Genomic DNA, 56,069 nt, shown 5'->3' with positions numbered 1-56,069 from the left:
TGGCCCTGCTCAACCGCATCTCCGTGTGGTGGCTGCTCATCGGCATGGTCGTCATCGTGACGGCGCTGATGGTGGTGCCCTCCGACCACCAGCCGGCCTCGTTCGTCACGCACTTCGTGAACAACACCGGCTTCGAGAGCGCCATTTACGGCGGCATGCTGGGCCTGCTCGTCACCAGTTGGACCTTTACCGGGTTCGACGGCAGTTTCCACATGTCCGAGGAGACCGTGCAGGCCACGGTGAACGCACCGCGCGGCATCATGCGCGCCATCGGTTACTCCGCGATCACCGGCCTCATCCTGATGCTCGCGCTCGTGTACTCGATCCGCGACTACGGCGCCGAAGCCAAGGCCGACGCTCCCCCGGTGCAGATTCTCATCAACTCCCTGGGCGTCGGCACCGCCAAATTCCTGCTGCTCATCGTCATCGGCGCGATGCTCTTCTGCGGTCTCGCCAACATGACCAGCAACACCCGGCAGATCTTCGCCTTTTCGCGGGACGGCGCCATGCCCGGCTCCCGCTGGTGGCACTCGGTGTCCTCCCGCACCCGCACGCCCGTCAAGGCGGTGTGGCTGGCGGCGGCCTGCTCCCTCGTGCTCGTCATCCCGGGCTGGTGGTCCGAGACGGCGTTCACGGCGATCGTCAGCGTCAACGTCGTGGGCCTCTTCCTCGCCTACGCCGTCCCGATCTACCTCCGCCTGAAGCTCGACGACTTCGAGCCGGGCCCGTGGCACCTGGGACGCTGGGGCAAGCCCGTCGGAACGGTCGCCGTGGTGTGGATCGTGGTCAGCAACGTGCTGTTCATGCTGCCGCACGCCTCGCCGATCACGCCCACCAACTTCAACTACGCCCCGATCGCGCTGGCGGTGGTGCTCGTCATCGCCACCGTGTGGTGGTTCGCCACCGCACGCCGGCGCTTCCAGGGCCCCGTCAGCTACGGCCGCCCCGACGAGGTGGCCGCGATGGACCTGATCTGACGCACGACCGACGCACCGCCTCCGCGGCCGGCCCGCCCGGCCGCGGAGGCACCGGGAAAGGACGGACAGACGGAATGACCCCCCTCAGCGACGACGCCCCGCTCCAGCCCTCCCCCGGGGAACCGCCCGCCGCCGCGGCCGGGCTCGTCCTCGGCCGCGCCTCCTCGGAGGAGTGGCTGCAGGTGGAGGAGTGGGCTGCCGAAGAGGAGTGGAACCCGGGCTTCGGCGACACGGTCTGCTTCCACCCCACGGACCCGGCCGGGTTCTTCCTCGGCCGGCTGGAGGGCAAGCCCGCCACCGCGGTCTCCGTCGTCAACTACTCCGACGACTTCGCCTTCCTGGGCTACTACCTCGTGGATCCCGCGCACCGCGGCAAGGGCCTCGGCATGGCGACCTGGAACGAGGCCGTGCCGCACGCCGACGGGCGCACGATCGGCCTCGACGCGGTTCCCGCCCAGGAGGAGACCTACCGGCGCTCGGGTTTCGTCCCCGCCTACCGCACCGGCCGCTACTCCGGCCGGCCCACGACCTCCGGCACCCCGTCCCCGGACGTCACGGCCGTCACGGATGCCCACTTCGACGCGGTCGCGGAGTACGACCGCCGGTGCTTCCCCGCAGAACGCCGCGCCTTCCTGGAACGGTGGCTCACCGCGGAGGGGCACTCGGCCTACGTCTTCCTGCGCGCGGGCGAGGTCGCCGGGTACGGCGTCGTCCGCAAGGCGCGCTCCGGCAGCCGCATCGGGCCTCTCTTCGCCGACGACCGCCGGACGGCCGAAGCGCTCTTCGACGCACTCACCGCTCACACCGGCCAGGACGAGGAGGTCCATGTCGATGTTCCGGAGACCCACGAGGCGGCGGTCGCCCTCGCCGTCTCCCGGGGTCTGCAGCCCGGGTCCCACACCGTCCGCATGTACGCCGGACCGCCCCCGCCGGTGGACGCGGAGCGCGTGTTCGGGGTCACCAGCCTCGAGCTGGGCTGAGCGGTCCCACGCCGTGCGCCCCGCATCGCGAGCCCCGCATCGGCAGGGCGGCGAAACCCGCCGGGAACCCCGCGCGGATCTCTTCAGCTGCCGCGCGTTGCGGCAGGCTGTAGATGTGCAGACCGACCAGGTCACGTCCCGTGACACGAGCCGCCCCGCCCGCGGGCGCCGAGGGGCGCCCGCGGCAGCCGCAGGGAGAAGCGCCCGTCCCGCTGACCCGCGCTCAGCGGCGGGCGGGCCACACGGTGCCGACGGTGCGTCACGGCCGCGGTCGGCGGCCGCCGGGCTCGGTGCCGTACCCGCGATTCCAGCTCTGACCTGTAGGAGCACCGGCCAGAGAGACAGTCATTCGCTCACTCGGAGGTATCAATGAAGATGCTGATCAATGTGCCGGAGAACGTCGTCGCGGACTCGCTGCGCGGGGTCGCCGCGGCGCATCCCGAGCTCACGGTCGATGTGCAGAACCGGGTGATCGTCCGCGGCGACGCACCCGTCGCCGACAAGGTCGGCCTCGTCTCCGGCGGTGGTTCGGGGCACGAGCCCCTGCACGGCAGCTTCGTGGGCCGGGGCATGCTCGACGCCGCGTGCCCGGGCGAGGTCTTCACCTCCCCCGTGCCGGACCAGATGACGCGGGCGGCGGCCGCCGTGGACAGCGGCAAGGGCGTCCTGTTCATCGTCAAGAACTACACGGGCGACGTCCTGAACTTCGACATGGCCGCGGAGCTGGCCGAGGACGAGGGCATCCAGATCGCCAAGGTGCTCGTGCAGGACGATGTGGCGGTCACCGACAGCGAGTTCACCGCCGGCCGGCGCGGCACGGGCGCCACCCTCTACGTGGAGAAGATCGCCGGGGCTCTCGCCGAGGAGGGGGCGCCGCTGGAGCGGGTGGAGTCGATGGCGCGCCAGGTCGCGGACTCCGCGCGCAGCTTCGGCGTCGCGCTCAACCCGTGCACCACGCCCGCCAAGGGCAGCCCGACCTTCGACCTGCCGCCCGGGGAGCTGGAGCTCGGCATCGGCATCCACGGCGAGTCGGGCCGCGAGCGCCGCCCCATGATGACCTCGGGCGAGATCGCCGACTTCGCGGTCGACGCGGTGCTCACGGACCTGGAGCCCGACGGCCCCGTACTGGCCCTCGTCAACGGCATGGGCGGCACTCCCCTGCTGGAGCTGTACGGATTCTGCGCCGAGGTGCGGCGCGTCCTCGAAGAGCGCCGCGTGCCCGTCGCCCGTACCCTCGTCGGCAACTACGTCACCTCGCTGGACATGGCGGGGGCCTCAGTGACGCTCTGCCGGGCCGACGAGGAGATGCTGCGGTTGTACGACGCGCCGGTGAGCACGCCGGGTCTGCGCTGGGGTTGCTGAGCATGAGCCGTGAGCAATGGACCGGGCAGCGGCCGCCGTCGGGCGCCTCGCCCGCGAGCCCTCGTGAAAGGGAGTTGTCTTGACCGACCTGACCGATGAGCTGGACGCAGGTGCCGTCTTCCGCTGGCTCACCGCCGCAGCCGCCGCCGTCGAGCGTGAGGCCGACCTGCTCACCGAGCTGGACTCGGCGATCGGGGACGCGGACCACGGCAGCAATCTGCAGCGCGGATTCGCGGCCGTCGTCACCGCGCTCGGCAAGGAGTCGCCCAGCGCGCCCGGCGCCGTACTGATCCTGGCCGGCCGCCAGTTGGTCTCCAGCGTCGGCGGTGCCTCGGGGCCGCTGTACGGAACACTGCTGCGCCGTACGGGCAAGGCACTCGGCGACGACGAGCAGGTGACCGGCCGTCAGCTGGCGGACGCCCTGCGCGTGGGAGTCGACGCCGTGGCCCAGCTCGGCGGCGCGGCCCCGGGAGACAAGACGATGCTGGACGCGCTCTACCCCGGCGTCGAGGCGCTGTCCGCCGGAGGGCCCGATCCGTACGGCGCGGCACGCACCGCGGCCGACGAGGGCGCCCAGGCCACCGTTCCGCTGCGTGCGCGCAAGGGCCGGGCCAGCTACCTGGGCGACAGAAGCATCGGGCACAAGGACCCGGGAGCGACGTCGTCCGCGCTCCTGTTCACCGCACTGGCCGGGGCGGTCGCCGATGAGTGAGCAGCAGGACGCGCAACCCCGCCCCCAGGCGGGGAAGCCGGAACCGCGTGTGGGAATCGTGCTGGTCTCGCACAGCAAGGAGGTGGCCGACTCGGTCGCCCGCCTCGCCGTGGGGCTCGCCGCCGGACGCGACAGCGCTCCGGTGGAGGGCGCCGGCGGCGGGCCGGACGGCGGTCTGGGCACCAGTGCGGAACTCATCAGCGCCGCGGCCCACAAGGTCGACTCGGGCGCCGGGGTGGCCATCCTCGTCGACCTCGGCAGTGCCGTGCTGACGGTGAAAGTGCTGCTGGCCGAAGGGGACGAACTGCCGGAGAACTCGCAGCTCGTGGACGCGCCCCTCGTCGAGGGGGCGATCGCCGCGGTGGTCGCCTCCGCGGGAGGTGCGGACCTCGAGGAGGTCGCCGCGGCCGCGGAGGAGGCCTACCACTTCCGGAAGGTGTGAGCGGGGCGGCCACGGGCCGTCCCGGCTCCGGGCCGCCACCCCGCCGGGCGGGTCAGACGGCGGGGGTGCCGCGCAGCGAGGGGGGCCGCACCGTCACGGGCCCGCTCGTGGCGCGCCCCTCGATCCCGTCCGCCGTCTGCCGGGCCCACGACTCCACGGCGGCCACGTCGATGCCGTGCGGGGGGCCGGCCGCCCAGGGAGCGATCCCGTCGGCGCCCCGCAGCAGAAGGCGCGCGCCGCCCGTGGTGTTCCCCCGGGCGAGGTGCGTGACGCCGACCGCGATCTGCGCCAGCCCCTTCCACAGCGGCCGTTCCTGCTCCGGCGCGGACTTCCAGGCGTCCTCGAAGACCTCGTGCGCGTGGAAGGGCTTGCCCTCGTCGAGCAGCCTCTGCGCCTCGCCCAGGGTCTCGTTCGGGGTACGCACCACGCCCTCGGGCTGCCGGGCGACGCCCTCCTCCCCGTACGGGAGCGGCCGTCCGAGCCCGTCGCGCGGGCGCGCGTTGCGGGCCTTCCCCTCCGGGTCGCGGTCGCGGCGTTCCCGCCGACGGCCGCCGGACGGGGTCCCTGCCCCGGCTTCGGGCCGGTCCGCCGCCGGGTCGTGGCCGCAGTGTTCGCAGTCCGCGCGTCCGGGCTGCTCACGCACCCGGCCGCACTCCTCGCAGACCTGGTTCAGCCAGCACGCCGGCTCCCCGCCCTCGCGCTCGTCGCTGCCCTGCACGTGACTCCCACCTCCTGCGCGGCCCCGGCCGCCGGCTCCCGCGGGGCAGACTCTCCCCGTCGCCGCCGGGCCCCGGCGTTCCGCCTTCCAACGTAACCCTCTCCGCCCGCGGCCTGCGGCTGGGGCGGACGGCGCAGCGGCCCGGCGCTCAGGCCGCGTCGATCCCCTCGAACCAGGCGGGTCCGTCGCCGGCGGCCATCTTGATGCGGCTGACGGCGAACTCCTCCAGGTCGGGGAGCGCGTCCAGGGAGAACCAGCCCACCTCCAGGGACTCCTCGTCGTTGACCCTGGCCTCGCCGGAGACGGCGCGGCAGCGGAAGCAGACGTCCATGAACTGGCAGATGTCGCCGGACGGGTAGGTGACGGGCTCCGGCAACGCCTGTACGAGGACCACCCGTTCGGGCACGCAGGTCACGGCGGTCTCCTCGTGGACCTCGCGCGCCACCGCGGCGGCGGGCTGCTCCCCCGGCTCGGGGATGCCGCCGATGATCGCCCAGCGCCCGGTGTCCGTCCGCCGTCCGAGCAGCACCCGCCCCTCGTCGTCGAAGACGACGGCGCTCACGCCGGGGAGGTAGAGCAGCTGGTGACCTGCGCTCTCGCGGAGGGTGCGGATGAACTCGGGTGTCGCCATGGGCCCGACTCTACGTGTTCGGGCGTCAGCCGCGACGCCGGAGGACCGGGCGGGACGGTGCTCCGTCGAAGGGTCACTGTGGGTCTCCGCAGACAGGAGGCGCCGGGCCTGCACAGGGCCGGTGAGCAGCGGCGACGTGTGGTCCGGCCCGGGACGGGCAAGCGCTCAGCCTGGAGGTGATGGCGTATGACGGCTATGCCACCGCCCTGCCGGTGCACTTCCTGCAGTGGTACCGGGAGGGGGCAGACGGTCATGGACGGCCGGGGCAGCTACGTCGAGGCGTGCGAGTCCTGCCAGGGTTCGGGACGGGTGACGCAGGTGCTGCGCCGTCCCGGCCGGTCCGGCCGGCCCGGTCCCCCGCCCGGGGCTCCCGGCTCCGGGCAGGCGGGTGCGGAGCTCCGGGAGGAGTAGCCGTGCAGGCGCGACGAGGCCCCGCTCCGGCGAGCCGGGGGCGGGGCCTCGCGCTCCCGGCTGCGGAATGCCGTCGCGGTTCCGCGGAAGCGGCCGCCGCTACCGGCCGCGCCCCGTCGCCAGTTCGAAGACGGCAGCGGTGACCAGCCCGTACACCAGGTGCGGCACGAGGTCCGACAGCCAGTCGGACGGAGTCCAGCCGCGGGGGTCGGAGATGTCCAGGGCCGCCATCGGCACGTCCGAGCCGGCCATGGCCGCGACGCCCGTCGCCACCGCGGCCACCGGCACCGCCGGACGCCACCCGGAAGCTCTGGCCAGGCCGTAGCACGCGCCGACAGCGACTCCCGTGGCCATGCCGAGCAGCGCGCCCACGCCGGCTGCCCTGTTCGTCCGGACCTCGCCGGTGCCGGGGAGGGCGACGTCCGTGCGGTCGCTGAGCGCGTCGACGACGTCCGCCGGCGCCGAGCTCGCGGCCCTGCCCCGCAGCGCCATGTCCGCGTAGGTGACCGCGTTGAGCGCGGTCGTCCCGGCGGCTCCGGCCGCCGCACCTGTCAGTGTCCTGCGCAACATGGCTGTCGTGGTTGCCTCGCCGCCGCGCCGGAAACGCCCCCGTTCGGGGCGTCCCCGCCGATTCCGGGGCGCTCGGGTGCCGGGGCCGGACCGCCGTGCACCAGGCGCGGCCAGGTGAAGGGGCCGCACCCCTCCCGTACGCGCCTCCGCGCGGCCCGCCGGAGGCGGTCATCTTCGCACCAAGCACATCATTCGGGCGCAACCCATCCACAACTCGCCGTTCGCGCACTACGGTTGAGCCCGCGAGTCGCAATCCGTCCGCCGACGTCGCAGGCGGTACGGGTGCGCGGGTTCCGGGGGGTCGCGCGAATGACGTCACCAACGCTTGTGCCATGCCCAGTCGAGCAGCGGGAGAGCAACGCGGCCGACGTCGCCGGCGTACTCGTCCTCGGGGCCTGCGCCGCCTGGGCGCTGATCACGGCTGCCGGGCGCGACGCCCGGCCGGAGGGTCTGCTGCTCGCGGTTCTCGCCGTCGGCGCGGGCTACGCAACCGGGCGCATCGCGGGTTCCCTGCTGCCGGTGGGCGCTCCCGCAGGCGCCGCGGCACTCGGCGTCCTGCTCGCTCTCTTCGGCCCGGTGCCGACCCGGATGGTCGCGGGGAGCATCCGGTTCGCGGGCCCGGAGGGGCGTTCCGGCGTCACGGCCGCGCTGCTCACCCTCGCCGTGGGCGCGGCCTGCTGCGCCGCGTGGGCCACTCCCGTCAACGCGGTGCGGGTCGTGCTGCGCCTCGCCGCGGCGGGCACCGTGGCGCTGGCCCTGGTCCTGGGGACGCCCGTCGGGTTCGCGGCGGGGCTTGCCGTACTGCTATGGTCCCTGGCGGTGGGACGCGTACGCCGGCGGCTGCCCGCGCTCGCCGCCCTCGCCCTGGCCGCGACGGCGGTCACGGGCGTCACCCTCGCCGTGGCGGCGGACGCGCTGCCCCGGCCGGTGACCGCCGCTCTCCAGGGCCAGTTGACGGAGCACCGCACCGACCTGTGGGAGGACGCGCTCCACCTCCTGCGCGAGAAGCCGCTCACGGGGACGGGACCCGACACCTTCCGCGAGCTGAGCCCCACCACCCACCAGGCCGCGGGAGCCGACGGCAAGCCCCACTCCGCGCCGCTCCAACTCGCCGCCGAGCAGGGCCTCGTGGGGCTGCTGCTGCTCGCGGCGGCGTACGTGTGGCTGATGGCGGCGCTGCGGGCCTCTCCCCGCCCGGCGCCCGTCGTACTCACCGCCGCGGCCGCGCTCTCGGCTCTGGCCGCGCTGAGCGCGATCGGCAACGCGCTGAGCTTCACTCAGGTGACGGCGGGCGCCGCGCTGCTGGCGGGCACGGCCGCCGCGCGGCGGTCCGTCCACCTGTGAACGTCCCCTGCCGGGCGGGCTCTTACGGCGTCAGGGTGGCCGCGGTGAGGAGCCGGCCCTCGGCGTAGGTGGCCGCGGCTTCGGGGAGCCGCTCGGCGGCGCGTCCGCTGAAGAGCACCGTCAGCCCGCCGGTACCGGGGGCCGAGGGATCCGGACGGTGGCCGCCGCGCCGCAGGGCCTGCGCCGCGACCGCCTCCGCGGAGCCGAAGAGCGCGGGCAGCGGCCCGCCGGGCTGCGCGACCGCGGCACGGATGCGTTCTCCGACGAGTTCGTAGTGGGTGCAGCCCAGCACGACGGAGCGCACACCGGGCGGCGTGAGCGCGGCGGCCGCCCCGACGGCGACGTCGATGGCCTCCTCCTGGGCGCTCTCGACCGCGTCGGCCAGGCCGTGGCAGGGAACCTCGGCGATCTGTGCTCCCTGCCCGAACTCCGCGATGAGGCGGCGCTGGTAGGGGCTGCCCGTTGTGGCGGGCGTGGCCCATACGGCGACGGGGCCGCCCGCGCTCGCGGCGGGCTTGACCGCCGGCACCGTCCCGACCACGGGGATTCCGGGCTCCAGTTCGGCGCGGAGCGTCGGAAGGGCGTGCACGGAGGCGGTGTTGCAGGCGACGATCAACGCGTCCGGGCCGTGCGCGGCGGCGGCCTCGGCGCAGGCCAGAGCGTGCGCGGTGATGTCTTCGGGGGTGCGGGGGCCCCAGGGCATGCCCGCCGGGTCGCTGGAGAGTACGAGGTCGGCGTCGGGCCGCAGACGCCGTACCGCCGCTGCCGCGGCGAGGAGGCCGAGTCCCGAGTCGACGAGCGCGATCTTCACGGCAGGAACTGTAGTCGATGGGCCATCCGGGGCATGTCCCCACGTCTCCGGCACTTACCCCGGCGGCGGAGCGCCCGCCTGCGCCGCGACGCGGCCGGGCTGGGGGACACTGCGGCGATGAGCGTGCTCACCTGGACCGCCGCCGCCTCCCTCGCCGCCTGGCTGTGGCTGCTGGCGGGGCAGGGCCTCTTCTGGCGCACGGACATCCGCCTGCCGCCCGGCGGGGAGCCGGACTGGTGGCCGTCGGTGGCGGTCCTCGTCCCGGCGCGGGACGAGGCGGCCGTCCTGCCGTCGAGCCTGCCGACGCTCCTCGCCCAGGACTATCCCGGCCATGCGGAGATCATCCTCGTCGACGACGGCTCGACCGACGGCACCGGCGACCTCGCGCTGCGGCTCGCGCGGGCACAGCCGGACGGCCTCCCGCTCTCCGTGCACCGCCCCGGCGACCCGGAAGCCGGGTGGACGGGGAAGCTGTGGGCGCTGCGGCACGGCATGTCCGTCGCGAGGGAGCGCACCGACGCCGAGTTCCTGCTGCTGACCGACGCGGACATCGCGCACGACCCGGACTCGCTGCGCAGCCTCGTGCGCGCGGCCCTCGGCGCCCGCCTGGACCTCGTCTCCCAGATGGCGCGGCTCCGTGCGGACAGCGGCTGGGAACGGCTCATCGTCCCGGCGTTCGTCTACTTCTTCGCGCAGCTGTACCCGTTCGGCCGCGTGAACCGGCCGGCCTCGCGCACCGCGGCGGCCGCCGGCGGCTGCGTGCTGCTGCGCACCGAGACCGCCGTGCGCGCCCGCATCCCCGACCGCATCCGGGGCGCCGTCATCGACGACGTGACGCTGGCCCGGGCCGTCAAGCGCGAGGCCGGCGGACGCATCTGGCTCGGGCTCGCGGACAAGGTGACGAGCGTGCGCCCCTACGAACGCCTGCCGCAGCTGTGGCAGATGGTGGCGCGCAGCGCGTACGCACAGCTGGGACACAACCCGCTGGTGCTGGCCGGGACGCTCGCGGGACTCGCGCTCGTCTACCTCGCACCGCCGGTGACGGCGCTGGCCGGCTCGCCGGTGGGGGCGGCGGCGTGGGCGGTGATGGCGCTGACGTACGTGCCGATGCTGCGCTACTACGGTCAGCCGCCGTGGCGGGCTCTCGCGCTGCCCGCCACGGCCGCCCTCTACCTGCTGATGACGTTCGACTCGGCTCTGCGCCACCACCGGGGCCGCGGCGCCGCGTGGAAGGGCCGCACCTACGCCTGACGCCCCGCGCGGCGCCGGCCGACGCGCACGATCACTTGCGTCCCGGCGTCCACTGCATGCCCCAGCCGTAGGCCGCGTCCACCGTGCGCTGGGGGCTGCTGCCGCGCGGCGTGACCAGGTAGCGCGCCTCGCGGTGGACGACGAGGTCGCCGCTCTCGTTGGTGATCAGCGCGAGTGCGCAGACGTTGGAGGAGACCGTGCACTCGTCGAGGTGGAACTCGACCGGGGCGCCGTGCTGAGGCTGGAGGGTGACGGTCCCGTTGACGCTGGCGAAGCTGCGGGCCCCTTCGTAGATGGTCACGAAAATCAGGACGCGCCGCAGGTCCTTGGCGTGGTCGAGGTTGATCGTGAGGTTCTCGCCGGAGGCGTTCGCGCCCGTACGGTCGTCGCCGTCGAGGTGGATGAACGGCGGCTGGTGGAGCGACCCGTAGGCGTTGCCGAGCGCCTGGATGACGCCCTTGCGGCCGTCGGCGAGTTCGAAGAGCGCGCACAGGTCGAGGTCGAGGTCGGAGTGCATCGCCATGGCCTTGCCGAGCTTCCTGCCCCAGCCGGAGAACTGCTTCTGCACCTCCCAGTTGAGGTTGACGCGCATGGTTCCCGAGGTGCCGCCCTGCTTGGTGAGGGAGACGCTCGGCGCCTCCTTGGTCAGCGTCACCTTCGTCAGGCGTACGGGTTCGCGCGGCGGAGGCGGAGCCGCGGGCGGTGCTGCCGGAGGGGCTGCCGGGGGCGCGTGCGGGGCGGGGGCCGGTGCGGACGGGGCGGTCTGCGCCGGCGCACGCACCGGTTCGGCGGGTTCGTCGACGCTGATGCCGAAGTCCGTTGCCAGACCGGCCAGTCCACTGCCGTAGCCCTGCCCGACCGCGCGGAACTTCCAGGCGCCCTGCCTGCGGTAGAGCTCACCGAGGACGTAGGCCGTCTCCACCGTGGCGTCGGCGCTGTCGAAGCGCGCGAGTTCGGCTCCGCCCGCGGCGTCCAGCACCCGTACGCAGAGACCCGGGACCTGGCCGAAGGCGCCGCCGTCGGCGGACGCGGCGATCACGATCCGCTCGATCTCCCCCTCGACGCCGCCCAGGTCGGCGCTCAACGCGTCGGTGACGCCTGCTCCTTGAGGCTGCTTGCCTTCATGGCGCACCGCTCCGGAGGCGTGGCGCGGCTGGTTGTAGAAGACGAAGTCACCGTCAGAGCGCACCTTCCCCCCGGCGAGCAGCAGCGCGGAGGCGTCCACGTCGGGAACGCCGGGGCCCGCCTGCCAGCTCAGCTCGACACGTACGGACGCCGCGGCGACCGGGACGTTGGAGCCCTTCTGCATCGTCATGCCACTCCCCCTTCATCCGGTGGCCGTCGCGCTGTGCGGGCGGCTCGGCGGCAAACCTAATCGACGCGCCACGCAACGGCGAACGGCGCTCCTTTACAGGATCTCGACATCGCCCCGTGACCGTTTTCCACACGTTCGCTCGGTTTGGTGATACGGAGGCACTGCAAGCGCAAGAATCGGCCCCATGACCGGGCTCCCCAACGGCCACAATTTGGGCTTACCTTATGGGCATGACCTCCCCCCGCTACTCCCCTGGCGGCTACTACGCTGGCCCGTCCTACCCGGACACCCCGATCTACGACATGCTCGTCAACGAGCGTGGCACGCCGCAGATCGCGCCGATCCGGGTCCCGTCGGCGTACGAGCCCATCGGCTCCTCGCTCCCCGCCCTGCCTCCGGCGCGTCCCGCTCTTCCGTCCGGAGGCGGCCCCCAGCAGTACAACGCCCCGCCGCAGGGCTACTCCGGCGGCATGGGCCAGCAGCCTCCGCCGCCCGGAATGGCACAGCCGGCTCCGCTGCAGTCGGCTCCGCTGCAGCAGACGCCCGCTCCGTACATCCCGCAGCAGGCTCCCGCGCAGCGAGGATACCCGGACCCCCGGCAGTACCCGCAGCAACAGCAGCCTCAACAGACCCCGCCGCCGCAGCAGATGCGCCCCGTGGCCCCGCGCCCGGCGGCACCGCGGCCCGCGGCACCCCGGCCGGCAGCACCCCGCCCGGCACCGCCCCGCCAGATGCCGAACCAGTACGAGGACCCCTACGGCGGGCAGCAGTACCAGGGCCGCGGTTACTGAACACCGGCTCAACTGCCGGAACAGAGTGCCGGGTGACAGGATGGCCGCATGACCGAGCCGAGACCGTCCGCGTTGCACGTCTACCCGGTGAAGGCACTAGCGGGGACGGCTCTCGACGAGCTGGCGGTCGAACCGTGGGGCCCCGCAGGTGACCGGCGCTGGATGCTGACGGCGCCCGACGGCAACCAGCTGACGCAGCGGGAGCATCCGCGTCTCGCACTCGCACGCGCCGAACCGCTGCCCGGGATCACCTCCGCACAGGGTGCGGGGGAAGGGGGAGTCCGGGTGGCGGCTCCGGGGAGGGAGCCGCTGGAGGTCGCGGTTCCTCCGCGGGCCGGCGGGACGGTCGTGGTGCAGATCTTCGGGAGGAAGGTCGAGGCGGTGCCCGCGGCGCCCGAGGCGAGCGCGTGGTTCTCCGGCTACCTCGGGACGCCCGCGCAGCTCGTGTACATGGACGCCCCGGAGCACCGGCGGCAGATCGGGGCGTTCGCACGCCCTGGTGAGACGGTCTCCTTCGCGGACGGCTTTCCCCTGCTGCTGACGTCGCTCTCCTCGCTCGACGCCCTCAACTCGCTGATCGCACAGGGAGATCACGCCGACGAGGGACCGCTGCCGATGAGCCGCTTCCGTCCCAACATCGTCATCGAGGGCACCGCCCCGTGGGCCGAGGACGGGTGGCGCCGGGTGCGGATCGGCGAGGTCGTCTTCCGCGTCGTCAAGCCCTGCGGCCGCTGCGTGGTGACCACGACGGACCAGGAGACCGCCGAACGCGGAAAGGAACCGCTGCGCACCCTGGCCCGCCACCGTCGCTTCGGGGACCAGCTGGTGTTCGGCCAGAATCTGATCCCCGAGCGCACGGGCAGGGTGCGCAGCGGTGACTCGTTCGAGGTTCTCGACCAGTAGGTGCCGGACCACCTGGCAGCACGTCCTCTCACGAGCCGTCTCGGAGACCGGCCGGCAGGCACTTCTCCCGACCCGCCGGCCGGCCGTTCTCCGCAGGCCCCTCCGTCCGGCTCCCGTCGGATCACGGAGTGCCGGGCGGCCGGGCTCAGGGCTCCCGCTACTCCAGCAGCCTGGAGCGGATGAGGAAGCGGACACCTTCCGGCGCCTCCAGGGAGAATCCGCTGCCGCGCCCCGGCACCACGTCCACCGTGAGGTGGGTGTGGCTCCAGTAGGCGTACTGGCCGGCGGACATCCAGAACGGCACCGGTTCGGCGACGCCTTCCACGGCCAGTCCGCCGAGGAGGACGTCCGAGTCGCCCGTCCGCAGCTCCCCGCGCTCGTAGCACATGGGAGAGCTGCCGTCGCAGCAGCCGCCGGACTGATGGAACATCAGCGGCCCGTGCTGCTCCGTCAGGCGGCGGATCACGTCTGCCGCCTCGCCGGTGACGGCGACCCGTTCGGGGCCGTCCGGTGCGGGCCCCTCCCCGGTCTGCCGCGGCGCCACCTCCCGCGTCCGCTCTCCGGAGGCCATCAGAAGAACCCGAGCTTCTTCGGCGAGTAGCTCACCAGCAGGTTCTTGGTCTGCTGGTAGTGGTCGAGCATCATCCGGTGGTTCTCGCGGCCGATGCCGGACTGCTTGTAGCCGCCGAAGGCGGCGTGCGCCGGATAGGCGTGGTAGCAGTTCGTCCACACCCGCCCGGCCTGGATGGCGCGTCCCGCCCGGTAGGCGGTTCCGCCGTCGCGCGTCCACACGCCGGCGCCGAGGCCGTAGAGCGTGTCGTTGGCGGTCCGCATGGCGTCCTCGAAGTCGGAGAAACCGGTGACCGCGACGACCGGTCCGAAGATCTCCTCCTGGAAGACGCGCATCTTGTTGTCGCCCTCGAGGACGGTCGGCTGCACGTAGTAGCCGCCCTCCAGCTCCCCGCCGAGTTCGGCCCGCGCGCCGCCTGTCAGCACCCGGGCGCCCTCCTTCCTGCCGATGTCCAGGTAGGAGAGGATCTTCTCCAGCTGGTCGTTGGAGGCCTGGGCCCCGACCATCGTCCCGGTGTCCAGCGGGTGCCCCTGGACGATCTTCTCGGTGCGCGCGATCCCCGCGTCGAGGAAGTCCCTGAAGTGGCCGTGCTGGATGAGCGCACGCGACGGGCACGTGCACACCTCGCCCTGGTTGAGGGCGAACATGGTGAAGCCTTCGAGCGCCTTGTCGAGGAAGTCGTCGTCGGCGGAGGAGACGTCCTCGAAGAAGATGTTGGGGCTCTTGCCGCCGAGTTCGAGCGTGACGGGCCTGAGGTTCTCCGAGGCGTACTGCATGATCAGCCGCCCCGTGGTCGTCTCACCCGTGAAGGCGACCTTGGCCACCCGCGGGCTGGCGGCCAGCGGCTTGCCCGCCTCGACGCCGAAGCCGTTGACGATGTTGACCACGCCGGGCGGCAGCAGGTCGGCCACCAGGCTCATCCAGAAGTGGATGGACGCCGGGGTCTGCTCGGCGGGCTTCAGGACGACCGCGTTGCCCGCCGCCAGCGCGGGCGCGAGCTTCCAGGCGGCCATGAGGATGGGGAAGTTCCACGGGATGATCTGCGCGACGACGCCGAGCGGTTCGTGGAAGTGGTAAGCGACGGTGTCCTCGTCGATCTCCGACAGGGAGCCCTCCTGGGCCCGCAGCGCGCCCGCGAAGTACCGGAAGTGGTCGATCGCCAGGGGGATGTCGGCGGCGAGGGCCTCCCGCACCGGCTTGCCGTTCTCCCAGGTCTCGGCGACCGCCAGCTCTTCGAGGTGGTCCTCCATGCGCTGGGCTATCCGGTTGAGCACTGCGGCCCGGTCCGCGGCGGGGGTACGGCCCCAGGCGGGAGCCGCCGCGTGGGCGGCGTCGAGGGCGCGCTCCACGTCGTCCGCGGTGCCGCGGGCGATCTCCGTGAAGGACGCTCCGGTGACAGGTGTGGGGTTCTCGAAGTAGCCGCCCTGTGCGGGGGCGACGTAGGCGCCCCCGATCCAGTGGTCGTAGCGTGACTGATAGTCCATGACGGCCCCGTCGGACCCGGGCGCGGCGTAGCGGCTCATCTGCTTGCCTCCCCTTGTGACGCGTGCGGCCCGCCCGGCGGGGGCGGGCTCGTTCTGCGGGTGAGGCTATGGGCGGGAACGTTGCGGATACGTTGCGTGTGCTTCCCTGCCCGCTGCGTACCGGCCGGGACGGTCTCCGCCGCCTCCCGCGCTCTCCTCCAGCCCGTAGGAGAGCCGCAGTTCACGCACGCGCGAAGCCAGCGCCAGCCGCCGCGTCTCTCCGGCGCCGCGGCACGTCAGGAGCGCCTCCCACGCCTCCAGGTCGTCCTCGCCCCAGGGCGTGCGCACCCACTCCTCCAGCAGCACCGCGTCGGGCCTCCGCAGCAGCGCGCGGCGCAGCCGGTCCTCCAGCAGCCGGCGCAGGCGTACGACGCCGGGGGCTTCGGACAGCGGCAGCAGCGGCCCCCGGTATGCCGCGAGGGCGGCCCGCGGGTCCCCTGCCGACAGGGCGTCGCCGACCGCGTCGTAGTCGGTGTGGGGACGCCTCCTCAGGCGGTACGGGCGCGAGTCCAGCAGCGGCCCCAACAGGCCGCGCAGGCGGGAGAGTTCGGCCCGCAGCGTCACCGGGTTGACGTCCCGCTCGCCGTAGAGTTCGAGCGCGAGCCGCTCGCCCGTCAGCCCCTCGGGGTGCGCCGCCAGCAGCATCATGATCTCGCTGTGCCGCCGCCCCAGCCGCAGCGGAGCGCCCGTCCCGGCCGTCCCTCCCGCCCGGTCGGAGCTGCCGCTCCGCCCGGCGCCCGCGTCGAACAGCGCCTCGTCGCAGCCCAGTACGTTCAGGACGGGTCCGGCGGGAGCGGACGCGCCGGGCCCACCGCCGAGTTCGCCGAGGACGGCCTCCGCGGCCCGCGCGGTGGCCTGGACGAGGGCGAGGCTCTGCGGAGAGGCGAGATGGTCGCCGCCGGTGATGTCGACGGCGCCGACGAGGCGGTGCGTACGGGGGTCGTGGACGGGGGCGGCGGCGCACGTCCACGCCTGCACCGGCCGGCAGTAGTGCTCCGAGGCGAAGATCTGCACGGCGTGGTCGACGGCGAGCGCCGTGCCGGGGGCGTTGGTCCCGACGTACCGCTCCGACCAGCGGGCACCGGGCACGAAGTTCATCCGCTCGGCGTGCCTCCGCACTTGCGCGTGGCCCTCGACCCAGAGCATCCGGCCGTTCTCGTCGCACACGGACAGCAGGTGGGCGCCGTCGTCGGCCACCGTGCCGAGCAGTTCGCGGAAGAGCGGCATGACGCGTGCGAGGGGGTGAGCGGCGCGGTATGCCTCCAGTTCGCCGTCGGCGAGGTCGATTCCGGCGACGCTCTCCGGCTCGACGGACGCTCCGGCGCACCGCTGCCAGGACTCGGCGACCACGCCCCTTACCAGCGCCCCGATCCCGCCGCCCGTCACGAACTCCTCGTGGGCGCGCCGCACCTGGCCGGCGCGCTCGGCCGCGTCGGCACCCGCCTCGAGCGCCAGCCATGGATTCAGCACACCGTCATCGTGCCGCCCGGCGCAGCGCCAGGCAACGGCTGGACCGGGACAATCCGCCACGGTTCGGATGCTTCTCCCGGCATACGGGGCGGGTGTCAGCCGCCGTGCTCCCTGGTACCCATCCGGCATGCATACGCACTCCGCTCTCTCCGACGAGGAAGCCGCACGGCTCGACGCCCACTGGCGTGCCCTCAACTACCTCTCCGCCTGCCAGCTCTATCTGCGTGCCAACCCGCTGCTGCGGGAGCCGCTGCGCGCGGAGCACGTCAAGCCGAGGCTCCTGGGGCACTGGGGCTCCTCACCGGGCCTCGGCCTCGTCTACACGCACCTCAACAGGGTCGTCCGCGAGCACGGCACGGAGGCGCTGTGCGTGTGGGGGCCGGGCCACGGTGCTCCGGCTGTGCTCTCGGGCGTCTGGCTGGAGGGCACGTTCGGGGAGTACGACCCGGACCGGGCGCGGGATGCCGAGGGGATGCTCCGGCTCTTCCGCGACTTCTCCCAGCCGGGCGGCCTGCCCAGCCACACGGCCCCGGACGTGCCGGGCTCGATCCAGGAGGGCGGCGAGCTCGGCTACGCGCTGGCACACGCCTACGGGGCGGCGTTCGACAATCCGGACCTGCTGGTGTGCGCCGTGATCGGGGACGGCGAGGCGGAGACGGGGCCCCTCGCCGCGTCGTGGCACTCCAACAAGTTCCTGGACCCGGTGTACGACGGCGCGGTGCTGCCGGTGCTCCACCTCAACGGCTACAAGATCGCGAATCCGTCCGTGCCGGCCCGTCTCCCGGAGGACGAACTCGACTCCCTGCTGCGGGGCTACGGGTACGACCCCCTCCACGTCACCGCGGAGCCGGACACTCCCCCGGCCGAGACGCACCGCTCGCTGGCGGGCGCCTTCGACACGGCGCTGGAGCGCATCGCCCTCTACCAGCGCGAGGCCCGCGCCCGGGACGGCAGCGGCGGCGTACAGCACAGGCCCCGCTGGCCGATGCTGGTGCTCCGTACGCCGAAGGGCTGGACGGGCCCCCGGTACGTCTCCGGCAAGCCCGTGGAGGACACCTGGCGCTCGCACCAGGTGCCGCTGACCGGCGTCACCGAAGACGCCGACCGGCTGAGGCAGTTGGAGGAGTGGCTGCGCTCGTACCGCCCGGAGGAGCTCTTCGACGGGGACGGCAGGCCGTCCGCGGACGTCCTGGCGTGCGTGCCCGAAGGCGACCGGCGGCTGGGCGCGGTGGCGCACGCGAACGGCGGACGTCTGGTGCGCGAGCTGCCGCTGCCCCCGCTTGAGCGGTACGCCGTACAGCTCAAGACGCCCGGCGGCAGCTCCCACGAGCCGACGCGCGTGCTCGGCGGTCTGCTCACGGAGCTGTTCGAGGCGACCGCCGAGCGGCGCGACTTCCGCATGGTCGGACCGGACGAGACGGCCTCCAACCACCTCGACGCGGTCTTCTCCGCCACCGCACGGGGCTGGCAGGGGAGCACCCTCGGCACGGACGAGGACCTGGGCCCCCACGGCCGCGTCCTCGAAGTGCTCTCGGAGCACATGTGCCAGGGCTGGCTGGAGGGGTACGTCCTCACCGGGCGGCACGGCCTGTTCGCCTCCTACGAGGCGTTCGCGCACATCGTCGCCAGCATGGCCGGGCAGCACGTCAAGTGGCTGCAGAGCGCGCGCGACGTACCGTGGCGGCAGCCTCTCGCCTCGCTCAACTACCTGCTCACGTCGCACGCCTGGCGGCAGGACCACAACGGCTTCTCCCACCAGGACCCCGGATTCATCGACCACATCCTCAACAAGAGCCCGGAGGTCGTGCGGGTCTACCTGCCGCCGGACGCCAACACGCTGCTGTGCGTGGCCGATCACGTGCTGCGCACACGCGACACGGTGAACGTCGTGGTGGCCGGCAAGCAGCAGTGCTTCGACTGGCTGGGCCTGGAGGAGGCCCGCGGCCACTGCGCCCGCGGCCTGGGCGTCTGGGAGTGGGCGGGCACCGAAGTGGGCGGCAGGGAGCCCGACGTGGTGCTGGCCTGCGCCGGGGACGTACCCACGCAGGAGACGCTGGCGGCCGCCTCGCTGCTGCGCGAGCATCTGCCGCAGCTGGCCGTGCGCGTGGTCAACGTCGTCGACGTCGCCCGGCTGATGCCGCGCACCGAGCACCCGCACGGGCTGCCCGACGCCGAGTTCGACGCCGTCTTCACCCGTGACCGGCCCGTCGTCTTCGCCTACCACGGCTATCCATGGCTGGTGCACCGGCTCGCCTACCGCCGGGCGGTCCACGACTCGCTCCACGTGCGCGGCTACAAGGAGATGGGCGCCACGACGACGCCGTTCGACATGGTCGTGCGCAACGACATGGACCGCTACCGGCTGGTGATGGACGTCATCGACCGCACTCCGGGCCTGGGAGCGGAGGCGATCGGCCTGCGGCAGCGGATGGAGGACGTGCGGACGCGGCACCACGCGTGGGTCCGCGAGCACGGCACGGACCTGCCGGAGGTGTCGGAGTGGAGGTGGCCGGGCGCCTGACGCCTCGAGCCGCACCTCCGTGCTCGCGCGGGCGCGCGCCGGGCCGGGAGCTGCCCGTGGGACACCCTGTGGCCGCGGTTGTGTACCGAAGATGTCACCGGGTGCCCCCCGTCACGGCGGGGTGCGGCACCCCGGAGTAGAGTCGGTGCTCCACGCGGGAGGCACACGGAGACCCTGCAAGGCGCCCCGCACCGCAGGTCCGGGCGCCCGGAAAACCGATCGGAACACTGACCTCGTTCCGGTGATTTGAGTCTCTTTGCGCCTGTCCCAGGCATGTACCGCCTCACGAGAGGTACTTGCGAACGTGGAGAAGGGGGTGAGAAGTCATGCGCTCGATCGTCGGCCTGTGGCGCTGGCGCAAGAATCCGCTGTGCCGCCGCAGCGACCGCCGCGAAGCGTGGCTGGCACTGTGTGCCGTAGTTCTGATCGTCGTCATCACTCCAGTCGTCGGATGGCTGGGAACTTCCGCCGCGCACGATGCCCTGCTGCAGAACATCGACGAACAGAAGCGGAGCCGGCACCAGATCTGGGCGACCGCCGAGTCCGTCCAGACGCGTGCTCCGCTGGACACCGATCCCGAGACCGCCGTGCAGAGTCCCGAGCGGCACCGGGTCGTGGCCCACTGGGCCGGTCCGGACGGCACCAGCCACAAGGGCACTGTCACAGCGAAGGCCCAAGTGCAGCCCGGTGAACGCTTCCGGGTCTGGACGGACGCGGAGGGCCGCGTCGTCAAGAGCCCCATGAACCAGGGCACGGCTGCCTCGTACGCCGCACTGGCGGGACTCGCCGCAGCGGTCGGTGCCGCGGCCGCCGCGGAGACCGGACGCCGCCTGGTCGTCCGGCAGTTGCTGCGTCGCCGCTACGCGCGCTGGGACGCGGAGTGGGCGCGCATCGGCCCCGACTGGGGACGCACCGGCTCCAACTACTGAGCGTGCTCCGGCAACTCGCGGGACTGCCCCCGGCGCGGCTCTCCGTGCCCGTGGCGGTGCCCGGAGTGCGGACGCGTGGAGTGAGCACCTCGGCACGCACGCTACGGTGGTGCATCTCTCGTGCGCGTGTCTCCCACGCGCAGTGGACACCATCGAAGTTGGGGCACAACTGTCAATGGCACAGGGCTCGGTGCAGGTGACGCACGCCGGAACGTCGCGGTGGCGGCGCCGCACGGGAGAGTACGCCTCTCTCGCCGCCGCCCTGGAGGTCGCCTCCGACGGTGACGTGGTGACCGTGGCACCGGGAACGTACCGGGAGAACCTGGTCCTCGACCGCACCGTCACCCTGCGCGGCCCCGAGCGCGCCGCCTCCGGATCGGTGCGCATCGCCCCGGCCGAGGGGGTGGCGCTGACCGTCCGGTCCTCGGCCGTCGTGCAGGACCTGCAGATCGAGGCGCAGGACGCGGCCTCGCCCGCCCTCCTCGTGGAGGACGGCGCCGCGGAGCTCAACGGCCTCCGCGTGATGACGCGTTCGGCGGCCGGCATCGAGGTGCGGTCCGGGGCCCGGCCCACCGTGCGGCGCTGCACCGTCGACAACCCCGCGGGCATCGGGATCAGCGTGACGGGCGGCGCGGGCGGCGTCTACGAGGAGTGCGAGGTCGTCTCCGCGGGCCAGTCCGGCATATCCGTGCGCGACGGCGCGCATCCCAGGCTGGAACGGTGCCGGGTCCACCACGCGACCGGAGCCGGGCTGTCGCTGCACGGCGAGGACAGCGCGGCGGAGGCCGTCGGCTGCGAGGTCTACGAGATCAAGGGCACCGGCGTGCAGGTCGTCTCCCGCGCCACCGGCCACCTCACCGACTGCCGGGTGCACCGCACTTCGGCCGACGGCGTCACCATGGACACGGACGCCGTCCTCACTCTCGCCGACTGCGACATCCACGACATTCCCGAGAACGCCCTCGATCTGCGTTCCCGCTCCGTTCTCACCCTCACCCGCTCCACGGTGCGGCGCTTCGGCCGCAACGGCCTGTCCGTGTGGGACCCGGGCACGCGGGCGGACGCCAACAACTGCGAGATCCACGAGAGCACGGGCGACTACCCGGCCGTGTGGATCAGTGACGGCGCCACGGTCGTGCTCGACTCCTGCCGTGTGCACACCGTCCCCGACGCCCTGTTCGTCCTCGACAGGGGCTCGCGTGCCGACGTCGTCGACAGCGACCTGACCCAGGTGCGCGGCACCGCGGTGTCGGTCAGCGACGGTGCCACGGTGCAGCTGGACGACTGCCGCATCCGCGAGGCGGCCACCGGCGCCTGGTTCCGCGACCACGGCAGCGGCGGCACCCTCGCCAACTGCACGGTCGACGGGGTCGCCACGGGCTTCATCGTCACCAAGGGCGCCGACCCCAACGTCGAGCGGTGCACGGTCAGTTCACCCGAGGAGGCCGGCTTCTACGTCTCCGCGGGCGGGCGCGGCACCTTCCACGGCTGCCGGGTCACCGGCTCGAAGGGTTACGGCTTCCACGTCATCGACGGCTGCCGCACGACGCTGCGCCGCTGCCGGGCGGAGCGGTGCGCGCGGGGCGGCTACGAGTTCGCCGAGGAGGGGCACGTCGTCGAGGACTGCACGAGCGACCAGAGCGCCGCTCCTGTCAGCGCAGCCCCCACACCGCCGCCCGCCGACCCCTCCCCCGCCGGCGCCGGCCTGCTCACCGCGCCGCTGACGGCGCCGAAGAAGGCTTCCAAGCAGCAGCCCGAGACGCCCCCGGAGGGCACCACGGCCTCCGGAGTTGCGTCGGGGGGCGAGGCGGAGCCCGCACGCCCCGCACAGGAGGTCCTGGGCGAACTGGACGCCCTGGTGGGCCTGGAGAGCGTCAAACGGGAGGTGCGGGCCCTCACCGACATGATCGAGGTGGGGCGCCGCCGCCAGGAGGCGGGGCTCAAGGCCGCCTCCGTGCGCCGGCACCTGGTCTTCACCGGGTCGCCCGGTACCGGCAAGACCACCGTCGCGAGGCTGTACGGGGAGATCCTCCATTCCCTGGGTGTGCTGCAGCGCGGGCACCTGGTGGAGGTCTCCCGCGTCGACCTCGTCGGCGAGCACATCGGCTCGACCGCGATCCGCACGCAGGAGGCATTCGACCGGGCCCGCGGGGGCGTGCTCTTCATCGACGAGGCCTACGCCCTCTCCCCTGAGGACGGTGGGCGCGACTTCGGGCGCGAGGCGATAGACACCCTGGTGAAACTGATGGAGGACCACCGCGAGGAGGTCGTCGTCATCGCGGCGGGCTACACGACGGAGATGACCCGCTTCCTCGCGGTCAACCCCGGTGTCGCGTCCCGCTTCTCACGGACCATCACCTTCGGCGACTACGCCCCCGAGGAGCTGCTGAGCATCGTGGAGCAGCAGGCGCAGGAGCACGAGTACCAGCTCGCGCCCGGGGCCACCGAGGCGCTGCTGAAGTACTTCGCGGAGCTGCCGAAGGGCCCCACGTTCGGCAACGGGCGCACCGCCCGGCAGACCTTCGAGGCGATGGTCGAGCGGCATGCGGGCCGGGTCGCGCAGCTTCCCGACCCCGACACCGACGACCTGACGCTCCTCTACATGGAGGACCTGCCCGGATCGCTGTGACTCCGGTCGCCGTCGCCTCCCGCCTGGCGTGGCAGGTCCGGTGACGGCTGCGGACCGGATGCTCCGGGGCCCCCGTCCTCCCCGTCGACGTCCATTCCCCGGTTCAGCCGCATCCGGTCGGTGTTCGCCCTCTTCAGCTCGGAGACCGCCCGGATCACGGCGGCGACGCCGGTGCACAGGGCGAGAACGGCGCCCGCGGCGGAAGCCACGACCTGTGCGGCCTCCGGCACCGCCAGGTGCGTTCCCTCCAGCACCGCCGGCACGCACAGAGCCGCAACCGTGAAGGCCAGCGCCGCGTATCCCAGCAGCCACGCAGCCGACGATGTCGGCGTCTGCGTCGGCGTCGAGGGAACGGCCGGAGCCGGCGCCCAGGACGGGGCGGCCTCCTGATCGTTCCCGTCGCGCCGCGCCGGGGGAGCGTCCGACTGAACCGGGACGGTGGCAGCGCCGTCCCCCGGAGGCGCCTGAAGCGGCTCGGACCCGCCCCCGTCCCGCTGCATGTCCGGGTCCGCACCCACCCGGGCCGCCTGACCGTCCGGAGAGGCGGACGCCGCGCATGCGGGCCCGGGCTCCCGGGTGCGCAGCCGTGCCAGCAGGCGGTCCCGCTCCTCGTCGAACGCGGGATCAGCCTGGTACTCGCTGTGCCCGAGGATCGGTGAGGGAAGCGGATGCCGGAGCGTGCGCCCGTACTCCAAGGGGTCCAGCAGCGGTCCTCTGTCCACTCCGGGTACGTCGCCGCCGTCTGCGTGGTCGACCGGGCCGCCGATGGGGTCGGTCAGGCGCCACAGGTTGCGCCAGCAGTCCACCTGGTGGTGCAGGTCGTCGAGCTGCCGCGGGCCGAAGTAGGCGGGGAACCAGCGGCCGTAGAGACGCTCCAGCGGCGACCCGTAGGTGAGCAGCGCTATCTGCCCGCGCGTGCCGGGCTCCAGGTGCCACACGGCTGCCGCGGCGAGGACGCTGCCCTGCGAGTGGCCGGAGATCACCAGGCGCCCGCCGGTCTGCTGGGTCCAGGTGGCCATGCGCCACGCCAGGTCGGGCACGGCGCGCTCGGCGTAGCAGGGCGGGGCGAAGGGATGCGCTGCCCGGGGCCAGAAGGTGCCGACGTCCCACAGGATGCCGATGGTGCGGCGCGCGGAGGGGTCGCGGTAGGCGCGGCGGCCCCAGGCGACCAGCAGCACGAAGGCGAGCCCGACGAGCCAGGACCCCAGGGCCTGCGCGGTGTCGGCGAACCCGTCGACGACGCCGGGCATGCCGTCGGCGGCCCGGCCCGGCACCTGACGCGTCAGCCAGGTGCCCAGCACGCCCGCCGCGCCGAGGAGCAGCGTGAACAGGGCGACGGTGCCGACGATCCAGGGCGCCGAGTCGGTCAGCGCGGCCCGCGCGACGGTGGAGGCGATGCGGCGTGAACGGGACGGGTCGGGAAGGGCGTCGGGGTAGCCGCGCTCCACGTCGTCCGTCAGCTCGGCGCTGCGGCGGGAGAGCCGTACGAGTAAGAAGGCCAGCATCACCAGTACGGCGCCCAGCAGCACGGGGATCGCGGAGGACTGCCACGTCAGCAGGATCGGCGGCCCCTCGATGTGCCCGCCGCCCGCTCCGGGGGTGCCGGGCCCGTCCAGCCAGTCGCCGACGCGCTGCGTGACACCGCCGGACATCACCCCACCGAGGGCGCAGGCGAGCATCGCCACGGCCGGGGCGCCCAGCCCCTTCAGCACCGTGCGCGGGACGGGCTCCCGCCGGTGCAGCAGCAGCCCTATGACACCGAGGGCGGCCACCAGTACGCCCTGCCCGACGGCCAGCACGCCGAACGTCTCATCACCCGGCAGCTCGCCCCCCGAGGAGATCCACTCGGGCCGGGACCAGGCGGCGTGGACCACGGCCAGCAGCAGTACGGCGACGGTCAGACCGGGCAGAGCGCGCACGGTGACCTTGTCGAGTGCGTCGTCGGGTTCGCTCTCCTTGCGGCCGCGCCTGCACACCACGTACACGACCCACACCGCGCAGCCGACGATCAGCACCTCCAGCAGCCAGCCCACGGCGTCGAGTCCCGCGCTGCCCCCGGGTTTCCGGTCGTAGCGCGTCGACGCGGCGGCCAGCGCGGCGGCGACCGTGAGGAACCCCGCCGCGGTGTGCGCCGCCCGCAGCCGGGCCACGAGGCGCTTGCCGTACCAGAACCCGGGCAGGCACAGCGCGGGCCGCTCCCGCGCCTCCGCGTCGTACTCGGTGACCTCGGTGCGCAGCGGACGCTGTGACTCGTACGCCGCCCATGTGCGGTGCGAGAGCCACCACAGCAGCACGGTGAGGACGGCGGGCACCACCGCGGCCAGCGCCAGGCGGCGGCCGGGCTGGCTCCACCAGCCGCCCTCCCCCGAGGGGCTCTGCGCCATGAAGCCGAGCCAGGAGCGCTCGTCGACGCAGGCGTCGGAGCCGGCGCACTGCCAGGCGACGAGGTCCAGGGCCACCTCGCAGGCCGCCGCCACCAGCAGCACCGTCAGGCTGAGTCCGATGAGCCGTACCAGCACGCCGTGCAGACGGAGCGCGGTGTGCCGCCCGTGTGCGGCCGGGCGCATCCAGTGGGCGAGGTTGGCGACCATGAACGGCAGCAGGATCAGCCACAGGGCGCGCGCGCCGTTGCCGGAGGTGAGGTTGGACCACGAGTAGGCCTCCGCGACGGGCTTGTCGCGGTAGTCCTGCGGCCGGGCCTCGGCGTCGACGTCGTCGGCTCGGCGGTACACGGCGGCCGTCGCGTCACCCGTGACGCACTCGATGCGCGGGTCGCCGAGCATCTCCTCCGGGGTGGTGCCCCCGACTCCGTGCACGAGCAGTTCCAGGTTCAGGCCGGGCGGCGGCTCGACTCCCGACTCCGGCGGGGCAGTTCGCGCCACGCTCGGCAGTGCGCTGCTGTTCCCGTGCTCCGGCAATGTGCTGCTCCCCCGGGTCGTCGTGCGGCGGCGATCGCTCAGCATCCTGCCCGCCCGCGCACGGGCGCAGGCTCTCACCACAGAAGCCACGCGAAATCGTGACGTCCGCCGGGCCCTTCGCCACATGGGAGGATGGCGGCGCGGGGCGTGCGGCGGAGGAAAGGAATCAAGCGCGGTGGGCGACAACCACAACCTGCTGGCCGAGCAGCGGCGGGCGCTGATCCTCGAAGAGGTGAGGCGGCACGGCGGCGCCCGGGTCAACGAACTGACCCGGAAGCTGATGGTCTCGGACATGACGGTCCGTCGCGATCTCGACGCCCTCGCCCGCCAGGGAGCCCTGGAGAAGGTGCACGGCGGCGCGGTGCCGCTCGCGGAGGCCAGCACTCACGAACCCGGGTTCGAGGCGAAGTCGTCCCTGGAGACGTCGGCGAAGAGCGAGATCGCCCGGGCGGCCGCGGCGATGGCGCAGCCGGGCAGCGCCATCGCGCTCTCCGGCGGCACGACGACGTTCGCGCTGGCGCAGCAGCTCGTGGACGTCCCCGATCTGACGGTGGTCACCAACTCCGTACGGGTGGCGGACGTCTTCCACACCGCGCACCGCGGCCCCGCCGGTGCGCGCTCCCCCCGTCCCGGCGCGGCGACGGTGGTGCTGACGGGCGGGATGCGGACCCCCTCGGACTCCCTGGTGGGGCCGGTCGCGGACGCGGCCATCCGCTCGCTCCACTTCGACGTCCTCTTCCTCGGCGTGCACGGCATATCCGTGGAGGCCGGACTGTCGACCCCCAACCTGGCGGAGGCGGAGACGAACCGGCGTTTCGTCGGTGCCGCGCGCCGTGTCGTCGTGGTCGCGGACCACACCAAGTGGGGCACCGTGGGCCTGAGTTCGTTCGCCACGCTCCGCGAGGTCGACGCCCTGGTGACGGACGGCGGGCTGCCGGACGGGGCGCGCGCGGAGATCCAGGACCATCTGCCGGAACTCGTCGTCGCTGGCGAGGAAGAGGGCGCCCGGAGGAGCTGACAGGGCGGACCCCTCCCCGCTTCCCGGGCTCACGGCCGCCGCGGCGGCCACGCTCCCCTTGCACCGCGGGACGTAGTCCGCCCGCCGGATGCGCGCCCGCCGCCGAGCTGGAATAACAGAATCCATGAACGGCCTCCCGATCGACGATGCCCGCACCTCCGCCTATCTCGCCCGCATCGGCGCCGCGCGCCCCGCACGACCCGACTCGCACTCTCTGCGCGAGCTGCACCGGCGGCACCTGCTCACCGTGCCGTTCGAGAACCTCAGCGTGCACGCGGGCGAGGACATCGTGCTCGACGCGGACGCCCTCACGCACAAGATCGTCGAGCGCCGGCGCGGAGGCTTCTGCTACGAACTCAACGGCGCCTTCGCCGCGTTGCTCGCCGCCTTGGGCTTCCCCGTGACGCTTCTGGCCGCGCGGGTCTTCGGGGACGGCGGGCCCGGGCCGCTCTTCGACCACCTGGCGCTGCGCGTGGAGACGCCGCGGCCCTGGCTGGTGGACGTCGGCTTCGGACGGCACAGCACGTACCCGCTGCGCCTGGACTCACGGGACGAACAGGCCGACCCCGGCGGCCTGTTCCGCGTCGAGGAGACCCCGCAGGGCGACCTGGACGTCCTCCGCGACGGCGTCGCGCAGTACCGCGTCGAGCAACGTCCGCGCACCCTGGCCGACTTCGCGCTCGGCTGCTGGTGGCACCGCACCTCGCCCGAGTCCCACTTCACGCGGTCGCTGGTGTGCTCCCTGCTGACCGAGGAGGGCCGCGTCACCCTGAGCGGCCGGACCCTCACCTCCACTGGCGGCGCGGGGCGGCACGAGGAGGAACTCGCCGGCGACGACGCCGTACTGTCCGCCTACCGCGAGCACTTCGGCATCGTCCTCGACCGCGTCCCCGCTCCCGGAGCAGGTCGTGCCTAGCGTTCTCCGGGCTCCGGGCGGGCCTCGCCGGGCCAGCGGCCCGTCGACAGGAGCGTCTCGATCGTCGCGGTGTACGGGGCGATGTCGAGGCCCTGCCCGGCAAGCCACGCGTCCGAGTAGTACTTGTCGAGGTAGCGCTCCCCGGGGTCGCAGATCAGCGTGACCACGCTGCCCGTCTCGCCCCGTCCGGCCATCTCCGCGACGATCTTCAGGGCGCTCCACAGCCCCGTGCCCGTCGAGCCTCCGGCCTTGCGGCCGGTGGCACGCTCAAGCGCCCGCACGGCCGCGACGCTGGCCGCGTCCGGCACCTTCATCATCCGGTCCACCGCGCTGGTCAGGAAGCTCGGCTCCATGCGGGGGCGGCCGATCCCCTCGATGCGTGAACTGCGCTCGCTGGCGGCCTCGTCGTCCCCGCCGAGCCATCCGTCGAAGAAGCAGGAGTTCTCCGGGTCGGGGACGCACACGCGGGTGTCGTACTGCATGTAGCGCACGTAGCGGGCGACGGTCGCGGACGTGCCGCCGGTCCCCGCCGTGGCGACGATCCAGGCGGGCTCCGGATACCGTTCGAGCTTCATCTGCTCGTAGATCGACTCCGCGATGTTGTTGTTGCCCCGCCAGTCGGTCGCCCGCTCGGCGTAGGTGAACTGGTCCATGTAGTGGCCGCCGGTCTCCACCGCGAGGGCGGCGGAGACCTCGTACACCGTCCGCGCGTCCTGGACGAGATGGCACTGCCCGCCATGGAACTCGATCAGCCGTGTCTTCTCGCGGCTCGTCGTGCGCGGCATCACCGCGATGAAGGGGACACCGATCAGCTTCGCGAAGTACGCCTCGCTGACCGCGGTGGACCCAGACGACGCCTCGATGACGGGCCTGCCTGGCCGGATCCAGCCGTTGCAGAGCCCGTAGAGGAACAGGGAGCGCGCGAGCCGGTGCTTGAGGCTTCCGGTCGGATGGGTCGACTCGTCCTTGAGGTACAGGTCGACGCCCCACTGCTCGGGCAGGGGGAAGGACAGCAGATGCGTGTCAGCGCTGCGGTTGTTGTCGGCCTGGACCCTGCGGACGGCTTCTTTCAGCCAGGCGCGGTAGTCGGGGTCGCTGCGGTCGACGTCGAGGGTGGCGGCTGCCGCGTCGGCGGAGGCGCGGACGGTCCCGTCCGCGGACGACTGCCCGGCCGCGCCGGCGGGGGGCGGATCGGTGGTGCTCACGGACCGATCATAGGAGGGCCCTCTGGTGGAGCACGCAGCTTGCGTGCACACTTCACAGAGGGTATATGGCGGCCGGTCGGGGGCACCCGCGCCGCTGGGGACCGGTGGGAGGTAACGGTGGCGGAGGCGGAGTACGACGCGGGTGGGGTCCGGATACGGCGGATGCTGCGCTCACTCACCCGGGCGGGCCATGTCCAGGTACGCGACGGCCAGCTGGTGCTCATGACCAGCTACGGCAGCGAGATCGACAGCGCCCCTCTCGACAAGGTGCGCATCAGCGGCTACGGGATGCCGGACAGCGCGCTGGCGACGATGAGCGGCACGCGCTACGTGCTCCAGCTCGGCCTCGGCAGACGGGAAGGGCTGCTGAGCGCCGTGCGCACCGCGCGCGCGAAGGCCGCCGCCGAACGGGGCGTGCTCGGCACCTGAGCGGGCCGGGCAGAACCGGGTCCGAGGGCACGTCCAGGACGTGTCCGTACCTTCCGTTTCCGTACCTTCCGGCGCGTCGCGGTGCGCCGGAAGGCCTGGTGCCGTGCCCGTGCGGCCCGGACCCCGGCCGCGTTGCGGGCACTGCCTCATCGGCCCATCCTGTGGCTGTGTCCTTCCTCACATGCATCTCGCAATGCTCCGGAACGCCCCCTGTGCGGGAGCGGCCGGCATGACGGGCCGGGCTGCGGCACGGTCGCGCACGCACTGCGCGGTCGAGTTCAACGCTCTGCCCTCACGCATCGGGCAGGTGCGCCGCATCGTCACCGCGCAGCTGCACCACTGGCGTCTCGATCCGCTGATCGACGCCGCGGCGCTCGGCGTCACCGAACTGCTCACCAACGTCCACCGGCACACCGGGCCGGACAAGCACTGCACCGTCGAACTCGTCTACCTCAGGGACCGGCTGACCGTCTCCGTGCGGGACCACGACCCTCGGCTGCCGCGGCTGCGCGCCGCCCAGTCAACGGCGACCAACGGGCGCGGCCTGGCCCTCATCGCGGCCGTCAGCGACAGCTGGGGCATGCGCGCACAGCACGACGGCTCGGGAAAAGTCGTCTGGTTCACCCTCCCCGTCGTCCTCGGTACACCGCTCCAGTGCGCGGACCTGACCGGAAAGACACCCGCACTCACCGCACTCACCGCCGCGGCCCCGATGCCCCTGGCGCCGGGCGACGACGAGGGCCCGCCGGCCTGACGGTCCCCCGCCCGGCCGGGCTACGGTACGCAGCCCGGCGGCCCGCAGGCGGCCGGGAACCCGCCGGAGCCCCTCTCTCTGCGACACCGGACCCCCGCCCGAGCCTCGTCGATCACGCCGGACGCGGAACGCTGCCCGAGGAGATATACGGGCCCGCTCTCCCCGGGCCAGCGCCGTCGTGCCGATGCACCGGGTCGACATGGCGGTCGGCTCCTCGGTTGCGAAGAGCTGTCGATGCTTCGCGTCCGAGCGTCGTCCCGGCGGGCCCGCCCCGTCGTCGTACGTTCCGGCGGGACCGCGGCCGCCTCGCGGGGAGTACGCGGCGGTGCGGCCCCGGTCCTCCGGAAGGCGCGGGGAGCGTCAGGCGGCGGGCTCCCGCAGGGTCACGGCGATGCCGACGTGCGGGCGCTTCCCCAGCCTGACGAGGGCGCCGCCCGTGTCGGTGAGGCGGAACTGCCATCCGTACTTTCGGGCCATGGCCCTGCGCACCCGCTTCAGCCCGTCCGCTTCCGTCATCAGCCTCGCGCTGCCCTCGACCACGGGCGCGTCCGGGGCGGTACGGCCCCGCACGTCGCACGGCGTGACGGTGACGCGTCCGCTGTTGCGGATGCGCTTGACCTTGCCGCTGTCGTCCCTGGTCCACACCAGCAGCTCGCCCTCGTCCTCGACGGCCCACACCGGAGTGGGCACGGCGGTGCCGTCGCGCTTGAACGTGGTGAGGCTGACGTACCGGCTGCCGGCGATCTGAGGTGTCATCACGGGGCGAGGGTAGTACCGGGCAGTCCGGCGGCCCCGCACGGCCCGTCAGAGGGAGCCGACGGCGGGCACACATGCGTGAGGTCCGGGCAGCTCCCCAGCTGCCCGGACCTCAATGCCGTCCGCCGCACCCCCGTCCCCACGGGGCTGACGGCCGGGTATCCCCGACTCGGGCCGCTCTCCCGAGCCTGGGGCACCGATTCAGTACCCCAGCATTCCGGCCACGGACGACGCCTGCGTGACCACCGCCTGGACCGCCCCGAAGACGATCGCGAGGACGACGGCCAGAGGGAGGACCATGGCGGCGGCCACGAGCGGATGCCTGCGGCCGCCCGGCCGGGTGCCGAAGTCGGCGAGGGCCGACAGCCGCTCCCGCGTCCGGCTTGCCGTGCGCCCTGCTGTGTGCGCCATGGTCAGCTCCCGTCGGATTCAAGGGCGGCGGACGTTTGACCTCGGGGGACGAGTGCAGCGCCCGCCGCTTGCCACAAGACTAGGTGTGCTCGGTACCTCCGGGCGTCATGCCCGCGTATCGACTGCGGGGCCTCCCGCAGGATGACGGCGGAGGCCGCCGGGTACTCCCCAAGGTGGAGGCGCGGCGCCAGGTCCCGGGGTCTGCCCGGAAGGGTCGCCCGGGGCCCCGGCGGCTGCCGCGACGCCCGCGGCACCGACGGGTCGCTCCGCGCCGGCGCCGCTTCCCGGTCGCCGCCGCGACGCCCGCGCCCGGCACCTGGGCGTTCTTCTCCGTTCAACACCCGCGTGTGCCCCGGATGATGCGCCGGTGAGATCCCTCACCTCGGGCTCCTCTCCGTCCATCCCGCAGACGGCCCGGCCGGCCCGCGGCGCGCAGCCGCGCCGCTGCTCCACCGGACAGACCCGCACGGCCGCCGGCTGAGCCGCCGCGAGATGCCGTCCCGTCAAATCGGTTGTGTGAACGGGGTGTTGCCCACGGGCACGGGCGGCACACCCGCGACGTCCGTTCCGTCCACGGCAAGGGCCGCGATCCGGCCACCGTGCCCGGCAATCCCGGCTGCGCCGCGTGCGCGGCCTGTCGTCGCCGCGTCGCGGCAGTCCGTAAGCTGTGCTCGTCAGACGGACGTAACCGGGTTACGGATGAAGTGGCCTACCCCGTGGGCAGGGGCGGGGCCTTCCCACCGGAGGCAGGGGAACGAGATGGCGATGATGCGGCTCCGACGCGAGGACCCGCGAGTCGTCGGTACGTTCAAGCTTCACCGGCGTCTGGGGGCGGGCGGCATGGGCGTCGTCTACCTCGGTTCGGACCGCCGGGGGCAGCGCGTCGCGCTGAAGGTCATCCGCCCCGACCTGGCGGAGGACCAGGAGTTCCGGTCGCGGTTCGCGCGGGAGGTGTCGGCCGCGCGGCGCATCCGCGGCGGATGCACCGCACGCCTCGTCGCGGCGGATCTGGACGCCGACCGCCCGTGGTTCGCCACCCAGTACGTTCCCGGCCCCTCGCTGCACGACAAGGTCAACGAGCACGGGCCGCTGCCCCCCAGCCAAGTCGCCTCCGTCGGCGCCTCGTTGGCGGAGGGCCTGGTGGCCGTGCACGAGGCGGGGGTCGTGCACCGCGATCTGAAGCCGTCCAACATCCTGCTCTCTCCGAAGGGCCCGCGCATCATCGACTTCGGCATCGCCTGGGCGACGGGCGCGAGCACGCTCACGCACGTGGGCACCGCCGTCGGCTCTCCCGGTTTCCTCGCCCCGGAACAGGTGCGGGGCGCGCTGGTCACCCCCGCCACTGACGTGTTCGCGCTCGGGGCGACGCTCGCGTACGCCGCTACGGCCGACTCGCCCTTCGGGCAGGGCAGTTCGGAGGTGATGCTCTATCGGGTGGTCCACGAGGAGCCCCAGCTGGAACACGTGCACGCCGCGCTCGCGCCGCTGATCCAAGCGTGCCTGGTCAAAGCCCCGGAGGAGCGCCCGAGCCCGCTCCAGCTCTCGCTGCGCCTCAAGGAGATCGCCGCGCGGGAGGCACGAGGCTTCTCCGAGGGCGCGGGAGGGCTGCACGGCCCGTCGCCCGCAGGGGAGGGCGCCGGTGGCGCGCAGGGCGTCGCCAGAGCGACCGCTTCCGGGGGCCACGGCCTCAACAGGCCCAGTGCGGCGTCGAGTTCGTCCCGTGCGCCGGGTCCGCGCGGGAGCTCCGGCGGAGTGCGGGGCAGGACTCCCGCAGAGCGGACCCGAGGCCGCCGGACGGAGGAGTACCAGAGCCGTCAGCGCCCCGAGCGTCGCGGCTCCGAACGGGGCCGCGAGCGCGGCGACCGCGGTCACACGTCAGTGAGCGGAACCCGGCACGGCACGGGCAGCGGGCACGGCCCCGAAGCGGGGGCGCCGCGCGGGTCCGCGGGCAGGACCGGCGAGCGCACGGCGACAGGCCGCAACGCGCCCAGGACCGGCGGCGGCGGCCGGCCCGGCCGGCCAGGCCCGCGCGGAAGCCGCACGCGCGGACCGGCGAGCGGCCCGCGGCGCACGCCGGCGCCCGACCGGCGGCTGCTGCGGCAGCGGCTCGTCGTCTTCGTGACGGTCACGGTCCTGGTCGCGCTCGGCATCGCGACGGCGCAGGGCTGCCAAGGGCCGGACAGCGGTGCGGGGTCGGCACCGCAGCGTTCCGTTCCGCTGACGCCGCTGCCGGAGCGTCCGCACGCGGACGGGGCCGCGCGGCAGCCCTGAGCGGGTCACCCGACGGCCCCGGCTCCCCACTTCTTCGCAGGCCCCGTCAGTCCCTCGTGACCGCGTAGAAGGCGACGGCAGCCGCAGCGCCCACGTTCAGCGAGTCGACGCCGTGCGCCATCGGGATGCGGACGCGCTCGTCGGCCGCCTCCAGCGCACGGCGCGTCAGCCCGTCGCCCTCCGCGCCGAGCATCAGGGCCACACGGTCCGGACGCCGTGACGTCACCTCGTCCAGGGGCACCGCTCGCTCGTCGGGCGTGAGGGCCAGCAGCAGGAATCCCGCGTCCCGCACGGTCTGCAGATCGTGGGGCCAACTGCCCAGCCGCGCATAGGGAACGGAGAAGACCGCCCCCATGGAGACCTTCACCGAGCGGCGGTAGAGCGGATCCGCGCAGGACGGTGAGAGCAGCACCCCGTCCATCCCGAGAGCGGCGGCGCTCCGGAATATCGCGCCGATGTTGGTGTGGTCGTTGACCGCTTCCATGACCGCGACGCGGCGGGCGGAGGCCAGCAGCTCCTCCGGGCCGGGAAGGGCCTTGCGGCCCATCGAGGCGAGCGCGCCGCGGTGCACGTGGTAGCCCGTCACCTGCTCGGCCAGTTCGGGTGCGACGACGTACGCGGGGGCGTCGACGGTGTCGAGGACGTCGCGCATCTGCTCGGCCCACTTCGAGGACAGCAGCATGGAGCGCATCGGGTAACCGGCCTGCAGCGCACGGCGGATGACCTTCTCGCCCTCGGCGATGAACAGTCCTTCCGCCGGCTCGCGGCGGCGGCGCAGCTCCACGTCCGTCAGGTCCGTGAAGTCGGCGAGCGAGGGGTCGTCGGGATCGTCGACCGTGATGAATCGGGCCACTGCTGCTTCCGGTTGTGGGTGGGGCATGTCCTTGCGGCGGGCGGTGCGCCCCGGCGGAGAACGCCGGATACGGCGTCAGGGACGCGAACGGCCGCCCAGGGAGACGACTTCGCCGATGACGACGACCGCCGGGGGACGCACGGCCTCCGCGGCGGCACGTTCGGCCACGGTCGCCAGGGTGGCGTCCACCCGGCGCTCCCCCGCCATCGTCCCCTCCTGCACGATGGCGACGGGCGTGGCCGCGTCCCGGCCGTACCGTACGAGCGTCTCGGCGATGGCCCCGATCCGCTCCACCGCCATCAGCAGGACCAGGGTGCCGCCGAGGCGTGCCAGGGCCTCCCAGTCGATGAGCGAACTCGGGTCGCCGGGAGCCACGTGGCCGCTGAGGACGGTGAACTCGTGGGCGACGCCGCGGTGCGTCACCGGGATGCCCACGGCCGCGGGAACGCTCACCGCGCTGGTGATGCCGGGCACGACGGTGACGGGAATACCCGCCTCGGCCAGCTGCTCGGCCTCCTCCATGCCGCGTCCGAAGACGAAGGGGTCGCCGCCCTTGAGCCTCACGACGGACTTCCCGGCCTTGGCGTGCTCGATCAGCGCGTCGTTGATGGCCTCCTGCGCCATGGCCCGTCCGTACGGGATCTTCGCGGCGTCTATCACCTCGACGTGCGGGGGGAGTTCGGCGAGCAGATCGCGCGGCCCGAGGCGGTCGGCGACGACCACGTCGGCCTCCGCCAGAAGGCGGCGGCCCCGCACGGTGATCAGGTCGGGATCGCCCGGGCCCCCGCCGACGAGCGCCACCCCCGCATGGCGGGCCCTGTGGCGCGGAGCACTCAGCGTGCCGTCGTGGAGCCCCTCGACGACGGCGTCGCGCACGGCGGCGGAGCGGCGCGGATCGTTGCCCGTGAGCACGGCCACCGTGACGCCCTCGCTGTGTCCGGTCGCCGGAGTCCACGCCGTCGCCGCGGCGGCCTCGTCGCTGCGCACGCACCACACGCGGCGCTCCTCGGCCTCGGCGGACGCCGCGGTGTTCGTGGCCGGGTCGTCGGTGGCGACCAGCGCGTACCACGCCTCCGCCAGGTCGCCGGGGGCGTACGGACGGCGTTCCCAGGTCACCTCGCCCGCGTCGGCCATGGCCTCGACGGACGGCGTGACCGACGGCGAGATCACCACCACGTCGGCGCCCGCCGCGAGCAGCGCGGGCAGCCGGCGCTGCGCGACGGTGCCGCCTCCGACGATCACCACCCGCCGCCCGGAGAGGCGAAGGCCGACGGGGTAGGCGGGGTGGTCGGCCCCGGCCTGCGCAGGGTCGTGGGAGGCGGGCCCGGTCGGGGACTCGGACATGGCGCTTGCGGCTCCTTGCTTGCGGAGTGGGCCGCTGCGGCGCTGAAGCGGCGTGAGGTGCGTTGGGGACGTGGACGGGCGGGCGCGGGCTCGGCCGGGCACGGGGACGCTGCTGATCCGGCGACCCACGGGGTGCGCCGGCCGGGCGGTGCGCGCCTGATGCGGCCGGTGTACAGGCTGCGGCCCGTACACCCGTACAGCCTATGGCGGGATGCGGCGTATCCGCAGTTCCGCGGATCACGGTGCGGCCGCCGGGCTGACGGCCGCAACCGTCAGCTCTTGCCCGTCACCCCTGCCGAATCGAACGTCGCGACTTCGTGCATGGCGCGGGCAGCGCTCTGCACCAGCGGCAGCGACAGCAGCGCGCCCGTTCCCTCGCCGAGCCGCAGGTCCAGATCGACCAGGGGACGCAGGCCCAGCTTGGTCAGGGCGGCGACGTGACCCGGCTCCGAGCTGCGGTGCCCCGCGATGCACGCGGCCAGCGACTCCGGCGCGATGCAGCGGGCCACGAGCGCGGCGGCCCCGGCGCTGACCCCGTCCAGGATCACCGGCGTACGCAGCGAGGCCGCGCCGAGGATCAGGCCGACCAGCGCCGCGTGCTCCAGGCCGCCGACCGCGGCCAGCAGGCCGAGCGGGTCGGCCGGGTCCGGCTGGTGGAGCTCCAGCGCGCGGCGTACGACGTCGACCTTCCGGGCGTGCGTCTCGTCGTTGATGCCCGTGCCGCGCCCGGTCACCTCGGCCGGGTCGACTCCCGCGCAGACGGACACCAGCGCCGCGGAGACCGTGGTGTTGGCGATCCCCATCTCGCCCGTCAGGAGCGCCTTGTTGCCCGCCGCGACGAGGTCCCGGGCGGTCTCGATGCCCACCTCGACCGCGCGGAGGGCCTCCTCGCGGGTCAGCGCCGGCCCCTGCGTCATGTCGGCCGTCCCCGCCCGGACCTTTCGGGGCAACAGGCCCGGCTGCGCGGGGAGTTCGGCGGCCACACCGACGTCGACGACGCAGACCTCGGCACCGACCTGGTTGGCGAAGGCGTTGCAGACGGCTCCCCCGCCCAGGAAGTTGGCGACCATCTGGCCCGTCACCTCCTGCGGCCACGGTGTGACGCCCTGAGCGTGCACACCGTGGTCCCCCGCGAAGATCGCGACCGCGGCGGGCTCCGGCAGCGGCGGCGGGCACTTGCGGGAAAGGCCGCACAGCTGCGCGGAGATGATCTCCAGCATGCCGAGGGCACCGGCCGGCTTCGTCATGCGCTTCTGCCGCTCCCAAGCCTCGCCGAGCGCCTTCGCGTCCAGCGGGCGGATCGCGGCGACCGTGTCGGAGAGCAGGTCCTGCGGCTCGGACCCGGGCAGCACCCTGCGCCCGTAGGACTCCTCGTGCACCACCCACGACAGGGGGCGGCGCTTGGACCAGCCCGCCTGTGCCAGCTCGGGCTCGGGCGGGAACTCGTCGACGTACCCCACGCACAGGTAGGCGACGACCTCCAGATGCTCGGGCAGTTCGAGGGCGCGGACCATCTCACGCTCGTCGAAGAAGCTGACCCAGCCGACGCCCAGGCCCTCGGCCCGGGCGGCGAGCCACAGGTTCTCCACGGCGAGCGCCGAGGAGTACGGCGCCATCTGCGGCTGTGTGTGGCGGCCGAGCGTGTGGCGCCCGCCTCGGGTGGGATCGGCGGTGACGACGATGTTGACCGGCGTATCGAGGATCGCCTCGATCTTCATTTCCTTGAACTGCTTCGCACGGCCCTTGGGCAGGGACTTGGCGTACGCCTCGCGCTGGCGCTCGGCCAGCTCGTGCATGGCCCGGCGGGTCTCCTCGGAGCGGATGACGACGAAGTCCCAGGGCTGGGAGTGGCCCACGCTGGGCGCCGTGTGCGCGGCCTCCAGGACGCGCAGCAGCACCTCGTGCGGGATCGGGTCGGAACGGAAGCCGTTGCGGATGTCCCGCCGCTCACGCATGAGGCGGTGGACGGCTTCGCGCTCGTCGTCCGCGAAACCGGGGGCCGGGGGCCCGGCGGGCTCGGCGGCGCCGGGGCCGGACTCGCCGGCTGCCTCCTCGGCGCCGGAGGCGTCGTCCGCGACGGGCGCCGCGTCCGCCTCCGCGGCGGTCGCCGCGGCCGCAACCTCGGCGTCCTCCGCGGCGGACTCCGCCTCCGCGTCCACGTGCTGGCCCTGCCGGGGGACCATGCCGGCGGCCTCGTTCCCGCCGGTTTCCGGCCCCTCGGCGCCGTCCTCGTCGCCCGGCGCCTCGGCGTGCTCCGACTGCTGCTGGGCGGGAATGCCCGCGACTGCCGTCCCGGCCGGGGGCGCGGACGCGGCACCGTCGCCGTCGCCCGGACCTTCCTCGGATTCGGCTGCCGCGGCACCGTCTTCCTGGGGACCGTCCCCGTCCGCGGTCTGCTGCGCCTGGGACGGGACCGGGACCTGCTGCCCCGTGGCCTCGCTCCCGCCGCCCCCGGACTCGGAACCCGCCTCGGAACCCGCTGCGGGACCGGCCTCGGCTGCGGCTGCCCCCGGGCCGCCGTCCTCAGGGGATTCGGCCTGGGCGGGCACCTCGGCCTGCACCTCCCCGACCTGCGCCTGGTCCGCCTCCGCACCGGGCGCCGCCTGCGGTTCGATGGCCTCCACGGCTGTCGAACCCGGCGTCGAGACCCAGGTGTTGCCCGTGCTCTCCGGCTCGGGCGCGTCAGCAGCGTGGCGCCGCCTCGGCTCTCCCGCGGCGGCTTCCTCCGGGCCCTGCTGCTCCGGCGGGGCACCGTCGGCCGATGGTGCCGCCTCCGGAGCCTGCTCTGCCGGGGCCTGCTGCTCGTACGGGACCTGCTGCTCTGCGAGCTGCTGTTCGGAGACCTGGTCCGGCTGCTGGTCCGGGACCTGGTCCGGGTGGTGCTGGAGCCCCTGCTCCTGGGGAAGCTCCTGCGGCTCCTGGAGGTCCGCGGACAGCCCGGCCGCCGGGGCCGTGCCCGGCTGGAGCTGTTCGCCCGGCTGCTCCGGCGGCCCCGCCTCGGGCACGGAGGGCGCGGCAGGAGCGGGAGAGCCGGGGCCGTTGCCGTCGGCGACGTACGCGGCGTCCTGCGGCACAGCGCCCGGCACGGCCGCCTCCGCGGCCTGTCCCTGGTAGTCCCACTGGCCGTCGTGCGGCGGCAGCGCACCGAGCTGCGGGCCCGGAAGGGTCTCCGGGTCCTGATGCGCGAACTCGTAGTACTCGGGGCCGCCCGTCGAGGGACCCTGCTCGGCTGCGAACTCGACCTGGGGCACCGCCTGCTCGCCCTGCGACGCCGCATGCGCGGCCGTAGGGCGCTGCGGGGCAGCGGCGGTCACGGCACCCGGTACGGGCGCCGACTTCTGCCCCGGTCCCGGCGCGGGGTTGCCGGGCCCCCTGTCCGAGAGCGGCAGCACCGCCCCGGACGGCTCCGGCTCCGGCGGGCCCATGTGGAGGGGGCGCCTGGGCGGGGCCGGTGCGGCGGGCTCAGGCGCCGGCGGCGCCGGGGCAGCGGCATCGCCGAGCCCGGCTCCGGGGCTCTGTGAATCGGCATGGCCGTCGAGGGAGGCCCGTACGGCTCCGTAGTCGAACGAGCCCGAGTCGCGGCCCTCCGTCTCGTGCGGGCCCGGAACGGGCGGCGTCTGCTCGGGCTGCTGTTCACCGGGCTGAGGGGCGGCGTGCTGGCCGTACGCGAGCGGGTTGCCGTAGGCGTCCTGCTGCGGGTACGCCTCGTGCTGGGCGTAGAGATCCTGCCCGTACGCCTCATGCGCGGGGACGCCCGGCTGCGCCTCGTTCCAGGCCCCGTGGGAGCCCGGGAGCAGCAGATCCCCCTCGGCACCGGGGGCGGGTGCGGGAGCACCGACTGCGGCGTCGGCCGGCCCCGCGTAGGGGTAGGAGTCCGCAGCCGGGCTGCCCGACTGCTGGACCTCCGGCTGACCGCCTGCATTCTCCGGCTGCCCCTCACCCGGGATCCGGCCGGTGTCAGTCATGCGTACCCCTCGCCCATCGGTAGTGCTTCTTCCAACCCTGCGAACGGCCGCCGGGCCCCCGTAGACGGAGAACGAGCATCCGCACGGTGCGGCACGATTCCCCGCCTACTCGCCATCCGGACATTGACGGACGAACCCTCAACCCCGCACAGCGGCACAACGATCGGTCAGCCTACCCGGGGCCAGGGAGACCTCCGGCCACGGGAGGGTGAGAAACAGCACTTCGTCGGAGTTCGTCACCTTCCGGCCGCAGTGCCTCAGTTGCGGACTCCTGCCAGCAGGAAGACGACGGCCCTCTCGCTCTCCACCCACTCGTCCGTGTCGAGTTGGACGGACTGGAGCAGAGCGCATTCGACGGCGTAACCGCCCTCGGCGAGCGCCCTTCCGATCGCCTCGGCCTCGTCCCGCGTCACGGCATGCGCGACGATGCGGCCGGGACGGCGCTCGGCGACGGCCGTGACTGTGCGGACGCCGCCTCCGCCGACCCTCACCACGTCCGGTTCGGGCAGATCCTCCAGGATCTGCGGCGCCTCGCCCTGCACGATGTCCAGTTGCACTCCGAAGCGCCTGCCGGCGTCGGCCGTGCGCGCGCACGCGCCGTCGTCGCGGTCGACCGCGATGACGGCGGCGCCGAAACGCGCCGCCTCGACGGCCAGCGCGCCGCTGCCCGAGCCGATGTCCCACACGAGGTCGCCGACGCGGGGCCCGAGGCGGGCCAGTTGCCCCGCGCGGAGCTGCGCCGACTCGCCTGCCCGCGGCGGCTGCACGCGCCCCGAGGCCGGGTCCTGGGGCGCGTAGAACGAGTGCGGCAGCGCCCATCCGCGTGTCGGGGGCGGGTAGCCCGGCGACTGCGCCGCAAGCCAACCTCCGCCCTGGTGGCCCATGTTGGTACGCCCGTGCGCCGCGCCGCCGGCGCCCGCCGCGGCCTCGCCGGGCTGTGCATCCGCCGTTCCCGGCGGCGGCGACGCGCCCTGCTGCGAACCTCCCACCACGATCACCACGTTGGGGTCCCGCCAGGTGTGGTCGGCGACCTTGTCCGACGTGAGGACGGTGACCTCTTCGCTTGAGGTGCCCAGGGCCTCGCAGATGACGAACGTGCGGTGCACGGGGCCCAGCAGCAGGGCCAGTTCGGCGGGACCCGCGCCGGGCGAGGTGAGGACGCCGACCTTGGTGTGCGCGCGGCAGACGTTGACGGCGCGGCGCAGGGTGCGGGAGTTCGCGACGACCAGCTGGGCGTCGTCCCACGGCATCCCGGCACGGGCGAACGCGGCGGCCAGCGCGGAGACGGCGGGGACGACCTCGACCTCGAGCCCGTGCTCCGGGGCTCTCAACGCGCGTACGACGCCGAAGAATCCGGGGTCGCCGTCGGCGAAGACCACCGCCGTACCGCGGTGGCGGGCGATGCGCCGCGCGGCCAGCGAGACGCTGCCGAGCCTCACGTGCTCGGCGCCCCGCGGCACCTCGGGGAGTTGCAGGTGGTGTGCGGCCCCGGCGACGAGGGTGGCCGCGCCGAGGGCGGAGCGGGCGGCGCCGGACAGCGGCGAACCGTCCCACCCGATCACGGTGACGCGGTCGGCCATCGGTGCGTCTCTCCAGGGCATGTCGCAGGTCGGGACTCATCGAGCCTACCTCTGCGGCGATGCCCGGCCGCCCCCGGGTACGGACGGTTCCCGGCATGCGGAATCCGGATGCCGCCGCGTCTGCCGGACGGCCGATGACCGGAGGAGTGCCGGGCTGTGACCGGCGGGGCACCCGGGTGTGCGTCAGCGGGAGTGGAGCCAGTCCGGGTACGACGAGTAGCCGCCCGCGTCGGCGAGTTCCTCCGGGATGCCTTCGAGGTCCTCCGGCAGCAGGCTCCACACGAGCAGGTCGGTGCGGATCTCGGCCCAGCCGCCGTCCTCGGTGCGGCTGCGCGCTATCCAGGCGTTCCGCAGGACTCCCTCACTGATGCAGCCCAGCTTCTGGGCGACCTGCTGCGCGGCCGTGTTGTCCGCGGCGGTGCGCAGCTCCAGACGCTCGAACTTCTGGTCCCCGAAGAGCCATTGGGCGAGCGCGAGCACCGCCTCCGAGGCGTAGCCCTCGCCCCGGCCCCAGGGCGCGGTCACGTAGCCGACCTCGGCCGCCAGGGTGCGCCAGTCGGTGTTCTCGAGCTGTACGAGCCCGACGAGCCGGTGCGTGAGGAACTCCGTGACGGCGAAGACGATGCCCTCGCCCTCGGTGCGCATGGCGGGGGCACGCCTGAGGATGAACTCCCGTGCGTCGGCGTCGCGGTAGGGCACGGGGACCGTCGTCCACGCGGCTACGAGCTCGTCCCGCATCATCTCGGTGAGGGAGGGGACGTCCGCCTCCTCCAGCGGGCGCAGCACGAGCCGGTCCGTACTGATCGAGACATCCGGAAAGGTCGAAGTCATGCGCCGCTCCATACGGATCGAGGGTCTGGGGGTGTCGCTCTCCCCGGAGGACCACATCAGGTCTGCCGGTCGCTCTGGGAGGGCCGCGGCAGCGGGTCCCTGAAGGTGTTCCAGACGATTGCAGCAGTGCACAGCATGCAGCATGAAACAGGTTTGCCGCAGCGTCGGCGGCGGCTTCGCAGGCGGGAACGGGGGTCACGTACCGATATGTCGATACGGGGACTGTCCGCCGCCCCCGGCGGCTACGACCAGTGAGCATCCCGGCGCCGGGCCGGTCTCCCCCAACGGGCGGAAGCCGGGAGTCCGCGGCACGCGCCGGAGGATCTTCGCCGGAGCCCGTCCGGAAGCGGAGCCGGACCTCGCCGGAGGAGGGGTCCGTTCCGCCTCCGCTCGCGGGGTGAGGCCCGCACGCGGACGCGGAACGGGCCCCTCATAAACTCAGCCCATGTTCACGCCACTCACCGTCACGCTCGCCGTGGCAGCCGTCCTCCTGGCCTTGTGGTGCGGCTGGGCTGCGTTGCGCGATCAGCCGACCAAGGACTGGCACTTCCTCGGCATGGCGGCAGTGACGCTGCTCGCCCTGGTGCAGCTGGCGGTGGGCATCGTGCAGTTCGCCCGCGGCGGGGAGCCCGCGGAGGGCACCGCGGTCTTCGTGGCGTACCTGGCCTCCGTCGTGCTGTGCATGCCGCTGGTGGGGCTGATCTCGCTGACCGAGCGGACGAAGTGGGGCTCGCTGACCGTGGCCGCCGGCGCCCTGGTGCTGGCGGCGCTCCAGGCCCGCCTCCACGACGTGTGGGGAGGCGGCACCGGTGGCTGAGACCGCACACGGGGACGGCGCGGCTCCGCCGGAGTCGCGCCCTGGAACCGGCGGCGGGCGGAGCCGTATCGCAAGCGGCCCGGGCACGCTGTTGCTGACGCTCTACGGGATCTTCACCGTGGGCGCGGCGTCACGCTCGATCGTGCAGTTGAGCACCCGGTTCGACGAAGCGCCGCTCGCCTATCTCCTCTCGGCGCTGGCCGCGCTCGTGTACGCCTTCATCACGTTCTCCCTGGTGCGCGGCGGCGAACGGGCTCGCAGAGCCGCGTTCGCCTGCTGCTGCGTGGAGCTGCTGGGAGTGCTGACAGTGGGCAGCTGGACGCTGGCGGCGCCCTCGGCCTTCCCCGACGCGACGGTGTGGTCCGACTACGGCATGGGCTATCTCTTCATCCCCGTGATCCTGCCGGTCACGGGACTGCTGTGGCTGCGCCGCTCGCAGCGCGGCCGCGGCTGAGACCGCCCGGCGCCCCCATCAGCGGGACGGCAGGCGGCAGGCACGCGGGCACGCTGCCGGACAGGCGGACGGGCCGGGGCGGTCGGCGGAGGGGTAGCTGTCAGGCGCGCGCGGTGAACGCCGCGGGGGCGGTGCCCCCGGCGTCCTTCGTCATGGCGGTGAGCGTCACCTTCCTGTCCCGCTCGGTGCTCACGGGCGTGTAGCCGTACTTGCGGTACAGCCGCAGGTTGCCCTCACCGCGGTGGCCGGCCACGAGGTGGTAGCGCTTGGCCTGCCGTTCCGCGGCGAGCCTGGCCTCGATCCCGGCGAGCAGCCTTCCGCCGAGACCGTGCCGCTGGAGCCGCGGATGGACGCAGAGCCGGTCGATGCGGGCCGTTCCGTCCGGGTCGACGGCGCCGCGCACGGATCCGACGATCTCCTCGCCGAGACGGGCGACGAGCACGCAGCCCGCGGCCATCTCCGCCCGCAGCGCGTCCAGGGACTGCGTGAGCGGCGCGATGGCGTAGTCGCCGTAGGCCTCCGCCTCGCTCTGGAAGCACAGGTACTGGAGTTTGAGGATCTGTTCGGCGTCGCTCTCGTCCGCCGCAGAGATGGTCACGCTCATGCCCATGTGCGCCTGCCTCCCCTTGCCATGAATGAGTCCGGGCACGGAGAAGACGAGGGTGCCGTGTCCGGACTGTCTGCCCTGATGACGCCGATTGCTGTCCGCAGCATTCCCCCGACTTCAGGTTCCGCAATCTGACGCCGCGAGCATTGTGCGCAGGCAACCCAGACATCGGGAACGAAGCGGCCCCAGGCTGCCCTGTGACATTCCCAACTCACGTGCGATTTCGGGGTAGGTGAGGTCCCACCGGGACAGCATCGCCCTCAGCAGCGCGGGGCAGCGCCCGGGAAGGCGGGTGACTGCAGTGTCGAGCAGGCGGCGGTGTTCGGCGGCCAGGACGGCAAGCTCCGCCGGCTGGTGCAGCGGCGCGCTCCCCGGCGTGCCGGTGACGCCCTCCCGCGGCCAGGGCGTCTCCCTCCCCGCGCGGCGCCGCGCCCGCCGCGCCTCCGCCCGGACGGCGCAGCGCAGCCACCCCGCGGAAGGGCCCGCGGGGGCGCCGCCGCGCTCCCCCGGCGTGGCGCGGCGCCGTGCGTGCTCCCGTTCCAGCCAGCGCAGCCACACCTCCTGCTGGAGGTCCTCCGGTTCGACGCCGGCGGCGGGTGCTTCGGCGGCGCATTCGGCCGCGACCAACCGGCGCAGCGGCGGCGGCAGTTGCGGCGGCGGCTCATCGAGGGGGCCGGGGAGCGGGCCCGGCGGGCGGCCCCGCGGGAGGTGCGTGCGGTGCCCGGCGTCGGCTGTAAAGGAGTCCATGCCCGTCGCGACGGCCCGGTGGGCGCCGTGGTTTCCGCGCCCGCGTCACGCCACCCGAGCGGGCGAGTGCGGGGGCGCACACAGCGGTGCGGTCCGACGGAGCTCACGCCCCGCCGGACCGCACCGTGCTGCCGTGACGGCCCGGGACGGTGCCCGGGCCGCCCGCGCGTCAGCCCTTGCGGAAGTCGGCCGCCGCCAGCTTCCCGGTGTCGGGGTTGTCGGTGAAGATGCCGTCGATGCCGGTGCTGAAGTACGCCTTGAAGGCTCCGAAGGCGTCCCCGTACGCGTTGGGGTCGGTGCCCTTGCGGAAGTCCAGCGGGAGGAAGGTGTTCTCGTTGCGCATCGTGTACGGGTGCAGGACGAGGTTCTCCGCGTGCGCGTCCCGCACGAGCGTCGTCGGCTCGCCGAGGCTGCCGTCGGGGTTCTTCGGGATGACGAGGTCCACCACCGGCCCGATGCCGTCGGCGAAACGCGCCATCCACTTCAGGCCCTCGGGCTTGACCAGGTCGGCCACGGTCCGCGGGTCCCCTGCCTCCACGAAGTCCCAGGGCTGGGAGTCGGGGGCGTCCAGCAGGCACACGCCCGGGCAGTCGACGAGCTTCGACAGCCGCTGGATGCTGCTGGGCTCGAAGGACTGCACGAAGTTCGGCGAGTGCGAGCGGTGCCGCCCGTACTTGCGCAGCAGCTTCGCCAGACGCGGCTCCAGCTCCAGCCCGAGCTTGCGGAAGTACGTGGGGTGCTTGGTCTCGATGTGCAGCCAGACGGGGCGGCCGCGCTTCCTGCCCTGCTCGTCGGCCCACTTGAGGACGTCCTCGAACGCGGGCACCTGCCAGCGCCCGTCGTAGAGGGTGTTGTGCGGGCGCGTCTGCGGGATGCGCTCCTTCGCCCGCAGCGTGTTGAGTTCGGCGAGGGTGAAGTCCTCGGTGAACCAGCCGGTCAGCGGTTTGCCGTCGACGGTCTTCGTGGTCTTGCGGCCGGCGAACTCCGGGTGGTCCGCGACGTCCGTGGTGGCGGTGATGTCGTTCTCGTGACGGCAGACGAGGTGCCCGTCCTTGGTGGGCACGAGGTCCTGCTCGATGACGTCCGCGCCCATGTCGAGGGCGAGTTGGTACGAGCCGAAGGTGTGCTCGGGGCGGTAGCCGCTGGCCCCCCGGTGCGCCACGACGGCCGGCACCGGCAGCTTGCCCGGCCTGTTCTTACCGCGCTCCCCGCTCCTGTCGTCCGCGAGCGCGCTGCCGCCCGTGCCCACCGACGCCGCACCCGCGGCACCCAGCACGGCCGCTCCGAGCACGAGTCTGCGACCCGGCTTCTGCTCCTGTCCCATGGGCTCTCCCTCAGCTCGTCTCATCCGAATGCGCCCGCCCGGACACCGAACGGCCCCGGCGGACGCCTGGCTGATCGTAGGTGCGGCTTCACCGCCGAGGGGAGGCTTAGGGCCGAACAAGCGGGAAACTCGGGGCAGATGACACCCGGACGCCGGGAAAGCCCCCTCCACCCGGGCATGGGGGACGAAAGACGTGGCACACGTCAACTCTGCGTATCGGTGCGGTGAACCCGGTGTCCGTGACGCGTCCACCGGCAAGTATCGTCCTCACCTGCGCGGCTACGCGCTCGAACGTCGTCGACCGGAGGAACAGTTGTCCCGTTTCCGTCTGATCAAGGCAACCCTCGGTTCGCTGCTGCGCGTGCTGTTGCGCCCGCAGGTGGAAGGGGCCGAGCGCATCCCCGGCTCGGGTCCGGTGATCCTGGCCGGGAACCACCTCACGTTCATCGACTCGATGGTGCTTCCGCTGGTCACGGACCGGCAGGTCTTCTTCATCGGCAAGGACGAGTACGTCAAGGGCAAGTCGCTCAAGGGCCGGGCCATGGCCTGGTTCTTCAGCGGCGTCGGCATGATCCCGGTGGACAGGGACGGCGGACGCGGCGGCGTCGCCGCCCTGATGACGGGCCGGCGGGTGCTGGAGGAGGGACAGGTCTTCGGCATCTACCCGGAGGGGACGCGCTCCCCCGACGGCAGGCTGTACCGGGGCCGGACGGGCATCGCCCGCCTCGCCCTGATGACCGGGGCGCCCGTCGTCCCCTTCGCGATGATCGGCACCGACGCGATCCAGCCGGGTGGCAACGGCATCCCGCGCCCCGCGCCGGGCAAGCGCATCGCTGTCCGGTTCGGCGAGCCCCTGGACTTCTCGCGCTACGACGGCATGGACCGCGACCGCTACGTCCTGCGCGCAGTGACGGACGAGGTCATGAGCGAGGTCATGCGGCTGTCCGGCCAGGAGTACGTCGACATGTACGCCACCAAGGCCAAGGCCGCCTGAGCGCCAGCCGGAACGGGCCGCCCGGGTGAAGGGCCCACGCCCGTGATTGGCCGACGCCGAGGGGGCAACCCCGGGGGGCATGTCTGATGACGACAGCAACGGCCGACGGCCCGAGAAACCGACAGCGGGTCCCGACGCCAGGACCGAGGAAGCCGCCGCGGACAGCCCCGGAAAGCTGGGGGGACGTTCGTGGAAGTCGGTCCTGCGACGCACGCTCAAGGAGTTCAAGGAAGACGAGCTGACCGACCGCGCGGCTGCCCTCACGTACTACGCCGTGCTGTCGATCTTCCCGGCGCTGCTGGTGCTCGTGTCCATCCTCGGAATCCTCGGCAAGGGCTCCATCGACAAGCTCCTCAGCAACGTCTCGAAGTTCGCGCCGGGGTCCGTGCGCGACATCCTCACCAACGCGATCCAGCAGCTTCAGGGCAGCAGCAGCACCGGCAGCGTCCTGGCGATCGTGGGCCTGCTGGGCGCCCTGTGGTCGGCGTCCAACTACGTGGCCGCCTTCATCCGCACCTCGAACGTGGTCTACGACCTCCCCGAGGGACGGCCCGCCTGGAAGGTGACGCCGGTCCGTGTCGGGCTGACGCTGCTGCTGATGGTGCTGCTCGCCGTCAGCACGCTGCTGGTGGTCTTCACGGGGCCCCTCGCCCAGCAGGCCAGCGACGCGCTCGGGCTCGGCTCGACGGCGCTGACCGTCTGGAACTACGCGAAGTGGCCGGTCCTGCTGCTCCTCGTGGCCTTCATGATCGCGTTGCTGTACTGGGGCGCGCCGAACGTCAAGGGGCGCGGTCTGCGCTGGGTCACGCCGGGCAGCGCGCTGGCGGTGCTCATCTGGCTCGCCGCGTCGGCGGGCTTCGCGGTCTACGTGGCCAACTTCGGCTCGTACAACAAGACCTACGGCACCCTCGCCGGCGTCATCATCTTCCTGGTCTGGCTGTGGATCACCAACCTGGCGATCCTGCTCGGCCTCGAGTTCGACGCGGAGATGGCGCGGCAGCGGGCCATCAGCGGCGGGCACCCCCTCCAGGAGGAGCCGTACGTCACTCCCCGCGACACGCGCAAATGGCCCGACTCCGGTGTCCGGGAGCCCGAGGGCGGCCCGGAGCCCAGCCCCGGGGACCAGCCGCCCGGCGACCGCGGCCCGGGCACTGCCGGACCCGGGCACGGCGCCCGCGAGGCCGGCCCGGCAGAGCACAGGGGACACCGGCCGGACCCGGGCGAGCCCCCTCCCGGGGAGAGCGGGGAGGAAGGCGGCCCCCGCAGGGCGGCCTGACGCCCCCGGCCCGGCGAGCGGCACAGCAGAGCGCCGGCACCGCGAGTACGCGGTGCCGGCGCTCTCCGTCTGTCCGTCCGGACCGGCCGCTCAGGTGGGCCAGGTGCCGGTCAGGCCGCGGACGCCGGTGGCGCCGCCGCGGTGGATCAGAGCCCTGACCACGCCGGCGATCGCGCCCTTGAGGGCCATGGCGGGAAGGATCTCCTTCCAGCCGCGGTGCTCGTCCGACGGGTCGGGGGCGTCGTCCTGGTGCGTGACGGCCTTCCAGACCTTGCCGAAGAGCGCGCTGGCGAGCACACCGCCCAGGAGCCCGAAGACGATGCCGAACGGCTTGTAGAGGAGCTTGACCATCCCGGTCACCTCCACATCTTCCAGTGGCTCCGGTGGTTGCGGTGGTGGTCACGGTGCAGCAGCAGGTACGTGACCAGCGCGGCGGCTCCGAGTCCTCCGACGACTGCCAGCACGGGCCCTGGCCTGGTGAAACCGCGGTTCGCGGCCTCCTCGGCCGTGTGCTGCACGCGGGCCTTCGCCTCGTTGGCCTCGAAGAGCGCCTTGGACTTGGCGTGCGCGGCCATCTCCCGCGCATGCGCCTTCACGTCCGCCTTGCCCGCGAGAGCGGCCACGGTGTCCGCCAGCTGTTCGCGGGCCTCCTCCACCTCCGCCCGCAGCTGGCGGGTGTCCGCGGAGCCTTCCTGGGCTTTGTGCGTCATCGGTGGGCTCCTTCCTTGATCGCTTCGACGTCCGCCTTGACGCTGTCGATCGTCCGCTCGGGTTTCGGTGGAGTGGCGGAGCCGAACTGCTTCTTGCCCGCCAGGGCCAGCACGCCGGCCACCAGCAGCAGCCCGCCGCCGATGATCAGGGCAGCGGCCCACACGGGCAGCACCAGGGCGACGCCCGCGATCGCCGCGAAGACGAGGGACCACAGGGCCAGCAGCCCCATGATCGCCGCTCCGCCGAACATGCCGCCGCCGAAGCCCGCGCGCTTGCCCTTCTCCTTCATCTCGGCCTGCGCCAGACGCATCTCGCTGCGGACCACGTCGGTGAGCTGCTCGGAAGCCTGCTTGACCAGCTCGGCCACCGTGTCGTGGTTCTTGCCGTCGTGCATCGCGTCAGGCCGGTGACGCACAGATCCGATCATCGCGTCTCGCCTCGCTTCACTGTCGGGAGGTCATTCGGGTGCCCGACTGAACGGCTGATACGCGTGCGTACACGTGCGGATGCCTCAGCGGCGTGCGGCGGCCCATTCGCGCTGCCGGGCGAGGTCGGCCTTGACCTCGCCGAGCTGCACGGCCACGGCCGAGGGGGCCGTGCCGCCGCGTCCGTCCCGGGCCGCCAGCGCTCCCGGGACGTTCAGGACCTCGCGCACGGAGGGGTCCAGGTGGGGCGAGATCGCGGCGAACTGCTCGTCGGTCAGCTCGTCCAGTTCGATGCCTTCGCGTTCGCAGACCTGGACGCACTCCCCCGCGACCTCGTGCGCCACCCGGAACGGCACCCCCCGCTTGACCAGCCACTCGGCGACGTCCGTGGCCAGCGAGAACCCGGCGGGTGCCAGCTCCGCCAGCCGCTCCCGGTGCACCGTGAGGGTGGCCATCATCCCAGTGAAGGCCGGCAGCAGCATCTCCAGCTGGTCGCAGGAGTCGAAGACGGGCTCCTTGTCCTCCTGCAGGTCGCGGTTGTAGGCGAGCGGGAGCGCCTTGAGCGTGGCGAGCAGGCCCGTGAGGTTGCCGATGAGACGCCCGGACTTGCCGCGTGCCAGCTCGGCGATGTCCGGGTTCTTCTTCTGCGGCATGATCGACGAGCCGGTGGAGAAGGCGTCGTGCAGCGTGACGAAGGAGAACTCCTTCGTGTTCCAGAGGATGACCTCCTCCGCGATCTTGGAGATGTCGACGCCGGTCATTGCCGTGATGAAGGCGAACTCGGCGACGAAGTCCCGGGAGGCCGTCCCGTCGATGGAGTTGGCGGCGGAGCCGTTCTCGAAGCCCAGGTCGGCGGCGACCGCCTCGGGGTCCAGGCCCAGCGAGGACCCGGCGAGGGCCCCGGAGCCGTACGGGGAGACGGCAGTACGCGCGTCCCACTGCCGCAGCCGCTCCGCGTCGCGGGAGAGGGCCTGGGCGTGGGCGAGCACGTGGTGCGCGAAGAGCACGGGCTGGGCGTGCTGGAGGTGCGTGCGGCCGGGCATCGCGACGTCGGGGTGGGCCTCCGCGAGCCCGACGAGCGCCTCCTGGAGGTCGGCGAGGAGGCCGCCGATGACGCGGGCGTGGTCGCGCAGGTACATCCGGAAGAGGGTGGCGATCTGGTCGTTGCGGGAACGCCCCGCGCGCAGCTTGCCGCCCAGGTCCGGGCCGAGGCGCTCCAGCAGGCCGCGCTCCAGCGCGGTGTGCACGTCCTCGTCGGCGATGGTGCCGGTGAAGGTGCCGTCGGCGACGTCCCGCTCCAGCTGGTCGAGGCCGGCGGTCATCTGCGCGAGTTCCTCGGCGGTCAGCAGCCCCGCCTTGTGCAGGACGCGGGCGTGGGCCCGTGAACCCGCGATGTCGTAGGGCGCCAGCCGCCAGTCGAAGTGCACGGAGGCGGAGAGCTTCTCCAGCGCCTCGGAGGGCCCGTCGGCGAAACGTCCGCCCCACAGGCGTACGTCCTGCTCAGCGGGTTCCTGCTGCGGGGCTTCGTTGCTGGGCATTGCCTGCTCTCCTCGGGGTGTGTCAATGCGACGCCTCCCCGCCGGATGCGGCGGGGAGGCGGCTGAACTGCGGATACGGCCCGCACGAGGGCGGGACCGCAGACTACTGGGCCTGGTCCCGCTTCGCGGCGATCTTGCTCGACATGCCGAACAGCTCGATGAAGCCCTTGGACATCGACTGGTCGAAGGTGTCGCCGCTGTCGTAGGTGGCGAGGTTGAAGTCGTAGAGCGACTTCTCGGAGCGCCGCCCCGTCACGACTGCCCGTCCGCCGTGGAGCGTCATCCGGATGTCGCCGCTGACGTGCTCGTTGGCCTCCTCGATGAAGCCGTCCAGGGCCCGCTTGAGGGGGGAGAACCACAGGCCGTCGTAGACGAGTTCGCTCCACCGCTGCTCCACCTGCCGCTTGTAGCGGGCCAGTTCGCGCTCGACGGTGACGTTCTCCAGCTCCTGGTGCGCGGTGATCAGCGCGATGCCGCCAGGAGACTCGTAGACCTCACGCGACTTGATGCCCACGAGCCGGTCCTCGACCATGTCGATCCGCCCGACGCCCTGGGCGCCCGCCCGCTCGTTGAGCTGCTGGATCGCCTGCAGGACGCTCACCGGCCGGCCGTCGATCGCGACGGGGACGCCCTTGTCGAAGGTGATGACGACCTCGTCCGCCTCGCGCGGGGTGGCGGGGTTCTCGGTGTACTCGTAGACGTCCTCGATGGGGGCGTTCCAGATGTCCTCGAGGAAGCCGGTCTCCACCGCGCGGCCGAAGACGTTCTGGTCGATGGAGTACGGGGACTTCTTGCTGGTGGCGATGGGCAGGCCCTTGTCCTCGCAGAAGGCGATGGCCTTGTCCCGCGTCATCGCGTAGTCCCGGACGGGGGCGATGCACTTCAGCTCGGGGGCGAGGGACGAGATACCGGCCTCGAACCGCACCTGGTCGTTGCCCTTGCCGGTGCAGCCGTGGGCGACGGTGGTGGCGCCGTGCTTCTTCGCGGCGTGCACCAGGTGCTTGACGATGGTGGGCCGGGAGAGGGCGGAGACCAGCGGGTAGCGGTCCATGTAGAGCGCGTTGGCCTTGATCGCCGGGAGGCAGTACTCGTCGGCGAACTCGTCCTTGGCGTCGGCGACCTCGGCCTCGACAGCACCGCAGGCGAGCGCGCGCTTGCGGATGACGTCCAGGTCCTCGCCTCCCTGGCCGACATCGACGGCGACGGCGACGACCTCGGCCCCGGTCTCCTCGGCGATCCAGCCGATGCAGACGGAGGTGTCAAGGCCGCCCGAGTAGGCGAGTACGACGCGCTCAGTCACGGGGTTCTCCTTACGGTGCATACGCTGACTGGCATAAGTATGCACTCGACCGTATGCTTCGTCAAAGCACCTGGTCAGCACGGCGTGGGCCTCATACGGAGCCACCGGTCAGACGGGCGGAGGCCGCGCCTCCGGCCCCACCCGGGGAGGGCACCCGGACAGACGCAGCCTTCGGCTGCCAGGGCGCGTCCCGTCGCTCAGCCGCCCTCCAGCTCCTCGCGGAGCACCGCGACGTGGCTGTAGTCCAGCTGCTCCTCCTTGACCGAGGTCAGCAGCGTCAGCGTCCTGCCGGCCGCGCGCTCCTTCAGCCTGCCGAGCGCCTCGGCGGCCTCGGGCTCCGCCAACTCGGCGCGGTAGCGCTCGGCGAACTCGCCGAACTTGTCCGGGTCGTGGGAGTACCACTTGCGCAGACCGGTCGACGGGGCGACCTGCTTCGCCCACTCGTCGAGGCGCGCGTCCTCCTTCTTCATGCCGCGCGGCCACACCCCGTCCACGAGCACCCTCAGCCCGTCCTCACGGGGCCTGGCCTCCTCGTACACCCGCCGCACCCGTACATGCCTCACCTTCGCCATGCCTCAAGGGTGGGGCAGACGCAGACCGGGCGCACGGCCGGGGAACCGCACGGGTCCCGCAGCCCGGCCGGGCCGGGCCCCGGGCCCGGCGCACCGGCGCGACCGAAGCCTCTGCCGTGCGCCCTGTCCGTCCTCACCGAACGCGCATACCTTGTCCCCGTATGTTCTGGATGCCGAGCCGAGGAGCGCCGTGTCCGCTGCCCAGCAGGTTCCCGACATCCTCTCCCCCGAGTTCGCGGCGAACCCCTACCCCGCGTACGCGGCGATGCGCGAGCACGCGCCCCTGATCTGGCACGAGGCCACCCGCAGCTACATCGTCTCCCGGTACGAGGACGTCGAACTCGTCTTCAGGGACCGCGAGTCGCGGCTGACGACGGCCAACTACGACTGGCAGCTGGAACCGGTGCACGGCAGAACGATCCTCCAGCTCAGCGGACGCGAGCACGCCGTGCGGCGCGCCCTCGTGGCTCCCGCGTTCCGGGGCAGGGACCTGGAGGAGCGGTTCCTGCCGGTCATCGAGCGCAACGCGCGCGAACTCGCCGACGCCTTCCGTCAGTCGGGCACCGCCGACATCGTCACCGACTTCGCGACCCGCTTACCGGTCGACGTCATCGCGGACATGCTGGGCCTCGACAAGACCGACCACGACCGCTTCCACGGCTGGTACACGTCCGTCATCGCCTTCCTCGGCAACCTCTCCGGCGATCCCGCGGTGACGGCGGCGGGCGAGCGCACCCGGGCGGAGTTCGCCGAGTACATGCTCCCGGTGATCCGGGAACGCCGGGAGAACCCGGGCGACGACCTGCTGTCCACGCTGTGCGCGGCCGAAGTCGACGGCGTCCGGATGAGCGACGAGGACGTCAAGGCGTTCTGCAGCCTGCTCCTCGCCGCCGGCGGCGAGACCACCGACAAGGCGATCGCCGCGATCATCGCCAATCTGCTCGCGCATCCGGACCAGCTTGCCGCCGTACAGGCCGACCGCGGCCTGATCCCCGCGGCGTTCGCGGAGACGCTGCGCTACAGCCCGCCCGTGCACATGATCATGCGGCACTCGGCCGAGGAGGTCGACGTCAGCGGCGGCACGATCCCGCCCGGCGCCACCGTGACGTGCCTGATCGGCGCCGCGAACCGCGACGCGAGCCGGTACCGCGACCCGGAGCGGTTCGACATCTTCCGCGGCGATCTCTCCACGACGTCCGCGTTCTCCGCCGCGGCGGACCATCTCGCGTTCGCGCTCGGCCGGCACTTCTGCGTGGGCGCGCTGCTGGCGAAGGCGGAGGTCGAGACCGGCCTCAACCAGCTCTTCGACGCGATGCCGGACCTCCGCCTGCCCGACGGGTTCATCCCCGTCGAGGAGGGCGTCTTCACACGGGGTCCGCGGTCGCTGCCGGTGCGCTTCACGCCCGTCGCCTGACGCGTCTCCCTCCCGCGCCGGCCGCCCGGATGGCGAGACAAGGTTGCACCGCTTGTGGAACAGGGCGTTCCATCGCGCGGTGGGCTCCGAAACGAACAGAAGCGAAACGAAAACGACCGCAGATGATCGTGCCGCCCGGCGCGCAGTGACGCTGTTCCCCTTGCTGGTGCTGCTCGCCGGAGTCGTCGGCCTCATCAGTCCGGGCAGCTTCACGGGCGCCGCGGACGCCGTGCCGTACCTGCTCGGCGTGGTCATGTTCTGCATGGGCGTCGCTCTGACCCTGCCCGACTTCAAGGGCATAGCCAAGCGGCCGTGGGCCGTGGCGGTCGGCCTCGGCGCCCAGTACCTGATCATGCCCGCCCTCGGCTGGGTGGTCGTCAAGGCGCTGGACCTGCCGCCGCAGCTCGCGGCCGGCGTGATCCTGGTGGGCTGCGCTCCCGGCGGGACGGCCTCGAACGTGGTCACCTACCTGGCACGCGGAGACGTGGCACTGTCCGTGTCGGTCACCACCCTGTCCACCGTCCTGGCGCCCCTGGTCACTCCGCCCCTGACGCTGCTGCTGGCAGGCGAGTACCTGCCGGTCGACGCGGGTTCGATGGTCACCGACATCCTCAAGACGGTGCTGCTTCCCGTACTCGCCGGCCTGGCCGTACGCCTCGTCGCGGGCCGGTACGTGCAGCGTGCCCTGCCCGCGCTGCCGTGGCTGTCGGCGCTGACCATCTCCGTGATCGTGACCGTCGTGGTCGCGGGAAGCGCGGACGCCATCATGTCCGCGGCGGCGCTCGTCTTCCTCGCCGTGGTGCTGCACAACGGGCTGGGGCTGGGGCTCGGCTACCTGGCCGGCAGGCTCACGGGGCTGGACGAGCCCGCGAGGCGCGCCCTGACGTTCGAGGTCGGCATGCAGAACTCCGGCCTGGCCGCCTCGCTCGCGACGGCGCACTTCAGCCCGCTCGCCGCTCTGCCCTCCGCGATCTTCTCCGTGTGGCACAACGTCTCGGGCGCGGTGGTCGCGGCCTGGTTCGCCCGCCGGGACCGGTCCCGCGGCTGACGGAACGCGGCAGGGCCCCGTACCCGTCGCCGGATCTCCGCGGGGCCCTGGAGGGGCAGCTCTAGTGGTGCTCCTTCTGCGCCAGGTTCAGCAGGTGCTCCGCGAGCGCCTGCCCGCCCTCGGGGGCCCGGCTGATGAGCAGGAGCGTGTCGTCACCGGCGATGGTGCCGATGATGTCGTGCACGCCTGCCTGGTCGATCGCCGAGGCGAGGAACTGCGCGGCGCCGGGCGGCGTGCGCAGCACCACCAGGTTCGCCGACGCCTCGGCGGAGATGAGGAGTTCACCGGCCAGCCGCGCCATGCGGGCCTCGCTGGCGGACTCGCCCAGCGGCGCCTTCGGCGTGCGGTCGCCGCCCTCACCGGGCACGGCGTAGATCAGCTCTCCGCCCGTGTTGCGGATCTTCACCGCGCCCAGTTCGTCCAGGTCGCGGGAGAGGGTGGCCTGCGTGACCGACAGCCCGTCGTCTGCGAGGAGCTTGGCGAGCTGGCTCTGCGAGCGGACCGGCTGCCGGTTGAGGATGTCGACGATCCGGCGGTGCCGGGCCGTACGGGTCTGCGGTACCGCCTGCCCGGCGTGCCCGTTTCCCAGCTCCCGTTCGTGCGCGTACCCGTCGGTCATCGCCCCGGTCCATCCCCTTCGGCTCATCGGCTCGGACGCCCGCCGTCCACCGCGTCCAGGACGCCGGGGAGGGCCCTGACGAGAGCGTCCACCTCGCCGTCGGAGACGATC

Annotated in this window: 50 protein-coding genes and 1 pseudogene (2 of these 51 running past the window's edge); 23 read left to right on the top strand and 28 right to left on the bottom strand. The window is 73.1% G+C overall.

The window, feature by feature from the left end:
- The 5 genes from IEY56_RS06970 to dhaM form a co-directional block, all read left to right on the top strand.
- On the top strand, positions 1-977 hold the 3' portion of the coding sequence (locus tag IEY56_RS06970; RefSeq protein WP_189036260.1) for an amino acid permease. It extends 475 nt beyond the left edge of the window; the window shows 977 of its 1,452 coding nt (coding positions 476-1,452); the start codon falls outside the window, past its left edge; it ends in the stop codon at positions 975-977.
- A gap of 74 nt (positions 978-1,051) precedes the next feature.
- Positions 1,052-1,957 (top strand): GNAT family N-acetyltransferase, encoded by a 906-nt coding sequence (locus IEY56_RS06965; protein WP_189036176.1) that lies wholly within the window; start codon positions 1,052-1,054, stop codon positions 1,955-1,957.
- Between the two features lie 369 nt (positions 1,958-2,326).
- Positions 2,327-3,319 carry a dihydroxyacetone kinase subunit DhaK gene (gene dhaK / locus IEY56_RS06960; RefSeq protein WP_189036175.1) on the top strand — a complete coding sequence of 331 codons (993 nt, stop codon included), beginning with the start codon at positions 2,327-2,329 and terminating at the stop codon, positions 3,317-3,319.
- A gap of 79 nt (positions 3,320-3,398) precedes the next feature.
- Entirely contained in the window at positions 3,399-4,031 is a 633-nt protein-coding gene (gene dhaL / locus IEY56_RS06955; protein WP_229711669.1) for a dihydroxyacetone kinase subunit DhaL, read from the top strand.
- Entirely contained in the window at positions 4,024-4,473 is a 450-nt protein-coding gene (gene dhaM / locus IEY56_RS06950; RefSeq protein WP_189036174.1) for a dihydroxyacetone kinase phosphoryl donor subunit DhaM, read from the top strand. Before dhaL ends, dhaM begins: the two co-directional genes overlap by 8 nt.
- 52 nt (positions 4,474-4,525) lie before the next feature.
- Here the strand turns inward: dhaM and IEY56_RS06945 are convergent, their stop codons facing one another.
- The 3 genes from IEY56_RS06945 to IEY56_RS06935 all read right to left on the bottom strand — a co-directional run bounded on the left by IEY56_RS06945 (position 4,526) and on the right by IEY56_RS06935 (position 6,803).
- Positions 4,526-5,191 carry a DUF309 domain-containing protein gene (locus IEY56_RS06945; protein ID WP_229711668.1) on the bottom strand — a complete coding sequence of 222 codons (666 nt, stop codon included), beginning with the start codon at positions 5,189-5,191 and terminating at the stop codon, positions 4,526-4,528.
- Positions 5,192-5,339: 148 nt separating this feature from the next.
- On the bottom strand, positions 5,340-5,822 hold the full coding sequence (locus IEY56_RS06940; RefSeq protein WP_189036173.1) for an NUDIX hydrolase: 483 nt from the start codon (positions 5,820-5,822) through the stop codon (positions 5,340-5,342).
- A gap of 510 nt (positions 5,823-6,332) precedes the next feature.
- Entirely contained in the window at positions 6,333-6,803 is a 471-nt protein-coding gene (locus IEY56_RS06935; protein ID WP_189036172.1) for a hypothetical protein, read from the bottom strand.
- A 327-nt stretch (positions 6,804-7,130) separates the two neighbouring features.
- Here IEY56_RS06935 and IEY56_RS06930 point away from each other — a divergent pair, with 327 nt between their 5' ends.
- A complete protein-coding gene (locus IEY56_RS06930) occupies positions 7,131-8,147 on the top strand; it encodes an O-antigen ligase family protein (protein ID WP_229711667.1) in 1,017 nt (338 codons plus the stop codon).
- Positions 8,148-8,169: 22 nt separating this feature from the next.
- Here IEY56_RS06930 and IEY56_RS06925 read toward each other — a convergent pair whose 3' ends face one another.
- A complete protein-coding gene (locus tag IEY56_RS06925; RefSeq protein ID WP_189036170.1) occupies positions 8,170-8,958 on the bottom strand; it encodes a glutamate racemase in 789 nt (262 codons plus the stop codon).
- 117 nt (positions 8,959-9,075) lie between these two features.
- Between IEY56_RS06925 and IEY56_RS06920 the strand changes: the two genes are divergently transcribed.
- Complete coding sequence (locus tag IEY56_RS06920) at positions 9,076-10,209, top strand: glycosyltransferase (protein WP_189036169.1); 1,134 nt, start codon at positions 9,076-9,078, stop codon at positions 10,207-10,209.
- 31 nt (positions 10,210-10,240) lie between these two features.
- Here the strand turns inward: IEY56_RS06920 and IEY56_RS06915 are convergent, their stop codons facing one another.
- Complete coding sequence (locus IEY56_RS06915; RefSeq protein WP_189036168.1) at positions 10,241-11,524, bottom strand: TerD family protein; 1,284 nt, start codon at positions 11,522-11,524, stop codon at positions 10,241-10,243.
- A gap of 230 nt (positions 11,525-11,754) precedes the next feature.
- Between IEY56_RS06915 and IEY56_RS06910 the strand changes: the two genes are divergently transcribed.
- Together IEY56_RS06910 and IEY56_RS06905 are read left to right on the top strand one after the other, a co-directional pair.
- Complete coding sequence (locus IEY56_RS06910; protein WP_189036167.1) at positions 11,755-12,315, top strand: DUF6643 family protein; 561 nt, start codon at positions 11,755-11,757, stop codon at positions 12,313-12,315.
- 48 nt (positions 12,316-12,363) lie between these two features.
- On the top strand, positions 12,364-13,218 hold the full coding sequence (locus IEY56_RS06905; RefSeq protein ID WP_189036166.1) for an MOSC domain-containing protein: 855 nt from the start codon (positions 12,364-12,366) through the stop codon (positions 13,216-13,218).
- Between the two features lie 157 nt (positions 13,219-13,375).
- Here the strand turns inward: IEY56_RS06905 and IEY56_RS06900 are convergent, their stop codons facing one another.
- The 3 genes from IEY56_RS06900 to IEY56_RS06890 form a co-directional block, all read right to left on the bottom strand.
- Positions 13,376-13,789: a DUF779 domain-containing protein gene (locus tag IEY56_RS06900; protein ID WP_189036165.1), complete on the bottom strand. Its 414-nt coding sequence runs from the start codon at positions 13,787-13,789 to the stop codon at positions 13,376-13,378.
- Positions 13,789-15,312 (bottom strand): acetaldehyde dehydrogenase ExaC, encoded by a 1,524-nt coding sequence (gene exaC / locus IEY56_RS06895; RefSeq protein ID WP_189036164.1) that lies wholly within the window; start codon positions 15,310-15,312, stop codon positions 13,789-13,791. Before exaC ends, IEY56_RS06900 begins: the two co-directional genes overlap by 1 nt.
- 66 nt (positions 15,313-15,378) lie before the next feature.
- Positions 15,379-16,782, bottom strand: coding sequence for a GAF domain-containing protein (locus tag IEY56_RS06890; RefSeq protein WP_189036163.1), 1,404 nt, complete (start codon positions 16,780-16,782; stop codon positions 15,379-15,381).
- Positions 16,783-16,909: 127 nt separating this feature from the next.
- Here IEY56_RS06890 and IEY56_RS06885 point away from each other — a divergent pair, with 127 nt between their 5' ends.
- From IEY56_RS06885 to IEY56_RS06875, 3 genes are all read left to right on the top strand, one after another.
- Complete coding sequence (locus IEY56_RS06885; RefSeq protein WP_189036162.1) at positions 16,910-19,303, top strand: phosphoketolase family protein; 2,394 nt, start codon at positions 16,910-16,912, stop codon at positions 19,301-19,303.
- A gap of 326 nt (positions 19,304-19,629) precedes the next feature.
- On the top strand, positions 19,630-20,232 hold the full coding sequence (locus tag IEY56_RS06880; RefSeq protein WP_189036161.1) for an Rv1733c family protein: 603 nt from the start codon (positions 19,630-19,632) through the stop codon (positions 20,230-20,232).
- Between the two features lie 175 nt (positions 20,233-20,407).
- Positions 20,408-22,861: a right-handed parallel beta-helix repeat-containing protein gene (locus IEY56_RS06875; protein WP_189036160.1), complete on the top strand. Its 2,454-nt coding sequence runs from the start codon at positions 20,408-20,410 to the stop codon at positions 22,859-22,861.
- 509 nt (positions 22,862-23,370) lie between these two features.
- On the opposite strand, the pseudogene IEY56_RS06870 reads toward IEY56_RS06875, so the two are convergent.
- Positions 23,371-25,824, bottom strand: a pseudogene (locus tag IEY56_RS06870) (hypothetical protein); the annotation flags it as partial.
- A 130-nt stretch (positions 25,825-25,954) separates the two neighbouring features.
- Here IEY56_RS06870 and IEY56_RS06865 point away from each other — a divergent pair.
- Together IEY56_RS06865 and IEY56_RS06860 are read left to right on the top strand one after the other, a co-directional pair.
- Positions 25,955-26,797 carry a DeoR/GlpR family DNA-binding transcription regulator gene (locus IEY56_RS06865; protein ID WP_189036159.1) on the top strand — a complete coding sequence of 281 codons (843 nt, stop codon included), beginning with the start codon at positions 25,955-25,957 and terminating at the stop codon, positions 26,795-26,797.
- Between the two features lie 124 nt (positions 26,798-26,921).
- Positions 26,922-27,713 (top strand): arylamine N-acetyltransferase family protein, encoded by a 792-nt coding sequence (locus IEY56_RS06860; RefSeq protein WP_229711666.1) that lies wholly within the window; start codon positions 26,922-26,924, stop codon positions 27,711-27,713.
- Here the strand turns inward: IEY56_RS06860 and IEY56_RS06855 are convergent.
- Positions 27,710-28,786, bottom strand: coding sequence for a PLP-dependent cysteine synthase family protein (locus IEY56_RS06855; RefSeq protein ID WP_229711688.1), 1,077 nt, complete (start codon positions 28,784-28,786; stop codon positions 27,710-27,712). The two genes, IEY56_RS06860 and IEY56_RS06855, sit on opposite strands and share 4 nt — an antisense overlap.
- Positions 28,787-29,035: 249 nt before the next feature.
- On the opposite strand from IEY56_RS06855, the gene IEY56_RS06850 reads away from it, so the two are divergent.
- Both IEY56_RS06850 and IEY56_RS06845 read left to right on the top strand, forming a co-directional pair.
- Complete coding sequence (locus IEY56_RS06850) at positions 29,036-29,347, top strand: hypothetical protein (RefSeq protein ID WP_189036156.1); 312 nt, start codon at positions 29,036-29,038, stop codon at positions 29,345-29,347.
- Between the two features lie 229 nt (positions 29,348-29,576).
- Positions 29,577-30,101, top strand: coding sequence for an ATP-binding protein (locus IEY56_RS06845; protein ID WP_189036155.1), 525 nt, complete (start codon positions 29,577-29,579; stop codon positions 30,099-30,101).
- Between the two features lie 360 nt (positions 30,102-30,461).
- On the opposite strand, the gene IEY56_RS06840 is transcribed toward IEY56_RS06845, so the two are convergent.
- Both IEY56_RS06840 and IEY56_RS06835 read right to left on the bottom strand, forming a co-directional pair.
- A complete protein-coding gene (locus IEY56_RS06840) occupies positions 30,462-30,857 on the bottom strand; it encodes a PPOX class F420-dependent oxidoreductase (protein ID WP_189036257.1) in 396 nt (131 codons plus the stop codon).
- A gap of 201 nt (positions 30,858-31,058) precedes the next feature.
- On the bottom strand, positions 31,059-31,268 hold the full coding sequence (locus tag IEY56_RS06835) for a hypothetical protein (RefSeq protein WP_189036154.1): 210 nt from the start codon (positions 31,266-31,268) through the stop codon (positions 31,059-31,061).
- Positions 31,269-32,027: 759 nt separating this feature from the next.
- Between IEY56_RS06835 and IEY56_RS06830 the strand changes: the two genes are divergently transcribed.
- A complete protein-coding gene (locus tag IEY56_RS06830; protein ID WP_189036153.1) occupies positions 32,028-33,539 on the top strand; it encodes a serine/threonine-protein kinase in 1,512 nt (503 codons plus the stop codon).
- A 46-nt stretch (positions 33,540-33,585) separates the two neighbouring features.
- Here the strand turns inward: IEY56_RS06830 and IEY56_RS06825 are convergent, their stop codons facing one another.
- The 5 genes from IEY56_RS06825 to IEY56_RS06805 form a co-directional block, all read right to left on the bottom strand.
- Positions 33,586-34,392 carry a TrmH family RNA methyltransferase gene (locus IEY56_RS06825; RefSeq protein ID WP_189036152.1) on the bottom strand — a complete coding sequence of 269 codons (807 nt, stop codon included), beginning with the start codon at positions 34,390-34,392 and terminating at the stop codon, positions 33,586-33,588.
- A 75-nt stretch (positions 34,393-34,467) separates the two neighbouring features.
- Entirely contained in the window at positions 34,468-35,736 is a 1,269-nt protein-coding gene (gene cobA / locus IEY56_RS06820) for a uroporphyrinogen-III C-methyltransferase (protein ID WP_189036151.1), read from the bottom strand.
- A gap of 272 nt (positions 35,737-36,008) precedes the next feature.
- A complete protein-coding gene (gene cobT / locus IEY56_RS06815) occupies positions 36,009-39,701 on the bottom strand; it encodes a nicotinate-nucleotide--dimethylbenzimidazole phosphoribosyltransferase (protein ID WP_189036150.1) in 3,693 nt (1,230 codons plus the stop codon).
- 257 nt (positions 39,702-39,958) lie between these two features.
- Positions 39,959-41,281 carry a precorrin-6y C5,15-methyltransferase (decarboxylating) subunit CbiE gene (cbiE, locus tag IEY56_RS06810; protein WP_189036149.1) on the bottom strand — a complete coding sequence of 441 codons (1,323 nt, stop codon included), beginning with the start codon at positions 41,279-41,281 and terminating at the stop codon, positions 39,959-39,961.
- Between the two features lie 183 nt (positions 41,282-41,464).
- Positions 41,465-42,112, bottom strand: coding sequence for a GNAT family N-acetyltransferase (locus IEY56_RS06805; protein ID WP_189036148.1), 648 nt, complete (start codon positions 42,110-42,112; stop codon positions 41,465-41,467).
- Between the two features lie 445 nt (positions 42,113-42,557).
- On the opposite strand from IEY56_RS06805, the gene IEY56_RS06800 reads away from it, so the two are divergent.
- Positions 42,558-42,929, top strand: coding sequence for a hypothetical protein (locus IEY56_RS06800; RefSeq protein ID WP_189036147.1), 372 nt, complete (start codon positions 42,558-42,560; stop codon positions 42,927-42,929).
- Between the two features lie 67 nt (positions 42,930-42,996).
- The gene (locus IEY56_RS06795) at positions 42,997-43,383 is read left to right on the top strand and encodes a hypothetical protein (RefSeq protein ID WP_229711687.1); all 387 of its coding nucleotides are present in this window, start codon (positions 42,997-42,999) and stop codon (positions 43,381-43,383) included.
- A 100-nt stretch (positions 43,384-43,483) separates the two neighbouring features.
- Here the strand turns inward: IEY56_RS06795 and IEY56_RS06790 are convergent, their stop codons facing one another.
- From IEY56_RS06790 to IEY56_RS06780, 3 genes are all read right to left on the bottom strand, one after another.
- On the bottom strand, positions 43,484-43,993 hold the full coding sequence (locus tag IEY56_RS06790; protein WP_189036145.1) for a GNAT family N-acetyltransferase: 510 nt from the start codon (positions 43,991-43,993) through the stop codon (positions 43,484-43,486).
- A 114-nt stretch (positions 43,994-44,107) separates the two neighbouring features.
- Complete coding sequence (locus tag IEY56_RS06785; RefSeq protein WP_229711665.1) at positions 44,108-44,737, bottom strand: sigma-70 RNA polymerase sigma factor region 4 domain-containing protein; 630 nt, start codon at positions 44,735-44,737, stop codon at positions 44,108-44,110.
- 169 nt (positions 44,738-44,906) lie between these two features.
- Positions 44,907-46,061: a glycerophosphodiester phosphodiesterase gene (locus tag IEY56_RS06780; protein WP_189036144.1), complete on the bottom strand. Its 1,155-nt coding sequence runs from the start codon at positions 46,059-46,061 to the stop codon at positions 44,907-44,909.
- 313 nt (positions 46,062-46,374) lie between these two features.
- Here IEY56_RS06780 and IEY56_RS06775 point away from each other — a divergent pair, with 313 nt between their 5' ends.
- Both IEY56_RS06775 and IEY56_RS06770 read left to right on the top strand, forming a co-directional pair.
- A complete protein-coding gene (locus IEY56_RS06775; RefSeq protein ID WP_189036143.1) occupies positions 46,375-47,055 on the top strand; it encodes a lysophospholipid acyltransferase family protein in 681 nt (226 codons plus the stop codon).
- 79 nt (positions 47,056-47,134) lie between these two features.
- Positions 47,135-48,331 carry a YihY/virulence factor BrkB family protein gene (locus IEY56_RS06770; RefSeq protein WP_189036142.1) on the top strand — a complete coding sequence of 399 codons (1,197 nt, stop codon included), beginning with the start codon at positions 47,135-47,137 and terminating at the stop codon, positions 48,329-48,331.
- Positions 48,332-48,421: 90 nt separating this feature from the next.
- Here the strand turns inward: IEY56_RS06770 and IEY56_RS06765 are convergent, their stop codons facing one another.
- The 6 genes from IEY56_RS06765 to IEY56_RS06740 form a co-directional block, all read right to left on the bottom strand.
- Positions 48,422-48,682, bottom strand: a complete 261-nt coding sequence (locus IEY56_RS06765) for a DUF4235 domain-containing protein (RefSeq protein WP_189036255.1) — start codon at positions 48,680-48,682, stop codon at positions 48,422-48,424.
- A 5-nt stretch (positions 48,683-48,687) separates the two neighbouring features.
- Positions 48,688-49,041 carry a DUF3618 domain-containing protein gene (locus IEY56_RS06760; RefSeq protein WP_189036141.1) on the bottom strand — a complete coding sequence of 118 codons (354 nt, stop codon included), beginning with the start codon at positions 49,039-49,041 and terminating at the stop codon, positions 48,688-48,690.
- Positions 49,038-49,469 carry a phage holin family protein gene (locus IEY56_RS06755; protein WP_074467933.1) on the bottom strand — a complete coding sequence of 144 codons (432 nt, stop codon included), beginning with the start codon at positions 49,467-49,469 and terminating at the stop codon, positions 49,038-49,040. The genes IEY56_RS06760 and IEY56_RS06755 overlap by 4 nt, the downstream gene beginning before the upstream one ends.
- Positions 49,470-49,553: 84 nt before the next feature.
- Positions 49,554-51,005, bottom strand: coding sequence for an argininosuccinate lyase (argH, locus tag IEY56_RS06750; protein ID WP_189036140.1), 1,452 nt, complete (start codon positions 51,003-51,005; stop codon positions 49,554-49,556).
- Positions 51,006-51,108: 103 nt separating this feature from the next.
- Positions 51,109-52,305 carry an argininosuccinate synthase gene (locus tag IEY56_RS06745; RefSeq protein WP_045865571.1) on the bottom strand — a complete coding sequence of 399 codons (1,197 nt, stop codon included), beginning with the start codon at positions 52,303-52,305 and terminating at the stop codon, positions 51,109-51,111.
- A 197-nt stretch (positions 52,306-52,502) separates the two neighbouring features.
- Positions 52,503-52,877 (bottom strand): DUF488 domain-containing protein, encoded by a 375-nt coding sequence (locus IEY56_RS06740; RefSeq protein WP_189036139.1) that lies wholly within the window; start codon positions 52,875-52,877, stop codon positions 52,503-52,505.
- 190 nt (positions 52,878-53,067) lie between these two features.
- Here IEY56_RS06740 and IEY56_RS06735 point away from each other — a divergent pair, with 190 nt between their 5' ends.
- A complete protein-coding gene (locus tag IEY56_RS06735) occupies positions 53,068-54,291 on the top strand; it encodes a cytochrome P450 (RefSeq protein WP_189036138.1) in 1,224 nt (407 codons plus the stop codon).
- Between the two features lie 79 nt (positions 54,292-54,370).
- Positions 54,371-55,339 carry a bile acid:sodium symporter family protein gene (locus IEY56_RS06730; protein ID WP_229711664.1) on the top strand — a complete coding sequence of 323 codons (969 nt, stop codon included), beginning with the start codon at positions 54,371-54,373 and terminating at the stop codon, positions 55,337-55,339.
- Between the two features lie 61 nt (positions 55,340-55,400).
- Here IEY56_RS06730 and IEY56_RS06725 read toward each other — a convergent pair whose 3' ends face one another.
- Complete coding sequence (locus IEY56_RS06725; RefSeq protein WP_189036136.1) at positions 55,401-55,958, bottom strand: arginine repressor; 558 nt, start codon at positions 55,956-55,958, stop codon at positions 55,401-55,403.
- 23 nt (positions 55,959-55,981) lie between these two features.
- Positions 55,982-56,069 carry the end of an acetylornithine transaminase gene (locus IEY56_RS06720; protein ID WP_189036135.1) on the bottom strand. It continues 1,175 nt past the right edge of the window, so 88 of the gene's 1,263 nt are visible here — the last part of the coding sequence; its start codon lies beyond the right edge, outside the window; its stop codon occupies positions 55,982-55,984.

Source organism: Streptomyces daqingensis (assembly GCF_014645895.1).
GTDB classification, from domain to species: Bacteria; Actinomycetota; Actinomycetes; order Streptomycetales; family Streptomycetaceae; genus Streptomyces; species Streptomyces daqingensis.
This window is presented reverse-complemented; position numbering and strand designations above follow the sequence as displayed.

Excerpts from the sequence above, each read along its gene's own strand:
- IEY56_RS06740 (WP_189036139.1), bottom strand. The coding sequence starts at position 52,877 with ATGGCGAAGGTGAGGCATGTACGGGTGCGGCGGGTGTACGAGGAGGCC.
- IEY56_RS06860 (WP_229711666.1), top strand. The coding sequence starts at position 26,922 with ATGAACGGCCTCCCGATCGACGATGCCCGCACCTCCGCCTATCTCGCC.
- IEY56_RS06875 (WP_189036160.1), top strand. The coding sequence starts at position 20,408 with ATGGCACAGGGCTCGGTGCAGGTGACGCACGCCGGAACGTCGCGGTGG.
- argH (WP_189036140.1), bottom strand. The coding sequence starts at position 51,005 with ATGCCCAGCAACGAAGCCCCGCAGCAGGAACCCGCTGAGCAGGACGTA.
- IEY56_RS06770 (WP_189036142.1), top strand. The coding sequence starts at position 47,135 with ATGTCTGATGACGACAGCAACGGCCGACGGCCCGAGAAACCGACAGCG.
- exaC (WP_189036164.1), bottom strand. The coding sequence starts at position 15,312 with ATGAGCCGCTACGCCGCGCCCGGGTCCGACGGGGCCGTCATGGACTAT.
- IEY56_RS06725 (WP_189036136.1), bottom strand. The coding sequence starts at position 55,958 with ATGACCGACGGGTACGCGCACGAACGGGAGCTGGGAAACGGGCACGCC.
- dhaK (WP_189036175.1), top strand. The coding sequence starts at position 2,327 with ATGAAGATGCTGATCAATGTGCCGGAGAACGTCGTCGCGGACTCGCTG.
- IEY56_RS06835 (WP_189036154.1), bottom strand. The coding sequence starts at position 31,268 with ATGGCGCACACAGCAGGGCGCACGGCAAGCCGGACGCGGGAGCGGCTG.
- cobT (WP_189036150.1), bottom strand. The coding sequence starts at position 39,701 with ATGACTGACACCGGCCGGATCCCGGGTGAGGGGCAGCCGGAGAATGCA.
- IEY56_RS06780 (WP_189036144.1), bottom strand. The coding sequence starts at position 46,061 with ATGGGACAGGAGCAGAAGCCGGGTCGCAGACTCGTGCTCGGAGCGGCC.
- cobA (WP_189036151.1), bottom strand. The coding sequence starts at position 35,736 with ATGTCCGAGTCCCCGACCGGGCCCGCCTCCCACGACCCTGCGCAGGCC.
- IEY56_RS06905 (WP_189036166.1), top strand. The coding sequence starts at position 12,364 with ATGACCGAGCCGAGACCGTCCGCGTTGCACGTCTACCCGGTGAAGGCA.
- IEY56_RS06765 (WP_189036255.1), bottom strand. The coding sequence starts at position 48,682 with ATGGTCAAGCTCCTCTACAAGCCGTTCGGCATCGTCTTCGGGCTCCTG.
- IEY56_RS06830 (WP_189036153.1), top strand. The coding sequence starts at position 32,028 with ATGGCGATGATGCGGCTCCGACGCGAGGACCCGCGAGTCGTCGGTACG.
- IEY56_RS06760 (WP_189036141.1), bottom strand. The coding sequence starts at position 49,041 with ATGACGCACAAAGCCCAGGAAGGCTCCGCGGACACCCGCCAGCTGCGG.
- cbiE (WP_189036149.1), bottom strand. The coding sequence starts at position 41,281 with ATGGCCGACCGCGTCACCGTGATCGGGTGGGACGGTTCGCCGCTGTCC.
- IEY56_RS06755 (WP_074467933.1), bottom strand. The coding sequence starts at position 49,469 with ATGATCGGATCTGTGCGTCACCGGCCTGACGCGATGCACGACGGCAAG.
- IEY56_RS06940 (WP_189036173.1), bottom strand. The coding sequence starts at position 5,822 with ATGGCGACACCCGAGTTCATCCGCACCCTCCGCGAGAGCGCAGGTCAC.
- IEY56_RS06790 (WP_189036145.1), bottom strand. The coding sequence starts at position 43,993 with ATGGGCATGAGCGTGACCATCTCTGCGGCGGACGAGAGCGACGCCGAA.
- IEY56_RS06915 (WP_189036168.1), bottom strand. The coding sequence starts at position 11,524 with ATGACGATGCAGAAGGGCTCCAACGTCCCGGTCGCCGCGGCGTCCGTA.
- IEY56_RS06785 (WP_229711665.1), bottom strand. The coding sequence starts at position 44,737 with ATGGACTCCTTTACAGCCGACGCCGGGCACCGCACGCACCTCCCGCGG.
- IEY56_RS06885 (WP_189036162.1), top strand. The coding sequence starts at position 16,910 with ATGCATACGCACTCCGCTCTCTCCGACGAGGAAGCCGCACGGCTCGAC.
- IEY56_RS06920 (WP_189036169.1), top strand. The coding sequence starts at position 9,076 with ATGAGCGTGCTCACCTGGACCGCCGCCGCCTCCCTCGCCGCCTGGCTG.
- IEY56_RS06880 (WP_189036161.1), top strand. The coding sequence starts at position 19,630 with ATGCGCTCGATCGTCGGCCTGTGGCGCTGGCGCAAGAATCCGCTGTGC.
- IEY56_RS06935 (WP_189036172.1), bottom strand. The coding sequence starts at position 6,803 with ATGTTGCGCAGGACACTGACAGGTGCGGCGGCCGGAGCCGCCGGGACG.
- IEY56_RS06965 (WP_189036176.1), top strand. The coding sequence starts at position 1,052 with ATGACCCCCCTCAGCGACGACGCCCCGCTCCAGCCCTCCCCCGGGGAA.
- IEY56_RS06805 (WP_189036148.1), bottom strand. The coding sequence starts at position 42,112 with ATGACTTCGACCTTTCCGGATGTCTCGATCAGTACGGACCGGCTCGTG.
- dhaM (WP_189036174.1), top strand. The coding sequence starts at position 4,024 with ATGAGTGAGCAGCAGGACGCGCAACCCCGCCCCCAGGCGGGGAAGCCG.
- IEY56_RS06900 (WP_189036165.1), bottom strand. The coding sequence starts at position 13,789 with ATGGCCTCCGGAGAGCGGACGCGGGAGGTGGCGCCGCGGCAGACCGGG.
- IEY56_RS06800 (WP_189036147.1), top strand. The coding sequence starts at position 42,558 with ATGTTCACGCCACTCACCGTCACGCTCGCCGTGGCAGCCGTCCTCCTG.
- IEY56_RS06840 (WP_189036257.1), bottom strand. The coding sequence starts at position 30,857 with ATGACACCTCAGATCGCCGGCAGCCGGTACGTCAGCCTCACCACGTTC.
- IEY56_RS06845 (WP_189036155.1), top strand. The coding sequence starts at position 29,577 with ATGACGGGCCGGGCTGCGGCACGGTCGCGCACGCACTGCGCGGTCGAG.
- IEY56_RS06910 (WP_189036167.1), top strand. The coding sequence starts at position 11,755 with ATGACCTCCCCCCGCTACTCCCCTGGCGGCTACTACGCTGGCCCGTCC.